This window comes from Halostagnicola bangensis (assembly GCF_054653435.1).
The window spans coordinates 115,343-173,013 of sequence record NZ_BAAIGG010000003.1 but is presented as its reverse complement, the minus strand read 5'-3'; the positions used below and the strand labels follow the sequence as shown (position 1 = coordinate 173,013).

The 57,671-nt window shown below is 58.4% G+C and carries 48 protein-coding genes and 1 pseudogene (1 of these 49 cut by a window edge); 24 read left to right on the top strand and 25 right to left on the bottom strand.

Annotation, left to right across the window (positions count from 1 at the left end):
• The 4 genes and pseudogenes from ACYQ14_RS18800 to ACYQ14_RS18785 all read left to right on the top strand — a co-directional run.
• Positions 1–370: the 3' end of a GcvT family protein gene (locus ACYQ14_RS18800; protein WP_459890392.1), read on the top strand. The gene continues 2,162 nt to the left of window position 1, outside the view; the window shows 370 of its 2,532 coding nt (coding positions 2,163–2,532); its start codon lies off the left edge, out of view; its stop codon occupies positions 368–370.
• Positions 371–419: 49 nt separating this feature from the next.
• Positions 420–1,193 carry an electron transfer flavoprotein subunit beta/FixA family protein gene (locus tag ACYQ14_RS18795; protein ID WP_459890390.1) on the top strand — a complete coding sequence of 258 codons (774 nt, stop codon included), beginning with the start codon at positions 420–422 and terminating at the stop codon, positions 1,191–1,193.
• Complete coding sequence (locus ACYQ14_RS18790) at positions 1,190–2,161, top strand: electron transfer flavoprotein subunit alpha/FixB family protein (RefSeq protein WP_459890388.1); 972 nt, start codon at positions 1,190–1,192, stop codon at positions 2,159–2,161. The genes ACYQ14_RS18795 and ACYQ14_RS18790 overlap by 4 nt, the downstream gene beginning before the upstream one ends.
• A 316-nt stretch (positions 2,162–2,477) precedes the next feature.
• Positions 2,478–3,751, top strand: a pseudogene (locus ACYQ14_RS18785) (RNA-guided endonuclease InsQ/TnpB family protein).
• A gap of 846 nt (positions 3,752–4,597) precedes the next feature.
• On the opposite strand, the gene ACYQ14_RS18780 reads toward ACYQ14_RS18785, so the two are convergent.
• From ACYQ14_RS18780 to ACYQ14_RS18770, 3 genes are all read right to left on the bottom strand, one after another.
• Positions 4,598–5,752, bottom strand: a complete 1,155-nt coding sequence (locus ACYQ14_RS18780) for a methionine synthase (RefSeq protein WP_459890386.1) — start codon at positions 5,750–5,752, stop codon at positions 4,598–4,600.
• Between the two features lie 225 nt (positions 5,753–5,977).
• Positions 5,978–6,952, bottom strand: coding sequence for a malate dehydrogenase (locus tag ACYQ14_RS18775; protein WP_459890384.1), 975 nt, complete (start codon positions 6,950–6,952; stop codon positions 5,978–5,980).
• A 562-nt stretch (positions 6,953–7,514) separates the two neighbouring features.
• Positions 7,515–7,880 carry a VOC family protein gene (locus tag ACYQ14_RS18770; protein WP_459890382.1) on the bottom strand — a complete coding sequence of 122 codons (366 nt, stop codon included), beginning with the start codon at positions 7,878–7,880 and terminating at the stop codon, positions 7,515–7,517.
• Positions 7,881–8,199: 319 nt separating this feature from the next.
• Here ACYQ14_RS18770 and ACYQ14_RS18765 point away from each other — a divergent pair, with 319 nt between their 5' ends.
• Together ACYQ14_RS18765 and lpdA are read left to right on the top strand one after the other, a co-directional pair.
• Positions 8,200–9,780: a dihydrolipoamide acetyltransferase family protein gene (locus ACYQ14_RS18765; protein ID WP_459890380.1), complete on the top strand. Its 1,581-nt coding sequence runs from the start codon at positions 8,200–8,202 to the stop codon at positions 9,778–9,780.
• On the top strand, positions 9,780–11,204 hold the full coding sequence (lpdA, locus tag ACYQ14_RS18760; RefSeq protein WP_459890378.1) for a dihydrolipoyl dehydrogenase: 1,425 nt from the start codon (positions 9,780–9,782) through the stop codon (positions 11,202–11,204). The genes ACYQ14_RS18765 and lpdA overlap by 1 nt, the downstream gene beginning before the upstream one ends.
• 105 nt (positions 11,205–11,309) lie before the next feature.
• Here lpdA and ACYQ14_RS18755 read toward each other — a convergent pair whose 3' ends face one another.
• Together ACYQ14_RS18755 and ACYQ14_RS18750 are read right to left on the bottom strand one after the other, a co-directional pair.
• Positions 11,310–12,278: an alpha-ketoacid dehydrogenase subunit beta gene (locus ACYQ14_RS18755; RefSeq protein ID WP_459890376.1), complete on the bottom strand. Its 969-nt coding sequence runs from the start codon at positions 12,276–12,278 to the stop codon at positions 11,310–11,312.
• An 11-nt stretch (positions 12,279–12,289) separates the two neighbouring features.
• Positions 12,290–13,447, bottom strand: coding sequence for a thiamine pyrophosphate-dependent dehydrogenase E1 component subunit alpha (locus tag ACYQ14_RS18750; RefSeq protein WP_459890374.1), 1,158 nt, complete (start codon positions 13,445–13,447; stop codon positions 12,290–12,292).
• Positions 13,448–13,614: 167 nt separating this feature from the next.
• Here ACYQ14_RS18750 and ACYQ14_RS18745 point away from each other — a divergent pair, with 167 nt between their 5' ends.
• The 4 genes from ACYQ14_RS18745 (at position 13,615) to ACYQ14_RS18730 (ending at position 17,056) form a co-directional block, all read left to right on the top strand.
• Complete coding sequence (locus ACYQ14_RS18745) at positions 13,615–14,625, top strand: ABC transporter substrate-binding protein (protein WP_459890372.1); 1,011 nt, start codon at positions 13,615–13,617, stop codon at positions 14,623–14,625.
• A gap of 71 nt (positions 14,626–14,696) precedes the next feature.
• The gene (locus tag ACYQ14_RS18740; RefSeq protein ID WP_459890370.1) at positions 14,697–15,482 is read left to right on the top strand and encodes an ABC transporter ATP-binding protein; all 786 of its coding nucleotides are present in this window, start codon (positions 14,697–14,699) and stop codon (positions 15,480–15,482) included.
• Between the two features lie 3 nt (positions 15,483–15,485).
• Positions 15,486–16,286: an ABC transporter permease gene (locus ACYQ14_RS18735; RefSeq protein ID WP_283838611.1), complete on the top strand. Its 801-nt coding sequence runs from the start codon at positions 15,486–15,488 to the stop codon at positions 16,284–16,286.
• Positions 16,277–17,056 carry an ABC transporter permease gene (locus ACYQ14_RS18730; RefSeq protein ID WP_459890368.1) on the top strand — a complete coding sequence of 260 codons (780 nt, stop codon included), beginning with the start codon at positions 16,277–16,279 and terminating at the stop codon, positions 17,054–17,056. Before ACYQ14_RS18735 ends, ACYQ14_RS18730 begins: the two co-directional genes overlap by 10 nt.
• A 120-nt stretch (positions 17,057–17,176) precedes the next feature.
• Here the strand turns inward: ACYQ14_RS18730 and ACYQ14_RS18725 are convergent, their stop codons facing one another.
• The 5 genes from ACYQ14_RS18725 to ACYQ14_RS18705 form a co-directional block, all read right to left on the bottom strand.
• On the bottom strand, positions 17,177–18,082 hold the full coding sequence (locus ACYQ14_RS18725) for a tetrahydrofolate dehydrogenase/cyclohydrolase catalytic domain-containing protein (protein WP_459890366.1): 906 nt from the start codon (positions 18,080–18,082) through the stop codon (positions 17,177–17,179).
• A gap of 200 nt (positions 18,083–18,282) precedes the next feature.
• Positions 18,283–18,894, bottom strand: coding sequence for an anthranilate synthase component II (locus ACYQ14_RS18720; protein WP_459890364.1), 612 nt, complete (start codon positions 18,892–18,894; stop codon positions 18,283–18,285).
• Positions 18,891–20,405, bottom strand: coding sequence for an anthranilate synthase component I family protein (locus ACYQ14_RS18715; protein ID WP_459890362.1), 1,515 nt, complete (start codon positions 20,403–20,405; stop codon positions 18,891–18,893). Before ACYQ14_RS18715 ends, ACYQ14_RS18720 begins: the two co-directional genes overlap by 4 nt.
• A gap of 148 nt (positions 20,406–20,553) precedes the next feature.
• The gene (folP, locus tag ACYQ14_RS18710) at positions 20,554–22,986 is read right to left on the bottom strand and encodes a dihydropteroate synthase (protein ID WP_459890360.1); all 2,433 of its coding nucleotides are present in this window, start codon (positions 22,984–22,986) and stop codon (positions 20,554–20,556) included.
• A gap of 775 nt (positions 22,987–23,761) precedes the next feature.
• Positions 23,762–24,163 (bottom strand): acyl-CoA thioesterase, encoded by a 402-nt coding sequence (locus tag ACYQ14_RS18705; RefSeq protein ID WP_459890358.1) that lies wholly within the window; start codon positions 24,161–24,163, stop codon positions 23,762–23,764.
• 191 nt (positions 24,164–24,354) lie between these two features.
• On the opposite strand from ACYQ14_RS18705, the gene ACYQ14_RS18700 reads away from it, so the two are divergent.
• Together ACYQ14_RS18700 and ACYQ14_RS18695 are read left to right on the top strand one after the other, a co-directional pair.
• Positions 24,355–25,917, top strand: a complete 1,563-nt coding sequence (locus ACYQ14_RS18700; protein ID WP_459890356.1) for a class I adenylate-forming enzyme family protein — start codon at positions 24,355–24,357, stop codon at positions 25,915–25,917.
• A gap of 619 nt (positions 25,918–26,536) precedes the next feature.
• Entirely contained in the window at positions 26,537–27,889 is a 1,353-nt protein-coding gene (locus ACYQ14_RS18695) for an aminomethyl transferase family protein (RefSeq protein ID WP_459890354.1), read from the top strand.
• An 89-nt stretch (positions 27,890–27,978) separates the two neighbouring features.
• On the opposite strand, the gene ACYQ14_RS18690 is transcribed toward ACYQ14_RS18695, so the two are convergent.
• Positions 27,979–28,464 (bottom strand): phosphopantetheine adenylyltransferase, encoded by a 486-nt coding sequence (locus tag ACYQ14_RS18690; protein ID WP_459890352.1) that lies wholly within the window; start codon positions 28,462–28,464, stop codon positions 27,979–27,981.
• A 343-nt stretch (positions 28,465–28,807) separates the two neighbouring features.
• Between ACYQ14_RS18690 and ACYQ14_RS18685 the strand changes: the two genes are divergently transcribed.
• Entirely contained in the window at positions 28,808–29,662 is an 855-nt protein-coding gene (locus ACYQ14_RS18685; RefSeq protein ID WP_459890350.1) for a methylenetetrahydrofolate reductase, read from the top strand.
• A 196-nt stretch (positions 29,663–29,858) separates the two neighbouring features.
• Here the strand turns inward: ACYQ14_RS18685 and ACYQ14_RS18680 are convergent, their stop codons facing one another.
• Positions 29,859–30,818, bottom strand: coding sequence for a formyltetrahydrofolate deformylase (locus tag ACYQ14_RS18680; RefSeq protein WP_459890348.1), 960 nt, complete (start codon positions 30,816–30,818; stop codon positions 29,859–29,861).
• A gap of 314 nt (positions 30,819–31,132) precedes the next feature.
• Between ACYQ14_RS18680 and ACYQ14_RS18675 the strand changes: the two genes are divergently transcribed.
• On the top strand, positions 31,133–32,086 hold the full coding sequence (locus tag ACYQ14_RS18675; RefSeq protein WP_459890346.1) for an NAD(P)-dependent oxidoreductase: 954 nt from the start codon (positions 31,133–31,135) through the stop codon (positions 32,084–32,086).
• A gap of 88 nt (positions 32,087–32,174) precedes the next feature.
• On the opposite strand, the gene ACYQ14_RS18670 is transcribed toward ACYQ14_RS18675, so the two are convergent.
• Positions 32,175–32,954 (bottom strand): HpcH/HpaI aldolase family protein, encoded by a 780-nt coding sequence (locus ACYQ14_RS18670; protein ID WP_459890344.1) that lies wholly within the window; start codon positions 32,952–32,954, stop codon positions 32,175–32,177.
• A gap of 360 nt (positions 32,955–33,314) precedes the next feature.
• On the opposite strand from ACYQ14_RS18670, the gene ACYQ14_RS18665 reads away from it, so the two are divergent.
• Positions 33,315–34,076, top strand: a complete 762-nt coding sequence (locus ACYQ14_RS18665) for an IclR family transcriptional regulator (RefSeq protein WP_459890342.1) — start codon at positions 33,315–33,317, stop codon at positions 34,074–34,076.
• 623 nt (positions 34,077–34,699) lie between these two features.
• Entirely contained in the window at positions 34,700–35,635 is a 936-nt protein-coding gene (locus ACYQ14_RS18660) for a VOC family protein (RefSeq protein ID WP_459890340.1), read from the top strand.
• A gap of 225 nt (positions 35,636–35,860) precedes the next feature.
• Here the strand turns inward: ACYQ14_RS18660 and fdhF are convergent, their stop codons facing one another.
• A complete protein-coding gene (gene fdhF, locus ACYQ14_RS18655) occupies positions 35,861–37,978 on the bottom strand; it encodes a formate dehydrogenase subunit alpha (protein WP_459890338.1) in 2,118 nt (705 codons plus the stop codon).
• A gap of 190 nt (positions 37,979–38,168) precedes the next feature.
• Between fdhF and ACYQ14_RS18650 the strand changes: the two genes are divergently transcribed.
• Together ACYQ14_RS18650 and ACYQ14_RS18645 are read left to right on the top strand one after the other, a co-directional pair.
• Complete coding sequence (locus tag ACYQ14_RS18650) at positions 38,169–38,747, top strand: hypothetical protein (protein WP_459890336.1); 579 nt, start codon at positions 38,169–38,171, stop codon at positions 38,745–38,747.
• Positions 38,748–38,892: 145 nt separating this feature from the next.
• Positions 38,893–39,669, top strand: coding sequence for a 2-keto-4-pentenoate hydratase (locus tag ACYQ14_RS18645; RefSeq protein ID WP_459890334.1), 777 nt, complete (start codon positions 38,893–38,895; stop codon positions 39,667–39,669).
• A gap of 121 nt (positions 39,670–39,790) precedes the next feature.
• On the opposite strand, the gene ACYQ14_RS18640 is transcribed toward ACYQ14_RS18645, so the two are convergent.
• The 3 genes from ACYQ14_RS18640 to ACYQ14_RS18630 form a co-directional block, all read right to left on the bottom strand.
• Positions 39,791–40,573, bottom strand: a complete 783-nt coding sequence (locus ACYQ14_RS18640) for a 2-keto-4-pentenoate hydratase (RefSeq protein WP_459890332.1) — start codon at positions 40,571–40,573, stop codon at positions 39,791–39,793.
• Between the two features lie 179 nt (positions 40,574–40,752).
• Positions 40,753–41,706 carry a VOC family protein gene (locus ACYQ14_RS18635; RefSeq protein ID WP_459890330.1) on the bottom strand — a complete coding sequence of 318 codons (954 nt, stop codon included), beginning with the start codon at positions 41,704–41,706 and terminating at the stop codon, positions 40,753–40,755.
• A 198-nt stretch (positions 41,707–41,904) separates the two neighbouring features.
• Positions 41,905–42,864, bottom strand: coding sequence for an amidohydrolase family protein (locus ACYQ14_RS18630; protein ID WP_459890328.1), 960 nt, complete (start codon positions 42,862–42,864; stop codon positions 41,905–41,907).
• A gap of 227 nt (positions 42,865–43,091) precedes the next feature.
• Here ACYQ14_RS18630 and ACYQ14_RS18625 point away from each other — a divergent pair, with 227 nt between their 5' ends.
• Positions 43,092–43,463: a VOC family protein gene (locus ACYQ14_RS18625; RefSeq protein WP_459890327.1), complete on the top strand. Its 372-nt coding sequence runs from the start codon at positions 43,092–43,094 to the stop codon at positions 43,461–43,463.
• Positions 43,464–43,529: 66 nt separating this feature from the next.
• On the opposite strand, the gene dmpG is transcribed toward ACYQ14_RS18625, so the two are convergent.
• The 8 genes from dmpG to ACYQ14_RS18585 all read right to left on the bottom strand — a co-directional run bounded on the left by dmpG (position 43,530) and on the right by ACYQ14_RS18585 (position 53,997).
• Positions 43,530–44,567 carry a 4-hydroxy-2-oxovalerate aldolase gene (gene dmpG / locus ACYQ14_RS18620; protein WP_459890325.1) on the bottom strand — a complete coding sequence of 346 codons (1,038 nt, stop codon included), beginning with the start codon at positions 44,565–44,567 and terminating at the stop codon, positions 43,530–43,532.
• Positions 44,560–45,501, bottom strand: a complete 942-nt coding sequence (locus ACYQ14_RS18615) for an acetaldehyde dehydrogenase (acetylating) (RefSeq protein WP_459890323.1) — start codon at positions 45,499–45,501, stop codon at positions 44,560–44,562. The genes dmpG and ACYQ14_RS18615 overlap by 8 nt, the downstream gene beginning before the upstream one ends.
• Before the next feature lie 124 nt (positions 45,502–45,625).
• A complete protein-coding gene (locus ACYQ14_RS18610) occupies positions 45,626–47,119 on the bottom strand; it encodes an aldehyde dehydrogenase family protein (RefSeq protein WP_459890321.1) in 1,494 nt (497 codons plus the stop codon).
• Between the two features lie 360 nt (positions 47,120–47,479).
• A complete protein-coding gene (locus tag ACYQ14_RS18605) occupies positions 47,480–48,787 on the bottom strand; it encodes an FAD-dependent oxidoreductase (protein ID WP_459890319.1) in 1,308 nt (435 codons plus the stop codon).
• A gap of 100 nt (positions 48,788–48,887) precedes the next feature.
• Entirely contained in the window at positions 48,888–49,337 is a 450-nt protein-coding gene (locus ACYQ14_RS18600; RefSeq protein ID WP_459890317.1) for an aconitase X swivel domain-containing protein, read from the bottom strand.
• Positions 49,334–50,620 (bottom strand): aconitase X, encoded by a 1,287-nt coding sequence (locus ACYQ14_RS18595; RefSeq protein WP_459890315.1) that lies wholly within the window; start codon positions 50,618–50,620, stop codon positions 49,334–49,336. Before ACYQ14_RS18595 ends, ACYQ14_RS18600 begins: the two co-directional genes overlap by 4 nt.
• A 194-nt stretch (positions 50,621–50,814) precedes the next feature.
• Entirely contained in the window at positions 50,815–52,887 is a 2,073-nt protein-coding gene (locus ACYQ14_RS18590) for a TRAP transporter permease (RefSeq protein WP_459890313.1), read from the bottom strand.
• Between the two features lie 60 nt (positions 52,888–52,947).
• A complete protein-coding gene (locus tag ACYQ14_RS18585) occupies positions 52,948–53,997 on the bottom strand; it encodes a TAXI family TRAP transporter solute-binding subunit (protein ID WP_459890311.1) in 1,050 nt (349 codons plus the stop codon).
• A gap of 248 nt (positions 53,998–54,245) precedes the next feature.
• Between ACYQ14_RS18585 and ACYQ14_RS18580 the strand changes: the two genes are divergently transcribed.
• The 5 genes from ACYQ14_RS18580 to ACYQ14_RS18560 all read left to right on the top strand — a co-directional run bounded on the left by ACYQ14_RS18580 (position 54,246) and on the right by ACYQ14_RS18560 (position 57,602).
• Positions 54,246–54,416, top strand: coding sequence for a Rieske (2Fe-2S) protein (locus ACYQ14_RS18580; protein ID WP_459890727.1), 171 nt, complete (start codon positions 54,246–54,248; stop codon positions 54,414–54,416).
• Between the two features lie 250 nt (positions 54,417–54,666).
• Entirely contained in the window at positions 54,667–55,119 is a 453-nt protein-coding gene (locus tag ACYQ14_RS18575; RefSeq protein ID WP_459890309.1) for a MaoC family dehydratase, read from the top strand.
• 159 nt (positions 55,120–55,278) lie between these two features.
• Positions 55,279–55,878, top strand: a complete 600-nt coding sequence (locus tag ACYQ14_RS18570) for a TetR/AcrR family transcriptional regulator (protein WP_459890307.1) — start codon at positions 55,279–55,281, stop codon at positions 55,876–55,878.
• Positions 55,875–57,365 (top strand): MATE family efflux transporter, encoded by a 1,491-nt coding sequence (locus tag ACYQ14_RS18565; protein ID WP_459890305.1) that lies wholly within the window; start codon positions 55,875–55,877, stop codon positions 57,363–57,365. The genes ACYQ14_RS18570 and ACYQ14_RS18565 overlap by 4 nt, the downstream gene beginning before the upstream one ends.
• A gap of 66 nt (positions 57,366–57,431) precedes the next feature.
• Positions 57,432–57,602 carry a hypothetical protein gene (locus ACYQ14_RS18560; protein WP_459890303.1) on the top strand — a complete coding sequence of 57 codons (171 nt, stop codon included), beginning with the start codon at positions 57,432–57,434 and terminating at the stop codon, positions 57,600–57,602.
• Positions 57,603–57,671 lie beyond the last annotated feature (69 nt).

Sequence of the window (57,671 nt, the reverse complement as noted above, 5' to 3'; positions counted from 1 at the left end):
CGACTTCATCGGGAAGGAAGCCTACGCCGAGGCGCTCGAGGAAGACAACGCAGCCACGCTCTGTACCCTCTCGGTGGCCGATCACACGTCGTCCGACGGCGAACGCCGGTTCATGCTCGGTAACGAGCCGGTACTGAACGAGGACGGCGACGTGATCGTCGACGAGGAGGGCCGGGAGTCCTACGTCACGAGCGCGGGAACCGGTCCGAGCGTCGGCAAACACCTGCTGATGGCGTACCTCCCGCCGGAGTACGCCGACGAGGGGCAGGGACTGCACGTCGAGTACATGGGCGAGCAGTACCCCGTGACCGTCGAGGTCGTCGGGAGCGAGCCGCTGTTCGATCCGGAGAACGAACGGATCCGCAGCTAGCACAGCACGCGAACCACATCGAGGCCGTCTGCGGCCTCCCATCCACACAATGAACGTACTAGCCTGTATCAAACGGGTACCGAACACCGGTGCAAAGATCGTACTAACGGACGACAACCAACGGATCGATACGAGTAATCTCGGGTTTACCATGAGCCCGCACGAGGAGTGTGCCGTCGAGGAAGCCATCCAGCAAGTCGAAACTCACGGCGGTTCGACGCACGTCCTCACGCTCGGCCCGGAGGAAGCGACCGAACAGCTCCGGACGGGACTTGCCATGCGGGCCGACGAGGCGACGCTGCTCGAGACTGACGGCGAGGAGTGGGGCCCCCGGGCGACCGCGTCGGCCATCGCGACCGCCATTCGCGACCTGCCCGACGACGACGCCGAGTTCGACCTGCTGCTGTTCGGGAACGAGTCGGCCGATATGGCCAACTACCAGGTCGGCGTCCGCGTCGCGACCGAACTCGATCTCCCCTGCGTGACGGGGATCAAATCACTCGAGGTCGAGGACGGCGTGGCGACCGCGAAACGCGAGATCGGCGGCGGCGAGGAAGTGTACGAGATCGACCTGCCGGCGGTCGTCTCGGTAAAAGAAGGGATCAACGAGCCCCGATACGCCTCGATGCGCGCCAAGATGCAGGCGCGTCGCCAGGAGGTCGGCCGCCTCGAGCCCGATCGGACGGAGGCTCCGGGCACGTTCGAGAAAACCCGCCTGGAGGCTCCCGAAGCGGACGACTCCGACGCCACGGTTCTCGGCGAGGGGACCGATGCTGTCCCGGAGATCGTCGAACTACTCGAGTCGGAGATCGAAGTACTATGATCCTCGGATTCGTCGAACACGAAAGCGGCGTTCCCGAAGAGACCTCCCTCGAGATGCTTACCATGGCCCGCGAGCTCGCTACGGACGAAGAGGCGGCGCTTTGTGCCGTCGTCTTCGGTGACGAGGGGGCCGCCCTGAAAGACGAGCTCGGCCCGTACGGCGTCGAAGAAATGTACCACGTCACTCACGACCGCCTCGAGGGCTACGCACCGGAGGGGTGGGGTGAAAGCGTTGCCCAGCTCGTCTCGGAACTGGGCGCGAGCACGGTCGCGGCCGCCGGGACGGATCGCGGGCACGAAGTGCTGGCCCACGCCGGCGCCACGCTCGACGCCCCGATGGCGACCAACTGTGTCGACGTCACCGGGGCGGGAGAGAGCTACGAGGTGCGCCGTGACCGCTGGGGCGGTAGCCTCGTCGAGCACGCCCGCCTCGAGGGTGAGACGAAGCTGGTGACCGCTGCCGAGCACGAATACCCGATCGAGGAGGCCGCGTCGACGACCGAGCCGACGGTCAACGAGTTCACGCCGTCGCTCGACGACGCCCATCTCCGGGTCCGCGTCGAGCGAGTCGAGACGGCAGACGAGGAGGGAATTCCCCTGGGCGAAGCCCGTGTCGTGGTCGGCGGTGGCCGCGGCGTCGGTGGCCCGGAGGACTACGACAAACTCGAGGAGTTGGCCGATCTGCTCGGCGGAACGGTCGGTGCTTCGCGGGCCGCGATCAACGAGGGCTGGCGGCCCCACGACGATCAGATCGGGCTAACCGGCGCACAGATCAGTCCCGACATCTACATCGCCTGTGGGATCAGCGGCGCAGTCCAGCACATGGTCGGATGCAAGGGTGCCGACAAGATCCTCGCGATCAACACCGACTCGGAGGCTGCTATCGTCCAGAAAGCCGACTACGCCGTGATCGGCGACCTTCACGAGGTCATTCCGGAGCTGACCGACGCGATACGCGAGGTGACGTAACTGACGCCGCCGTCGCCCGCGGGTTCGATCGCGAATACGGTTCGTTCGCCACGTTTCGCCAGTCGGTCCTCACCGGGCCGGCACCGAAAGAGAGCCCACGGACGAGTAGTGATCTGGCTCCGACGAGTTGGCAACGGCACAAATTGTCCCTGTATTGAGAGATTATGGGATGAACAGGCACAAAACCTCACGCTTTAGCGCGGGGATACGCGCCGTCACTGGATGACACAATCGACCGACAGTAGCATTACAGGATATTTCACGCCAACCGGTACTATTAACAAACCAGCGTTCATAACCACTTATGAATACAGAAATGGGTCGAACCATCCGAACGTTCGAGGCGACGATTACGAACCAGAACAGGTTCGTGACGACCCCGACCAACTCGGTTGGGCTGGCTCAAAACTCTGGAACGTCGGTCGCTACTACGCACACGAACAGTGGGACGAAACGGGCGAGATTCCTGATGACGGGGAACTCAAAGCCGAACTCAAAAGCCATGAACGCTACACGGACTTACATTCTCAATCCAGTCAGCGCGTTCTCGAAGAACTCGCTGAAGCGTTCAACGGCTGGTTCGGTAAGCGTCGGAACGGCGACAACCGTGCCCGACCGCCCGGCTACCGCAAAAACGGAGACTCCCACCCGCGTTCAACTGTGTCGTTCAAAGCGGCTGGTTTTAAGCACGACGCACAGTTCACCCGCGTTCGCCTCTCGAAAGGCCGTAACCTCAAAGAACACTGTTCAGACTTCATCCTGTGTGAATACCAGACTCGCCCGGATGTTGACCTGATCGAGTGGGACATCCAACAGGTTCGCGCCGTCTACAAACGCGACGAGTGGCGACTTCAATTCGTCTGTCGCACCACCATCGACCCGAAACCACCGGGCGACGAGGTGGCTGGTGTTGACCTCGGGATCTGCAACTTCGCCGCTGTCTCGTTCGGCGGCGAATCGATGTTGTATCCGGGTGGCGCACTCAAGGAGGACGAATACTACTTCACGAAGAAGAAAGCCAAGTGCAACGATTCCTCGTCCCGAGAGGCTACTCGTCTTGATCGGACGCGAACAGGTCGTCGGACACACTTCTTGCACGCACTCTCGAAAGCGATAGTCGAGGAGTGCGTTGAGCGAGGTGTTGGCACACTTGTCGTTGGCGACCTTGGTGGCATCCGAGAAGACGACGAGAGTGGTGAGTCTAGAAATTGGGGCGACCACGGCAACCTCGACTTGCATGGGTGGGCGCTCGACCGTTTCACGACGCTTCTCGACTACAAGGCCGAAGCCGAAGGTATCGACGTGGAGTTGGTGTCCGAACGCGATACGTCGAAATCGTGCTCGGCGTGTGACCACACAGACGACAATCAGCACGTTGAACGTGGCCTGTACGTATGTGAGATGTGTGAGACGGTTGCGAATGCGGATGTGAACGGTGCGGAGAATATTCGGCAAAAGGTACTCCCGAGTCTCGCCACGGATGGCGGTGATAGGGATAACGGCTGGTTGGCACAGCCAGCGGTTCACCTGTTCGACCGTAGTGAGGGCTGTTTCGCCCCACGAGAACAGGTCGCTAACCGCGAACCGTAATATCCCAACGCGGTCGGGAATCCTCGTCCTTCAGGGCGGGGAGGATGTCAATGTGTTTGGTCGGGAGCGTGTGTTTGCTGCGTTCGATACAGGACGAGCATCGAACGCGAAGGACAGTGATATATTATCAGAAATTTGTCGGTACTGGGAGAGTATCAGTATGAAGTAGCTGATTTTTCGAACCCGAATCAGTCAGCAGTCCTCGAACCAAATCGAGTAACTCGCCCTATCTAAAGGAAGACCACACGGACGGATACGAGTACGTAACGCTCTCAATTGATGGTCGGAACACGCCATTGTCATCGCAGTCGAACCGGTTCGCCGAAAATCTACGTGGGAGGTGATGATAGCGAACCCTAGCCAAATTAGCAATTATCGACTTCTTACGTTTCAGGTAACCAATATGTCGACTTTTATAGAATGGTGGTCGATTGGGAGTTTGATCTGCCTGATCAGGAACTATAACTTCTCTCGAGCCTCTATTTTCTAGTTAGACCAGTTTGAGAAACAAGCAGGTCGTAGAGTTTGTTTGAGACAATACTCACAGACTGCTTAGCGAGTCTTGTGCGGCGTATCGGTTAATCTCATACCGCTCGACGACTCCAGTACGGTAGGGACCGCACAGCATGAACGCCACTGGTCGACGGACGAACCATCGACGGCTCAGTCACGGTTCGCGGCGGTAACCGGGTTGATCCGATGGGCTGACGGTGACCGCGTGATCGCCGATGACCGACGGGAGTTCCTCGAGAGGCGGATCGGCTACGGCGAGGCGATAACCGATACGACGCTGGTCCCACTCGAGAAGACGCTACATCGCGATCGTTCGACCGCTTCAGCCTTCTCTCAGTGGAGACGCTCGGTCGCGATCTCGCTCCCCTCGACGAGCGCCTCGAGTTTCGACCACGCTATTTCGGGATTGACCATGCCGATGCCGGCCTGCGTGTCGAAGCCGCAGTCGGGCGCGGCGACGATCGGCGTCGAATCGTCGACGACGTCGGCGACCCGTTCGAGGCGGTCCGCGATCGTCTCCGGGTGGTCGATGATGTTCGTTTTCACGTCGACGACCCCCGGCATTAGGGTCCACCCGTCCGGAACCGGCTGTTCGGCGAATGCGCGGTATTCGTGCTGGTGGCGCGGGTTGGCCTGTTCGACGTGCAATCCCGTGATGTCGGCTTCGTATATCTCCGGCAGGAGGTCGACGAGATTCGCGTCGAGATGGTGGGGCCCCTCGTAACTCCCCCAGCAGGTGTGAAGCCGGACCTGCTCGGCGGGGACGTTTTCGAGAGCCCTGTTGAGCGCCTTGACGTGGAGATTCGTGGCGTTCTTGATATCCTCGATGGGTTCGTCCGCGAAGGCCGATGTCTGGCCGACGGTGAGGAGTTCAGGGGCGTCGATCTGGATGGTCATCCCGGTTTCGGCGACCAGTTCGTACTCGTCTGCCATTGCGTCCGCGACGTCGAAGAGGTACTCCTTGTAGGAGTCGTAGTAGTCGTTGACGTGTGTGGTCGTAACGATGCTCGGCGACGCTGAGGTCATGAACGTCTCCTCGTATTCGGCGTCGACGGTTGTAAGCGCCTCCCGGAACTCCTCGCATTCGGCGGCGGCCTCCTCCTGGCCGGTGTACTCGATTTCGTCGACGACGACGGGCTGCATCGAGAGGTCGATGACGTCCGTCTTGAACGTTTCCTCGGCGTACTCCGGGTAATCCTCGAGGTCAGCCCATATCTCCTGCTCGCGCTCGCCCTCGATGCCGCTGAGTCGGTCTGCGACGTACCAGTTGAACGAGACTCGAGACTGCTCGCCGTTGTTGACGACGTCGAGGCCGATGTCTGCTTGGCGTTCGAGGACGGTCCGTGTGGCGTCGGTGACGGTCGCCTCCCACTCGTCTTCGTCGACGCTCGCCCCGTCCTGGCGCGCTTTGAGAAGCTCGAGCAGTTCTGGCGGACGGGGGAGACTTCCGACGTGCGTCGTGTGGATTCGGTCTTCGGTAGTCGTCATTGAGTACTCGAGGATTCGTTGCGTCGGGTAGTATATCTCACGATACTCTACTGTAACCATGACCGCCTGCTAAAACCCGGGTGTAACGCCGTTCTCCGTCTTCGGAACACATCGATAGAGGGGTGTCCCCTTCCCCAGTCTTGTAACTAAACGGAGGCGACAACGTCGCTCACATCGCTGTGTCTCAAACTATTCCAGTTACCGTATCCAAAAATCCCATTCCACTCAGTTAAAGGTATCGAGTCTGTTGATATCCGTCTGAATATTGTTATGTGCGGTTTCTACCCTCTGGGCTTCCGAACTCGAGAGGTCCCACTCTATCGTTCGTTTCACCCCGCTCTCGTTCAACTCCACCGGGATACTCAGACATCCGTCTTCCAATCCGTATTCTCCATCGACCGGAACGGAGAGACACAGGTGATCCTGAAGGGTCTCGTCGAACATGTTTCTAAGTACGCGACTCAATCCCGCGCTGGTTACCCATCGCGATGAGTCTTCTATTCCGCGACCCTCTGCGATTTTGAACGGAATCTCGAGCACTCGTTCCGTGATCTCCGCTCGTTGTTCCCCCGAGAGGCTCACGCGGTCCCCGTTTACCGTCGCTTTCGAAAAGATGGGGACGACGTTATCGCCGTGTTCGCCCATCGTCGGACAGTACACCTTGGACGGGTGGACATCATACAGCGATGCGATCGTCTCCGCGGCTCTTGCCGTTTCGGCTAACGAAAATCCGAGAAACCGCTCGCGGTCCCACTTCAATCGATCCCAGAGTCTGTACGTGATCGTATCGATCGGGTTCGTAACGACGATCACGGGCAACGGACCGATCGACCGCAACTGAGTGGCGATATCGTCGATGATCGGAACGTTTCCTGCTAGCTCTTTTTTCCGTACGTCTCCGTTCTCGGCTTCTTTCGGATCGATCTCCAGGGGGGCGCGAGCAGTAATCACTACCACATTCGGTTCTAACGTCTCGAGTTCGTCCGTTCCGATGCTCTCGATCGTTCCGGAAGCGGACGAGCCCTCCTTCGGAGAATCGGCGAAGTGATACTGACCATGCGTAATATCTGTCGCGTGCCCCCACGCGGCATCTTCGGCTTTTTCGACGATCGTGACGTCGGCGTTTGGATTATTTGCAATAATTGTGTAAGCGAAGGTCGATCCGATCGTACTCGCTCCGCCGATAATTGCGACGTGCATTGCTGTGGAGAACCTGCGCGGTAACAATAAGCATACTGATCGCCAAACTAGAGATTTCCTTCAGTTATACCCCTCTTAGTTACTCGGCGCTCTGTAACGTTTAACTAGTGTTCGTACCTGTCTGCGGGCTACGAACCGTCTTCTACCCCTTCCGATATGTTCGGATGGAGGCTCGTCGAATACGTCCTACTGATATCTTACAAACATATGGTTGTAATATGCCTGGCGAACTGTATAAATCTCACAAACTAAATATCGAATTTTACTATGTGTGTATTTACAATTCTCTGGATCCGATTAAATCGGAACTGCGGCATTCTACTGTCGGGCGAGATATCATCTGCCCGGTACCGTTAAATGAAACGACTTTCGAGAACAATTCTCGAGTAGAAATGTCCGAAGGAGTCTGATCCCAACTGTCTCGATTCCGAGAATGGAATCGCGGGTGGTAAACGCTTTGAAAAGGCGCGGGTGGTAGACGTTTTGTCAAGGTCCGCGCTTCGCTTTCGCTGTCTCGCCGGCCGAAACGCTTCTCACTCGCCGGTCGGCGGCACTCGCATCTTTACTCGTCGTCCGACACTACCTGGAACCGTCGACCGTCGGGGTCGCGGAAGTTCGTAATAGTTCGGCCGGTCGCTTCAACGTCGTACGGACCGACGATCGAATCGATGTCTTCCTCCTCGAGTTGCTCGGAAACTTCGTCGATATCGTCGACCCCGAAGGCGATGTGGTTGATTCCTGGGACCTCTTCGCCTTCGACGGTGTGGATTTCGAAGAGCGGACCGTCCCCGGATGCCGGTTCGAGTTCGAAGGACTCGCCGTGGTGTTCCGTCGTTCGAAGCTCTTCGTATCCGAGCTTCTTCAGGAATCCGGCCATTTCCTCAGCGTTACTTGCCTCTATCTCGATGTGGTCGATTTCTCCAATCACATGTGACCGGAATTTCCCTAGCCGAATATTTCTTTCGATAGTGGCAATCTATATCGATACTAGCACTGTTGACTAGTGGATACTCCGTTTCGGAGTTATTATCTCGTCGTGGAGTCGGTCGATAGTTCCGATTCGTGCTAGTGTCACACCAAGATGGCAGTGCGAGAAGAAAACCTGCCGCGTGACCGCACGGAGAACTGTGCTACAACCGCCCCGAAATTCGTGTGAACCGTTCGGTCGTATTACTGAAATCTAATCTCGATAACAAGATCAGTCACCGAAGAGTGTATAGCACCCTGTACATGATGTACTAACACGCATGGCTATAGCGGAGTTTAAACTTCCTGACGTCGGCGAAGGCGTCGCCGAAGGTAAGCTGGTCACGTGGTTCGTCGAACCCGGCGACCACGTCGAGAAGGATCAACCGATTGCCGAAGTTGAGACGGATAAGGCGTTGGTAGAGATTCCGTCTTCGTACGAGGGGGTCGTTGCCGAACTTCGTGCGAAAGAGGATGAGACGGTACCGGTCGGCGACGTCCTCGTCGCTTTCGAAGTCGATGACGGAACCGTCGCTGAGGGATCCTCATCTGCCGAAACGGCTTCGGGTAACTCGAGTGTTTCGACCGAAACGTCGTCCGCTGACTCCGACCCGACGGGCGATTCGGCCAAATCGGCAAGCGAGACAAGCGGTGGAACCGACGTTCCCGTTCAGGACGAACGCGTATTTGCGCCGCCGAGCGTCCGAAATCTCGCTCGAGAACAGGGTGTGGATCTTTCCGCGGTCCGGAGACGGATGGACGGTTCGGCCGGTCGGATCTCCGAGTCTGATGTACGCGCCTTCACAAACTCGAACGAAGCGGTGGGCACCGAATCGACCGCAGGTGCCAAACTGACAGCGGGTACTAAACCGACGGCGAGTACCCAAGCCGAGGGTGAGTTCGAGGCGCACGAAACCGGACGCGAGGAGCACGATTCGACCCCATCCGAACGCGTCGAAAGCGCGGACCGGGATCGAACGCTCGCGATGCCGGCGACCCGACAACTCGCTCGCGAGAAAGACGTTGCCATAGATCGGGTTCCGGCGAGCGAACAGCGGGACGGAGAACCGTTCGTCACCCCTGACGATGTCGACGAGTACGTGGAGGCCGATCGAACGACGTCCGGAAAGCAAGAATCACGAGCCGTCGAATCCGACCACGATCGGCCGGGAGACCGGATTCCGTACACTGGAGTGCGGCGGACGATCGGAGAGAAGATGTCGACCTCGAAGTACACGGCTCCCCACGTCAGCCATCAAGACGAGGTCGACGTGTCGGAGTTAGTCGAAATGCGAAGTCGACTCAAAGAGGTAGCCTCGGATCGCGACGCGTCGCTTACGTACCTGCCGTTCGCGATCAAGGCGTCGGTTGCGGCGTTGAAAGAAGTCCCGGCGTTGAACGCGGAGTTGGACGAGGAGAACGACGAGATTCTTCTCCACGACGAGTACAACATCGGGATCGCCGTGGCGAACGACGCCGGACTGATGGTACCCGTGATCGACGATGCGGATCAAAAGAGCTTGATCGAGTTGGCTCGAGAGATCGACGATAAGGCCGAACGCGCTCGAACCCGTTCGATCGCGCCCGACGAAATGCAGGGCGGCACGTTTACGATCACGAACGTCGGGGCGATCGGCGGCGAGTACGTTTCGCCGATTATCAATTATCCCGAGGCGGGGATCCTCGCGATGGGATCGCTGAAAGAGCGGCCGTGGGTCGAAGACGGCGAACTCGTCGTTCGAGAGACGCTCCCCATTTCGATGTCGGTCGATCACCGGATCGTCGACGGCGCGGAGGCGGCACAGTTTACGAACGAGGTCAAGCGATACCTGAACAATCCTGAACTGCTACTACTAGACTAATGGTGATGGGAGATGTGCGGACGGCGACGGATGTACTGGTAATCGGCGGCGGTCCCGGCGGCTACGTGGCGGCGATTCGCGCCGCACAACACGGGCTCGATACGACGCTGGTCGAAAAGGACGCCTACGGCGGGACGTGCCTGAATTACGGCTGTATTCCCTCGAAAGCGATGATATCCGCGACGGATGTCGCACACGACGCGGCGACCGCCGAAGAGATGGGCGTTCACGCCGATCCGACGATCGATATGCGAGCGCTCGTCGAGTGGAAGGACGACGTCGTGGATCAACTGACCGGCGGCGTCGAAAAATTATGCAAAGCTAACGGCGTCTCGTTGGTCGAGGGCACCGCGACGTTCATCGACGAGGACGCCGTTCGGGTCGCCCACAGCGGCGAAGGTCAGGGGAGCGAGTCAATTGAGTTCGAACACGCCATCATCGCGACAGGGAGTCGTCCGCTCACGATCCCCAACTTCGATTTCGCGGACGACTCGATCTGGTCTTCCCGGGATGCGCTCGATGCCGAGGAAATCCCGGACGAGCTCCTCGTCGTCGGCGCGGGGTACATCGGTATGGAACTTTCGACCGTGTTCGCAAAAGCCGGCGCTACCGTGACTGTCGTGGAGATGCTCGAGAATGCCCTGCCAACCTACGAGGACGACATCGCACGCGTCGTCAAAGATCGAGCGGAGGAACTCGGTATCGACTTCCGCTTCGGCGTCAGCGCAACCGATTGGGACGAGGTCGACGGTGGCGTGCGGGTACGCGCGGAAGACGAGGACGGCGAGGAGTCGGTTTTCGACGCGGATCGCGTCCTCGTCGCAGTCGGTCGGGAACCGGTCACCGCGGACCTCGAGATCGACGCGCTCGGGCTCGAGACGAACGATCGCGGATTCATCGAAACCGACGACCGGGCGCGAACCGACCTCGAGCACGTCCTCGCGGTGGGTGACGTGGCGGGGGAACCGATGCTGGCCCACAAGGCCAGTGCTGAAGGGCTCGTCGCCGCCGGCGTCGCCGCGGGAGAACCCGCGGCGCTCGATCACCAGGCGATCCCTGCGGCCGTCTTTACGGACCCCGAAATCGGAACGGTCGGGATGACCGAAGCGGAGGCCGCCGATTCTGGATTCGACCCCGTCGTCGGAACGATGGCGCTCCGAGCCAACGGCCGGTCGCTGTCGATGGGTGAATCCGTCGGATTCGTTCGAGTTGTCGCCGATTCCGAAACCGGCTTCGTCCTCGGTGGACAGATCGTCGCTCCGGAGGCGTCTGAACTGATCGCCGAACTCGGTCTCGCGATCGAAGTGGGGGCGAAGCTCGAGGACATATCGGGGACCGTCCACGCGCATCCGACACTGTCGGAGGCGATTGTAGAAGCAGCCGAGAACGCACGTGGCCGGGCTATCCACACGTTGAATCGATAACCTTCGGTTCGGGGATTCCGATTCGAACCGCTCGTCGAACTGAGTGGACCGTCTCGAAGCGTTCGAAACCGAACCGTGTCGTAAAAAAACTCGGTTGCAGGACCGTCAGTGACTCATCGTTTCTTCGATCGCTTCTTCGATGCGCGGCGGATGCGGGATGTAGAAATCTTCCATCGACAGGAGCGGGACGGGAATATCGAACCCGGTGACCCGGTTGATCGGTGCTTCGAGGTACATGAGCGCGTCGTCGTTGATCGCGGCGATGACTTCGCCGCCGAAGCCGCCGGTCTTGGCCGCTTCGTGGACGACGACACACCGCCCCGTCTTTCGGACGGATTCGAGGACGGTCTCCCTGTCGAAGGGGGAAATCGTTCGGAGGTCGATGATCTCAGCGTCGACGTTCTCGAGGTTGTCGACGGCCTCTATCGTGTTGTGCATCATCGATCCCCAAGAGACGACGGTAACGTCGGTTCCTTCCCGGCGTACCGCCGCTTTCCCGAGCGGTTCGGTGTAGGTCCCCTCGGGAACGTCTTCTCGGAGCGAGCGATAGACGTGTTTGGGTTCCATGAACAACACCGGATCGGGATCGCGGATGGCGCTGATGAGCATCCCCTTCGCATCGTGCGGGGTCGACGGAATCGCCAGTTTCAGGCCGGGGATGTGCCCGTACGCTCCTTCGAGGCTTTCGGAGTGGTGCTCGAGCGCACGAACGCCGGCGCCGTAGGGCGTGCGAACGACCATTGGTGCGGTGAGTTCGCCGCGGGTTCGCCAGCGGATTCGGCTTGCGTTCGTGACCAACTGGTCGAACGCGGGCGGCAGAAAGCCCGAAAACTGGATCTCGGCGACCGGGCGGTAGCCGTGAGTTGCCAATCCAACCGCGGCTCCGGCGATGGCGATCTCCGAGAGCGGTGCGTCGAGCACTCGGTCCGACCCGAACTCCGCTAACAGCCCCTCGGTGGCTCGGAAGACGCCGCCAGATTCGGCGACGTCCTGCCCGAAGACGACCGTCTTGTCGTCGTTTTCCATCTCTTTGTGCAATGCGTCGTTGACCGCTTCGATAATTGTCGCGTTCATGATATTGGCTCTTATCCCTTGGGTCGGCGTTCGATATGGTCGTACACGTCGGGCCGTTCTTCGAGAAAGTCTTCTAATCCTGCTAATTGGCGCTCGAGTTCGGGCGGCATTTCTTCGTAGAGATACTCAAATATCTCCTCGACATCGCGCTCCTCGAACTCGTCTGCGGCCTCGACGGCCTCCTCGAACTCCGTCCCGAACTCCTCGCGGATCGCCGCTTCGTCGACCGCGTCCCACCGACCGGTTTCCTCGAGGAACGAACGGTACCGCTCGAGCGGATCACGGTCTTTCCATTTTTCGACCTCCTCGTCGCTTCGGTAGCGAGTCGGGTCATCGCTCGTGGTATGTGCGCCCCGTCTGTACGTGACCGCTTCGACCAGAACCGGGTTCCCCTCGAGGGCGCGCTCTCGGGCGGTCGAGACCGCGTTGTAGACGGCGAGCACGTCGTTGCCGTCGACGCGAATGCTGTCGATTCCGTACGCAAGTGCCTTCTGTGCGACCGTCTCGGCGTTCGTCTGCTCGTCGAAAGACAGCGAAATAGCGTACTGGTTGTTCAGACAGAAAAACACCGCGGGAACGCCGAGAACGCCGGCTAAGTTCATGCCTTCGTGAAACGCGCCGGTCGACGTCGCACCGTCGCCGAGGTTCGTGAACGTGACGGTGTCTTCGTCCCCGAGTTGCATCCCCCACGCCTTTCCGGTTGCGAACGGGACGTGCGCACCGACTGAGATGGACATCGGAACGATGTTTGCGTTCCTCATTCTCGACGCATCTTCGATGCCGCGCCAATACATGAGAAGATCCCGTAGCGGAAGTCCGTGCAGTAACAGCGCAGCCGCCTCGCGACCGTACGGGAAAATCCAATCGTCCAGCGAAAGGGCGGATCCGCTCCCGACGATGCTCGCTTCTTGCCCCCGCCCCGAAGCGATCGTTCCAAGTTGACCGCGGCGCTGAAGTTTCGTCGCACGATCATCGTACACACGCTGTACGAGCATCCATCGATAGAGATCGCGAAACTCGTCGTCGCTGAGATCGGGCACCCGCTCAGAATCGAACGATCCGTCGGGATCTACCACGGAGTACGTTTCAATATCCACGTCTCCTTGCGAAATCGGGTCGACGCCGACGTCACCCGACGTGGAAGAGATGGACTGTGGGATGTTATCCATTGTACGGTTCTCCATCTCCTAACTAACGATAAACGGTTTCTTATACAGGTAATATTTTCCCACAGTACGCGGTTTGGCTGTGTCGAACTTTGGGAGATATAGATGCACTAACATGTGTGCGGCGTGTTACCGTAACACTTTTACCAATTCTGTATGACTACCAATGTATGCTACCTAGTAGCAGAAGGCAATTCCTTAAAACTGGTACAGCCGCAACAGCTGTCGGTCTCACAGGACTGGCAGGGTGCGTGGGATCGGATGAAGGGGCGCTTCAATTCAACTTCGTCGTCCCAATCGAAAATCTGGGCTCCTTGCTCGACATTCCCGAACTCCAAGACGAGTTAGAGCACGTCGGCGAAGACTACGAGTTCGAGATTCATCAGGACGCGAGTACGCCCGATACCGTAAACGCGCTCGCATCCGGCGAAGCTGATCTCGGATTACTAACCATGGAGAGTTTCCCCAATGCAGTTGCCGCCGACGCCGTTCCCGGTGGAATCTCGACGATCGCTATCGACATGTGGGACGCTCACCCGGACTACTTCGCGGTGAACGTCTGTTCGCTGCCGGACTCGGACATCACTGAACCCGAGGATTTGGAGGGTGGAACGGTTGCCGTTAACGCGGTCGGGACCGGCGTCCACGCAGTCTACGTCAAAATGTTCGATCAACTCGGTATCGACCACGAGGAAGACGTCGAATTCATCGAGCAGGGGTTCCCGACATTTATTCCGGGGCTCGAAGATGGAATCTTCGATGCGGCGATTTTCCCCGGCCTGTATTCCGTCGATGCGCGAAGCGAGGGGCTCACTGAAGTCTTTACGACCCGAGACGCGTTCCAGGAGGAACTCCGACCGTACCCATACACGTTCACGACTGCGACGAATGACGCGATCGATGAAAAGGAAGAGGAGCTCCAGGCGTGGATGGATGACTTCCGAGACGTTATCGATTACATCGAAAACAACCGCGACGAGGTCGTCTCGCTCGCCGCTGACCACTTCGAAATCCCCGAAGAGACGGTCGACCAGTTCTTCCTGACGGAGAACGACTACTACCGCGACTTCGAGATCGACTTCGACGCTCTCCAGGGAATCGTCGACGAAATGTACGACCTCGGTCTCACCGAGGAGGAGGTCAATATGGAAGAGCACGCGACGAACGAATTCGTCTCGTAATGGGATCGATGCAGTGTGGTCGTATCGCATGATAACTGTTAAGTAGCGTTTCGTCGCATTCCTAATCAAAAATGGTTGAAGGACACGTCACAATCTCGAATCTGGAAAAAGTATACGAATCGGGGGCTGAACGAACGAAGGCGATCGACGACCTCTCCTTAGAGGTACCAAGCGGCGAGTTTTTGAGTGTCGTCGGTCCCAGCGGGTGCGGAAAAAGCACGCTCTTGTATCTCGTTGCTGGGTTTCTTGAGGCGTCGTCGGGAACGATGGCGGTCGACGATCAGTCGATCAACGGACCAGGGACCGACCGAGGCGTCGTCTTTCAGGACTACGCGCTCTTTCCGTGGCGCACCGTCATGGAAAACGTCACGTACGGCCTCGAACAGAACGGTGTCGCCAAGGAGGAACGCCGCTCGAGAGCGCAGCGATTCATCGATATGATGGACCTCGACGGATTCGAGGATAAGTACCCGAAGGAGCTCTCTGGCGGAATGAAACAGCGGGTCGCTCTCGCGCGGACCCTCGCGTACGATCCGAAGATCCTCCTCATGGACGAACCGTTCGGTGCGCTGGATCAACCGCTCCGCGAACTGCTCCAGGATCACCTTCTCGACATTTGGCGCGATCTCGAAAAGACGGTCATCTTCATCACTCACGACGTGGAGGAAGCGGTCTACCTCTCGGAGCGTGTGATGATCATGACTCGCCATCCTGGAACGAAAAAAACGTCCGTCGAAATCGATGTCGACCGATCGCAGGACCGGGAGGATATCATCATGTCCGACGAGTACACCGACATGAAAAACCAAGTTTGGCAGTCACTTCGCGAAGAAACCCAACCGGAGAAACAACTGTAACCCATGTCCTATGCCAACCTTCGATTAGCCGATGTCGAAGAAACGGTGCCCGAGTCGATCCAGCGGCCCGTTCGGTTTCTCCTCGAATGGATCCCGCTGTTCATCGTCATAGGGTTCTGGGAGTTCGCCAGCGGCGTGTTCGTTCCCAGTGTCGTCCTCCCCCCGCCGTCCGAAGTCGCGTCCGTCACGTGGGAGTTGCTCGTTTCCGGTGACGTGTTGCCCCACCTGCAGATCTCGCTGTTCCGCGTCGGGGTCGGGCTCGCACTCAGCATCTCGATAGGCGTCCTGCTGGGGGTCGGTATGGCCCGCTCGGATCCCGTCGAGGACTTCTTTGAAGTCTTCCTCGCGTTGATCTACCCAATCCCCAAAGCGGCGCTCGTTCCGCTCGCGATCCTCTGGTTAGGCGTCGGTACGGAAACGGCGGTCTTGATCGTCTTCCTGGCCTGCTTGCTCCCGATCGTCTTGAACAGTTATAACTCCGCTCGAGACGTCGATCAGAACCTTATCTGGTCCGCACAGATGATGGGGATGCCGTCCTGGAAGATCCCGCTCAAGGTGGTCATCCCGGCGACGATACCGAGTATCCTCACCGGGATTCGACAGGCGATACCGATCGCGTTCATCGCGCTCGTGAGTGCGGAACTCATCGCCTCGAACGAAGGCGTCGGATTCGAAATTCTGCGCTACAGCGAGGTCGGCGCGTACACGCACATGTTCGCCGTCCTCGTTATCATTTCGGCGGCCGCTTTCTTCGCGGTCCGTGGGTACGAGTGGTTAGAACAGAAGGTGGTTCGATGGACGTAAGCAACAAGCTCTCGTTCGACCGTACCGATGCGGTCAACGCCGGAAAGTCGGTGTATTCGTTAATCATCGTTCTTCTGATCTGGGAGATCGTGACTCAGCTCGGGATGATTCACTACTACTTCCTCCCGCCGCTTTCGGATATCCTCGTTCGGTTCTTCGAGATGACCGTCGACGGGACGCTCATCTACCACGGCTATCTGACGGTTCGACGGGCCCTCGTCGGTCTCGTGATCGCCTGTACGCTCGGGATCGTCGTCGGCGTGCTGACCGCTCGCAACCGAATTGCGAGCTGGTTCTTCGATCCCATCATCGAGGTCGGCTATCCCGTCCCCGTCATCGCTCTCGTTCCCGTCTTCCTGTTTTGGTTCGGGACCGGCGACCTCTCGAAGATCGTGCTCGTCGCGATCGGCTGTTTCTGGCCCGTCGCGATCAACGTTCGGAACGCGACTCGAGACGTCGACGAGAACCTCATCTGGTCGGCTCGGATGATGGGAACGTCGGATCGACAACTGCTCAGAAGAGTGATCGTTCCGGCCTCGGCGCCCGGCATTATCTCCGGCATCCAGATCGCGCTCCCAATCTCGCTGATCATCACCTTCGTCTTCGAGATGGTCGCGGGCGGTGGCGGGCTCGGCCACATCGAGATCCAGGGCGTGCGAACGTTCGATTCGGTGCAGGTCTACGCGACGTTGATCGCGATCATGATTCTCGGATTCGCCCTCGACAGGGGTCTCCGTCAAGTGCGCTTTAGACTCCTTAATTGGACCTAACGGGAGCATCCCTCTTTCTTCACGGTCGTAGCGTTCGACGTGATCGATCGGTACGAGAAAATGTCCCGTCGGACGGCTACTCACTGGGGCGTCTACCGGAGTGGAGACGATTAGAAACGATCACAGCGTCGGCTCCGGCAACTCGACTTCGATACCTTCCTGCAGACCCGTCGCTTTCACCGTATTGTACAGAAGCATCGATATCGTCATCGGTCCGACGCCGCCGGGAACTGGCGTAATCGCACCGGCTTTCTCTTTTGCACTGTCGAATTCGACGTCTCCGACCAGTTCGTACCCCTTCTCGGTAGCCGCATCGACGCGGTTGACGCCGACATCGATGACGACGGCCCCTTCCGAGATCATCGAGCCGTCGATGAGGTTCGGGACGCCGGTCGCCGCGACGACGATATCCGCGTCGCGGGTTTTCTCGCCGAGGTCGCTCGTGCGTGAGTGGCAAACGGTGACGGTCGCGTTACCGCCCGGCCCTTTTTGCGTTAGTAAGTTTGCCAGCGGTTTGCCGACGATATTCGACCGGCCGACGATGGCGACGTCTTTCCCTTCCGGATCGACGTCTATCGCCGACAGGAGTTTTTGGACGCCGTGAGGCGTGCACGGAACGAATCGCGGAGTACCCGAGACGAGCCGCCCGACGTTTTCCGGATGAAAGCCGTCCACGTCTTTCATCGGATCGATCCGCTGAAGTACCGCCTGCTTGTCGACGTGGTCGGGAACCGGCATCTGGACGAGGATGCCGTTCACGTCGGGATCCGAATTCAGAGTATCGATATGTTCGAACAACTCCTCCTGTGACGAATCCGCATCGATCTCGATGTGAATGCCGTTTACGCCGACCGCATTACACGCCCGCTGTTTCATCGAGACGTACGTCTCGCTGGCGTCGTCGTCGCTCATGAGAACGGTCGCGAGACTCGGGGTGACTCCCGAGTCAGATAACGCGGCTACGCTCTCCGTCAGTTCGTTCTTGATCCGGTCTCCGATCTCGTTGCCGTCGATAATTTGGGTCATGTTGTGGCGAACACCTTTCGTTTGGGTTTCCGTCTACGAATACGAGTCGATTCAGGCTGGTCCGTCGACTACTCCGGAATATCGCTCGCCTTTGTCCACTCGATGGGTACCAAATCGTCATCAACCTAAAAAATGATTTCGATGTCTGTAACGCCGAGGCGACGCGTACGCGAGTAATCGTCCGGCGTCCAGCGTCGCTCTCACTCGACAGCCGCGATCGAACTGCAAAAGTTCTCGACCATTCGCTCTCCCATCTCGGTGAGAATGCTTTCCGGGTGAAATTGAATCCCGAAATGGGGGTTTTCCGCGTGTCGGACGCCCATAAGCACGCCTCGCTTGTCGTCAGTTCGTGCTGTCGGGACGATGCAACCGGAAAGTTTGCTACTCGTCGCCGCGAGCGAGTGGTACCGGCCGGCCGTAATCGGGTTCGGAAGGCCGGCAAACAGTCCTTTGTCGTCGTGTACGACGGTCGATGATTTTCCGTGGACCACTTCGGGTGCGTGGCCGACGGGTACACCGTTGGCCGCACAGAGCGTCTGATGTCCGAGACACACGCCCAGCGTCGGATACTCGGTTTCAACGAAGATATCCATCGAGACGCCGGCATCGTACGGTGTTCCGGGCCCCGGCGACACGATGATTCCGTCCGGATCCAGTTCGCGAACCCCCGCGATGTCGATTTCGTCGTTGCGTCGGACCACGACCGGCGACGAACTGCGCGCTTCGGTCCTGTGCGTTGCTGGGACGGCGTCACCGACGTATTGTACCAGATTGTAGACGAACGAGTCGTAATTGTCGATAATCAGGATCATTTGACATCCTCCAGTGTGCTGGTCGACGTTTCGACGTCGAAAGACCCGCTGTCGTCGAGTGCCGTGTCGATAGCGGTGATCAGTGCGGCAGCTTTGTCCAGCGTCTCGTAGTATTCACTATCCGGATCGGAGTCGTGGACGATTCCCGCTCCCACCCGAAGGTGGTACTCGTCTTCGTGCCGGACGAGCGTTCGGATAATGATGTTCAACATAGCGCGGTCGTCGAAACCGAGGACGGCGATACTGCCGGTGTACGGCCCGCGACGCGTGCGCTCGACTTCGTCGATAATTTCCATCGTTCGCGGTTTGGGCGCACCGGTGATCGTCCCGCCGGGAAAGACCGCGCCGATGGCGTCCGCGATCGAAGTCTCGGCACGCCGTTTCCCTTCGATCAGTGAGACGAGGTGCATCACCTCCGAATACCGGTCGATGCGGCGGTATTCGGTAACGTCGATGGTTCCGTACTCGCAGACTTTTCCGAGGTCGTTCCGTTCGAGGTCGACCATCATTGCGTGTTCCGCGCGCTCTTTTTCGTCTGCGCGTAACTCCGTCTCGAGCGATTCGTCTTTCTCCTGGGTCTCCCCGCGAGGACGAGTTCCGGCGATCGGTTCCGTCGCCACCCGATCGTCTCTGACCTCGAGCAGAAGCTCCGGGCTTGCACTCACCAGATCGACGCCCGGGTATTCGAGCAGTCCCGAGTAGGGGGCCGGGTTAACAGCCCGGAGCGCCGAGAACGCTTCGACCGGATGGACGTTCGCCGGTGCCGTGAGCCGGTGAGAGACGTTCGCCTGGAACGTGTCTCCGTTGCGGACGTGCTCTTTGACCGTTCTCACTCGGTTGGCGAACCCCTGCGGGCCGCAACTGCTTTCGAAGCTGGCCGATTTCGCGGCCGATGTCGGCATCGATATATCGGACGAACCCGTCGTCGCGTCTTCGGCTAGTGCCACCGCTTTTTCTCGTCCGCGCTCGTACGCCGCCCTCGGATCGTCTTTCACGACCGGACAGGCGGTAACGTGGAGTGTAACCCCCCCGTCGCACGGCTGACGCCAGGCGGCGACGCAGTCGAATACACCGAGCTGGAGGTGGGGCAGTCGTCGCTCGTTTCTCGTCGTCGTCAGCAGATCCTCGAGTTCGCGGGCGACATCGTACGAGAGCCAACCGAACGCACCGCAGGGGTAGGGCACGTTGCAGTGACCTCGGACCAGCTGTTCGCGCTCGAGGAGTTCGTCGATAGCCGCTAACGACGGACTCGAGTCGCTGTCCTCGCTGGGGACGTCCCCCGCGTCGACCCGAACGCGTTCGATCGGTTCGATGCCGAAGTACCCCCAGCCGTCCTGGCCGCCGGAGGTCTCGAGGTAGAACCCGCCGGTCCCGTCTCGAGCGTTTCGGTACGCGTCGAACGTGTCCGAAACGACGACGCGCACTTCGACCGGAACTCTGGCGTTCGAGGGTGCGTTCTCGGCGACGCTTGCGAACGTCTCGACGTCCGTTTTGATGGCTGGTTCAGTCATGGTCGGGGAGCTTCTACTCGTGACGATCGTTTTGGGCGTGCCCAGTAGCTATCCGGACGTACGTTGTGGGTCAAAATAACTGGTTCCCCGGGTCGGGGTCGCTGTTGGGAGGTCCGGAAACTGGGTGCCGCGAGAAATGTGTTATCCATCAGAGGTTGTCTCCTGACTGCTTTACAGATCTCGCCGTTCGGACCGCCGCCGCGTTCTCGGCGACATCGTGGACCCGAATAATGTCCGCACGGCGTTCGGCGGCCAGTGCGGTCGCCGCGACTGTCGGTGCAAGTCGGTCGTCGGGTCCGCACCCGACCTCGCTGAACAGCGATTTGTGAGAGTGCCCGAGAAGCACCGGACAACCGAGCGCCTGCAGTTCGTCGAGTCGACCGATCAGTTCGAAGCTCTCTGACGCGTTCTTTCCGAAACCGATTCCGGGATCGACGATAATTCGTTCCCTCTCGATTCCGTTTCGCTCGGCGAGCAAGATTCGCTCCATCAGATCGTCGATCACGTCCTCCACGACGTCGTCGTACGGTACCGTTTGATCGGGATTCACCGGCGTCTCTAGGCTGTGCATCACGACGACGGGAACGTCGTGCTCGGCGACGACCTGGCGCATCTCGGGATCTACAAGCCCCGAGACGTCGTTGATGATATCCGCCCCCGCGTCGAGAGCCGCTTTCGCGACCTCGGCTTTTTGCGTATCGACGGCGACGAGACTCGAGCCATCCGCGAGCCGTTCGACGACCGGGATAACGCGATCGATCTCTTGGTCAGCGGGGACCGGCTTCGCCCCCGGTTGCGTGCTTTCGCCGCCGATATCGACGATGTCTGCACCGTCTTCGATGAGGCGAGTGGCTCTCTCGACGGCGTCTTCGGTTCGGTTGTACTCGCCACCGTCGTGGAAGCTGTTCGGCGTAACGTTCGCGATCCCCATGATGGCCGGCGAGTTCTTGGCCCACGGATACTCGCTCCACGGGTTGTCCTCGTCGAAGCCAAGGGTAGTGCGAAGTTGGGACGCAATATGAGATAGCTCGCCGTCGGTTTCGTCGAGCGCCTCGATGAGTTGGCGGAACTGGTTGTGAGATCCGTTCAGAACGACATCGACGTGCTGGTGGACGCCCTCGATGGCCGAGGCGGTCGCCACTCCGCCCACAGACCGCATGCGTTCCGTTAGCTCGTCTACGCTCCTCGGTCGACAGAAGGTCTTGACCGTCTGTTGCTGAAAATCCTCCAGCACGCTCGAGGCGCGTGTGGGCGAGATCTGACTATTCTCGAGCACTTTCCGTAAGCTCGCCCGTGAGCGAGTTTGTTTCGGAATGGGGCGTCTCGTCCATCGATCTCGAGCTTCGGCGACCGTATACAGCGATCCCGTCACGAGCACGAAATCGTCGGGCTCGGCGCGGTCGATCGCTCGTTCGACCGCGGTGAGAACCGTCGGGGCAGTAGTGACGTCGGCAGCTGTTTCTCGGTCGACGATACTCTCGAGTGTTTCGGGTGACTCGGCGCGGTCTACGTCCGGTTGGCAGACGACGGCCGTGTCGAACCGGGGGAGCGTAGCGACCATCTCTTCGTGGTCTTTGTCCTGCAGTGCCCCGAGGACCACGTGGAGTCGATCGTAGTCGTATCGGTCCACGAGTGACGCGAGTTTTGAACAGGCGTCCGGGTTGTGAGCGCCGTCGAGCGCGACGTACGGCTCCGACGTGACGATTTCGAAACGTCCTGGCCACTGCGCTCGCCGGAGTCCATCCTTGAGCGTCGACCGTTCGACGTCCGCGACCTGCGTTGCGAGCACTGTCGCGATGCCAGCGTTTACCGCTTGATGAGTTCCGAGGAGCGGGATCCGCGCCTCGAGATCCCACTCTGGGGTCTGTACGGTTACGCGCTCTTCAGTTTCGGATACGACCCCGCGGCTCTCGACGCGGACGTCCGAACCCCGTCCACCGACGGTTACGGTCGCCGTCTCCTCGCGGATGGCCGAGAGCGCTTCACCGGTTGCACCGGTCACTAACGGTCCGTCTGAAGGGGCGACCTGAGCCTTATCACGCGCGATCTCTTCGACGGTTTCGCCGAGGAGATCCGTGTGTTCCAGGCTGACCGACGTGACCGCACTGGCGACGGGGTCGACGACGCTCGTCGCATCGTAGCGTCCGCCGATCCCGACCTCGAGTATCGCAATATCGACGTCGTGTTCAGTAAAGTACGCGAGTGCGAGAGCGGTCAGTACCTCGAACTGCGTCGGGCAATCGCCGGCGACGTCACGTTCGCGGACGTGCGATTGAATCCGGTCAACCAGCGATGTCAACTGCGCTTTCGGTATTTTCCGCCTGTTGAGACGGATCCGTTCGCGAAGGTCGTTCAAATCGGGCGACGTGTACAACCCCACGTCTACCCCTTCCCTTTCGAGAACGCTTGCGAGCATACTCGCTGTGCTCCCCTTCCCGTTGGAGCCGGCAATCTGGATGCAATCGACGGTTTCGTATGGGACCTCGAGATTTCTGAGCAGTTTCTCCGTCGTTTCTGTCCCGAACTTCGGTCTAGATCGTTGTAGGGTAGCTAGATAATTGACTGCCTCGAAATACTCCATAATCCGGGTAATATTCTGTGAAGTATTAAGCTACCGGTCTCTTCTGCGTGATGTCTGCGTAATTATTTCGAACGAGTCGCTGATTTGTGCTATGATACTCTTGCGACGTTTTATGCCCTACTGCACCGGACGCATTTGATCCGAGTATATAGGACGAGAGACGCGGATATTGGTGGGCGGCAGCACGCATCTATGACAAATTGCGCACGTAGTTCGCGGTTTGTGGAAGGCGAGTTGTTCGTCCACTCGAGCTTTTTTGCAATTCCCTTCCGAAATATTCGGATACAGTCGGCACTTTCGTGTAGGGGCGTCTAGATCGGCTAAAACCGCGATATTGTGGTGTGTTACAATCCAACAAGAATTCGGTCGTGCCGTCGTGTTTGCTCCCGTGTGGGTGAGAGGGGTCAGGAACCCCAGGGAACGCAAGATATTTACATTAATATGGATGTAATAAGGGTCCTGGAGATATCACTGTCATATGATTGTAATGGATAAGGCGTACTGGCTCGTGTAAGCGAATATCCGATACTCTCGGAAATAGGGGACTCCCATTCATCGAGTGATAACTTACCCGTGTCTGTACCTGGAGGTGTGTGGGATCTCCTATGAGTGAGGGGATTGGCGCGATAGCGTCATCCCTCTTTGTTGTCGCTTCGCGAACCGCTAGAGGGCACGAGCCGTTAGATACAATCGAAATTGCGCTAGTGCTTATCGGAGAAATATAGGAGTGAATACGCATCGGCGCTGTGAATCAACACAGCCGGTTGTGAACGGTCTATTCGGACGAGTCGTCGAGAATCGTCTTGATCTCGTCGGGTAACGGTCGACTTTGATTGTCTTCTTCCGAGACGCAGACGTGTTGTTCGTGTCCCGTGTACGCCGTGCCACCGTCCTCGTGCGTCGCGGTGAACTGCATCCCGAGACTCTTGGTTCCTATTTCGGGCTCGACCGTAATTTGAAGCACGTCTCCGACCATCACGGGACGTTCGAACTCCATATCCATCGCGACGATCGGCAGGAAGACTCCGTACTCCTCTGGGATATCCCAGTACGCGATTCCGTTGTCGTCCATGTATTCCTCGCCGGCGCAGTGCATGGCGTTTATGAGGCGTGGATAGTAGGCGATACCTTGCGGATCAGCTTCTCCCCACGCGCATTTCCATTCGTGCTGAAACATCGTTCGAAAGTGGTTTTCCTTTGTATAAGTAACTTCCCCTCGATTGATGCCACCTTCTCACCGACTGGAAACTAGCGCAATCGACCGAACTCAACGTATTTCCACTTTCTATCCCTAGAACGATGTGGCCCTATGACACGTAGCGGGATAACACTCAAACTATAAGTAAAACCACTACAAGCGTATCTACTATGCACCACACTTCGACAGTCGAAGTACCGCCACTCAAAGATCTCTCGAGTATTGCGGCCGAAAACAACCCCCACAAACCGGCCTTCGGCAACGGTATCGACGGCAGAGTGGTAACCTGGGAAGAGTTCGACGAAGAGAGCAACCAGGCAGCGAACGCCTTCGGGGAACACCTCGGACAGGGTGACCGGGTCGCACTTCTTTGTGAAAATTCCCTCGAGCATACGACCCTCTGGAACGGCGCGCTCAAAGCGGGGTGTACCGTTTCGAACCTCCACGTCCGGGCCTCCCCGAACACGCTCAAGTACTGTATCGACTCCTTCCGGCCTCGCGCTCTCGTCGTCGACGAATCGACCGTCGAATTCTTCGAGGAGCGCGTTCGCGATAATCTCTCGACCGACATCGACGTGATCGTCAGTACCGGCGAGTCGCAGTTTGACTACGATCGACCGTTCGAAACGTTCGTCAGCGAGCAACCGACCGACGAACCGGACGTCCGCGCTCGGGAGGAGGACACCGCAGTCGTCATGTGGACGTCGGGGACCACGGGGAAACCCAAGGGCTGGTGTCACACTAACCGCGGGCTGTACATGCGCGCAACGGCGGTTGTCGACGTTCTCGAGGTAAACCGGGCGACCAGACAACCCCACGTCTTTACGCCGTCGTTCGCGGCGTGGTACTCGGTGGTGCTTCCGGCGCTGGTATCCGGTGCAACGACGTATTTCCTCCAGACCTGGGATCCCGAGGAGTACCTCCGGACGATCGACGAGTACAATCTGACGACCGCGCTGCTCGTCCCGACGATGTGGCGGGAACTCCTCAACCTCGACTCGTTCGGTGATTTCGACGTGAGCTCCCTTCAGGCGATCACGTCGGCGGGAGAGGTCCTCGACTCGACGACGCTCGAGCGATTGCGGGAGGACATCTGTGAGATCGTCAAAAATTCGTACGCGGCGACGGAAGCGTACGCGACGGTGATGACGAACGACGAACTGGAGGAGGGTCGAATCGAAAGCGTCGGAAAGCCGGTGCCGGGGGTACAGATTCGGATCATCGATCGGGGCGGCTCGTATGATGATATCAAACCGACGGGCGAGGTCGGAGAGATAGCAATCAAGGCACCCGATTGTCCGGTTTGGGCGTGGGGGCGTACGGAGAAAACCGAAAGCACCTTCGAGGACGGCTGGTGGCATTCCGGCGATCTCGGCTACCGGGACGAAGACGGATTTCTGTACCTCGAGGGGCGGACCGATTTCCTCATCATGTCGAAGGGGATCAAGGTGTATCCGAACCCCGTCGAGGAACGTCTCAACGCGCACGAAAAAGTGAACGAATCCGCGGTGGTCGGCGTCGAAGACGAGGAGTACGGGGAAAAAGTCACCGCGTACGTCTACCCCGCGACGTCCGACCTCACTGTCGATGAGCTCGATGAATGGTGTCTCGCGAGCGACGAACTGGCCCGCATGGAGCGGCCTCGTACGTACTACTTCGTAGACGAACCCTTGCCTCGCACTTCGACGGGAAAACTCGATAGGAAGACAACGAAACGCGAGGACATTCGGTAGACGGGCTTCCGTCTCGACGCCGTATTGCCGCTTCGATCGCGTAACCGTTTCGCCGTCAACGCCGCCGTGAGGCCGGACAAAAGTGCTCTCGCGGAAACGGTACTATAGAATCTGCTGTCCGATGGAATCGACTGTCGGCGTGTTCCCGTCTCAATGGACGATATCGTCGTTCTCGGACAGGGCCCGCCGATCGTTCTCGGATGGGGCCGCTGATGACTGTTCGTACGCACGGTTCGAATACTGCTGTTCGTGCGCGCTGCTTATGACTGACTGCTGTTCGTGCGCGCTGCTTATGACTGCTTTTCCTACGCACGGTTCGAGTGACTCGAGTGCTTGCACGCGTTGATCTCTCACCGCTTGGCGAGGCGTAATTCGCTGAACGTCACCGGTCACCGCTCAGTCTCGTTCGATCGGAGGGGCGAACGAACTTCGGCGAGGAGTTTCGCGAATACTCGATCAGAGATGCAATCATCCCGGCACGGTCGGCCCGATACGGCTCTCAAAGGATGTAGCGGGTCCTTCCTTCGTTGTATCGACGAAACGAGGACCGGTTCCGCTCGGTAACTAGTCTGCGGAAATTATAAATACTCGAAGGACATCCATCAAATCGCGATATACAATGAGCGAAAGAGCATGGTCCTTTAGCGACAGTATGGAAGAGGCAGTCGAAGCTGCCGGGAATCCAGTCGAACTGATGCAAGATCTGGGAGTCGGTCAGTTCACCAAGGTCCCGGACGAGTACACTCACTGGATCGAAGAACAGCGTTCGTGGCGGGAGACGGTTGCGCTGGCTGACCAGTCCTATCACATGACCGACCACCACGTGAAAGGTCCCGATGCCGTCGAATTCTACTCGAATTTCGGCATCAACAACTTTGAGAATACCGAACCCGGGAAGGCGAAGCAACTGGTCGTTTCCAATCCGAACGGTTACTTCATCGGCGACGCTATTCTTTTCCACCTCGACGACGACGAGTTCTTGAGCGTCGGCGGCGCGGCCGCCCACAATTGGCTCCAGTACCAGATCGAGACGGGAGAGTACGACGTCACCGGCGAGCTTCAGGGCCGGCCGGTTCAAACCGGTGACGATCCAAACAACTTCAGGTTCCAAGTTCAGGGTCCCGAAGCGATTAAGGTCATGGAAGAGGCCGCCGACGAACCGCTTCCCGATCTCGGATTCTTCAACTTCGAGTCGATCTCGATCGACGGAAAGAGCGTCAACCTCCTGCGTCACGGGATGGCCGGCGAGCCCGGATTCGAGTTCTGGGGGCCGTACGAGTACGGTGACGAGGTCAAGTCCGCCGTTCTCGATGCGGGCGAGGAGTATGACATTCGCCGTCTCGGTGCCGAGAGCTACCAGACGCCGAACGCCATCCTCGGATGGGTTCCGCTTGTCGTGCCTGCAATCTTCGACGAGGAGATGCAGGATTACCGCGAGTGGTTGGACGTCGGCCAGGGGCTCCTCTCGATCGGCGGAAGCTTCGAATCGGACGACATCACGGACTACTACTTCACGCCGGTGGAGCTCGGATACGACCACATCCTCGACTTCAGCAATGATTTCGTCGGCCGGGACGCCCTCGAGGCCGAAGCCGACGACCCCGACCGCGAGAAGGTAACGCTGGTCTGGGACGGTGACGACGTGGTCGATGTCTTCGCCTCGCTGTTCGAAGAGGGAGATACGTATCAGTTCATGGAGTTCCCACACCCGCGATCGTCGGCGTGCCCGTACGACGAAGTGCTGAAAGACGGCGAACACGTCGGAGTTTCCACGGACAAGAGTTACATCTACAACAAGCGAGAAATGCTCTCGCTGGCCGTTGTCGATACTGAGTACAGCGAACCTGGAACCCAGGTTACTCTCACTTGGGGCGAACCAGAAGGCACGGAGAACCCGAAAGTGGAACGTCACGTCCAGAAAGAAATCACGGCAACCGTCGCAACCGCTCCATACAGTGAGGACAAACGATAGACAGCGGCCAACTCCCGTACGGCGTGTTTCCACGATCCTGCCCCCATTCGAGCCGTAGTTTCGGATACCCGTTTTACGTCTTTTCTTGATCAGCGCGTAGAGGAGGTATCGTCGGTAGACTGGGGAGACACGGTGCCGAATTCATCGATCTCTCCGCTAACGATACGCGTGCTCGAAATGATTCCCCCATCCTCCGCCCGGACGTGCGGAACGACGTCGATTTCTAACGGCTCGTGACCTTGCTCGAGGCGGATTTCGTTGATACGCTTCGCACCAGGTTCCGTCTCCGGCGAAACGACGAGGACGTCGAACTGCGGCTTCGTCGCGATTCCTGTTGGCTCGTTCAGGCGGCGAATCTCGAACGAGCGGCCGTCGGAGTGCTCCGCCAGTTCGGGACGAAGGTTCCGTCTCCGCGTTTCGAACGGTCGGACGTGTCGTTCTTTTCGGCGCGTTTCTTGTGCGAGGCAGTCGCTCGTGAGTCCGACCGTGACGTCTCCTCGTTCGAACGCCCGCTCGAGGAGCGCTCGATGACCGTCGTGTACCGGGTCGAATGTGCCGCCCAGCGCAACCTTCATACGAAACGATTGGGGAATACCGACTAAACCTGCTTCGGTTCGAGAGAAAAGTTACGAACGCGATAACTTGGTCACTCGAGGCGACACGGTCGCGTACGCCACGCGAATAGCGTCACGGTTTCAAGACATGCTGTCGTTTGCTGCTGAGGGTATCCGTCGTCGGAGCCGTTTCCCGCGGATTTGACGACTCGAATCCCGTCATAAGGAAAAGCTTTTATGACTTTGCCATAAATTCACACAATGTGCCGATCCCAACCGGACACGGGACAGTCGACAAACACCCGCGAACCAAATCGCTTCCCGATGAGCGACTATCCAACCAGTATAATAGAGGTTGCAACCAATGACAGTTAATTCCCAGGCGGCCGCGACGACGGATACGGTATCGAACCTACTCAACGATCTCCGATACGAGCTGATGCCATTCGAGAGCTTCGGCGATCAAATCGAGCACCTGCCGGACGGTGCCACGGTCACGATCACGGCTTCGCCGACGCTCGAACTCGAGTCGACGATCGAGTGGGCGGAAAAAGCCGCAGAGCGCGGGTTTGAAGTCGTTCCCCACGTTTCGGCCAGATACGTCGAAGACGTCTCTCACCTCGAGGAGATCGCCGAACGGTTGCGGGCGGTCGGGATCACGGATATCTTCGTTCCAGGAGGAGACCGAGAGGAACCGATCGGCGAGTTCGAGTCGTCGTACGAGCTTCTCGAAGCGCTCGAGACGATCGAGTACGAATTCGAGGAGGTCGGCATCACGGGGTATCCCGAGGGCCACGCGTTTCTCTCGGAGGAGACCTTGGCCGAGTCGATGAAAAAGAAAGCGCCCTACGCTACCTACATAACGACCCAGCTTTGTTATGATTCCCAGGCGGTCATCGACTGGATCGAAGACATTCGCGCTCGCGGCATCGAACTCCCCGTCGAGGTTGGGATCCCGGGCGTGATGAAATATCAGAAGCTGATAAACATCTCACAGAAGGTCGGCGTCGGCGATTCCGTGCGTTTTCTCAAAAAGACGAGCGGGATCCTCGGATTCGTCCGCCAATTCATCGGTTCGCGCGGGAAGTACGAACCCGACGACCTCGTCGACGGTCTCGCGTCCTACGCCGATGATCCGGAGTACGGCATCCGGGGGCTGCATATTTACACGTTTAATCAGGTTCCCGACACCGAATCTTGGCGTACCGACCGATTATAGCTGAAGTAGTCCTTTGTAGTCGATTGTAGCCGAAGTAGTCCTTCGTGTCTCATCGTGAGCAAATGGTCTTGTCCTCCGCCGGTCGACGACTATACGCTCGTGAGAAACGCGTCGAATTTTCCGTACTCGTCCGCCGAGAAAATCGATTTTCGCTCGCAATCCAGTCGACAGCAGGGGGATCTTCGATTACGTGTCGTCAGTCGTCGGCTGGCTCGGCCAGGCTTTGTGCTTTGACCGAGTCCCTATCTACCGGGCCATCGGGATTTAATTCGGTAATTTCTTCAGGGAGGCCGAGCTCCGTATCGTCGGCCTGAACGTTGGTTCGTCCTTTTCCAGCGATAATGTCGTTATTCAGATGGAGTTTGATCGCTTCGATCAGCGCATCTGCTTCGAGCGGCTGACCGCGTTCTTCTAGTTCCGCTTCGGTTGCGCCGTCGGGGACGTTAAACGCTCGTTGCGTGATGATCGGGCCCTGATCCAAATCCGGCGTCACGTAATGTGCCGTAACGCCGGCGATTCGGACGCCCTCTTCGATTGCTTGCATATATGCTGCTGCGCCGGGGAACGCAGGAAGCAGGCTCGGATGGACGTTGATAATGCGGTTCTGGTACCTGAAGACGACGTCCGGACTGAGAATGCGGATGTATCGTGCGAGCGCGATCAGGTCGACGTCGTACTCGTCGAGTAGCTCGATCAGTTCGTCTTCGTCCGGCACGCCTTCCTCGTCGCCGATATCGTGGAACGGGACGTCGTGTTTTTCGGCGAGTGGCTGCAGTTTGGCGTGGTTGCCGATCACGACGTCGATGTCGGCACCGAGCTCTCCGCTTTCTGCCTCCTCGAGCAGGGCCTGGAGACAGTGACTCTCTTTCGTCACGAGCACCGCGACCGATTCACACTCGTCGCCGTCCGTGAACCGAACCCGTACATCGACGTCTAACTCCTCACACAGCGTTGCTAAGTCGTCCTCGAGCTCGTTTTCCGAGCAGTCCATTTCGGATGTGTCGACGCGCATCGTCATCCGAAACACGTCGTCTTTCACCTCTTGATCGAGATCTTCGATGTTGATATTGTTCTCGAACAGGAGGGACGTGATTCGTGCTAAAAGGCCAGTGTCGTCGTCACCGACGACTGTTATTTCGGTTAGTTTCGTATCCATCTCTAACACTGCCGCTGTTACTTGCGGTCGTCTGCATAGAATACGTTCTGGACCAAAAATCTACCGCCATAGACCCTCCTGTTCAGCTGGATCTCCGTCGCCTTTTCAGCGCGGATCAGCATACCGATTCGGCGAGTGACGGAACGATTCGGCGAGCGACGGCACCGGTCGGGCGTATCCACGGGTACGATACCGACGACGTTTCCGCTTTGTGCGCGATCCTCCTCGAGTATTCCCCAAGCCCAGAAGAACCCGTACGGACGCGTTATACGGCTGATCGGTACAATCAAGTGCCTGCGAAGACGACTCGTGACATGGTTCAGGTAATCATCGACCAAGACATCACTCCGACTTCGCGGCTTCTCACTCAATTGCCTGATTCGTGGGAGACCACCGTCGGGATAGACAACGACGAATACGCGCGACAGATCGCTGGCTATGACGTTGCGCTCGTTACTTCCCGCATCCCTTTTTCGCCGGAACTGATCGAACAGACGTCACAACTCGAGGTTATCGGCAAACTCGGAACCGGGATCGATTCGATCGATCTCGAGGCAGCCGAAGACAACGACATTTCGGTCACGCACACGCCGGGGCACAACGCCCTCTCGGTGGCAGAACACACGCTTTGTCTCACGTTGGCGACGCTCCGTCGACTCACGGCGGCACGGGAGTTGATCGCGACGGATCGGTGGCGAGACGAGTACCCGCTCGGGTCGACTCTCTCGGGATCGACGGTCGGTATCGTCGGATTCGGAGACGTTGGTAAACGAGTGGGCACGCTCCTCTCGGGGTTCGACGTCGAAATCCTCGCGTCCGATCCGTATGTCCCGAGCATCGACACCGAACTGGTCGGCGGCGAGGAGGCGTCGTTGGGCACTCTTCTCAAGGAGAGCGACGTCGTTATACTCACAGCCGAGCTAACCGATGAAACGCGCCACATCATCGATCAACGGGAGCTGTCCATTATGGATTCCTCCGCAATCCTCATCAATACAGGCCGCGGACCCCTCGTTCGAGAAGACGCGTTACTAGACGCCCTTTCCTCGAATTCGATCGCAGGAGCGGGGTTAGACGTGTTTTTGACGGAACCGCTCGGTTCCGATTCGGAGCTTCTCGAGTTGGATACCGTCGTCACAACGCCCCACGTGGCCGCGATGACGACCGAGGCTCGCTCCGAGAATATCGATCAGCTCGCGTCGAACGTGACGCGAATAATGGACGGAGAGCGTCTCTCCGAGCGGTATATCGCGACGGCGAAAAAATAACGAGTGCAGAAGCGTCCAAAAGTTTCGAGCGAAACGTTTTGAGAGGTTCAAACCGCTGTTCGTCGAGGAAGATCTGATCGAGCCGCGGTTACAGTTCTCCGATTTCGCTCAGTCGTTCCGCCAAGGTATCCTGGATCGCCGAAAGGTCGCCACCCATACGGACGATCTGATAGCCGTCTTCCACGACGGATTCGATCTTGTCGGGGCTGTTCGCGATACATCCCATCGGAACGTCCGCCGATTTGCAGGCGTCCTCAATTTCTGCAATCTGTGCGGTGACATCCGGGTGATTTTTGTTCGTCGGATGGCCCATTTGTACCGAGAGATCGGACGGACCGACGAATACGAACCCGAGTTCGGGAACGGACAATATTTCGTCCAAATTGTCGACCGCCGTCGTCTTTTCGATCATCACTCCGACGCACACCTCGTCGTCTTCGGTCGAGACGTAGTCCTCCGAAAGACCCCATGTTCGCGCTCTCCCGCTGGCCATTCCGCGCTCGCCGGGCTCGTTTTCGTAAACGAAGCGAGACGCCTTTACGGCTTTGTGCACCTCTTCGGCGTCGTCGATCCGGGGAATGAGGATATTTCGAACTCCCGTATCGAGGACTTTTCGAACGAGCGATGGATCTGCGGAGGGAAGTCGCACGAACAACTCGATTCCGCCGACATCGGCGGCGCGCGTTAACTCTTCGAACATCGTGCTATCGTACGGGCTGGGTCCCATGTGCTCGAAGTCCAGCCAGACGAAGTCGAGTCCCAGTTCTCCGTAGATCTCTATCACGGCGGGTGAGAACGTCGAGGATCTGGCCCCGAGTACGGATCCATTATTCTCGATCGTTCTGCGGAAATCGTTTATCTGGTCCATAGTGTACTTCCCATTGGATGGTACACTCCAATATACATTCCGGTCCCAGAAGATGCGACACGCAGTTGTCCATCTTTCTATCGGTCCGATCAAAGAATGTGGGCCACCGGGGTGAGCTATGAGTCTCACCGAATATGAGCTACGGAGGGGTAGACTCTCAAATGGCTGATGACCTCCCAGGGCTAGGGAAGTGATGAGGTACTCTACCCCTCGAATACTAACATAGTCTCCAACGTGTTAATAGTTGTGTTCAATGCAGTTTAGCCTGGCCTCGTTCGTTGCGGAGTCCCCTATCGTTCACCGACGACTGTTTCCGAATAGATCGGAAATTACAAGACGCATCCGGTCCAATGTTCTTGCATGACACGCGAGACAAGCTCACTCACAACGATTCACCGGGCGTTCGAAATACTCGAGCTCCTGTGGGAGTTAGACGGCGCCGGACCCACCGAGTTGGCTAACCGAATGGACCTTCCGGACAGTACCGTCTACGATTACTTGCGATCGCTGAGTGATACGAAGTACGTTACGCGCGAAAATGGAACGTATTTCTTGAGTTCGTATTTCCTTACGATCGGGGGGAAGATGAAACACCGCAACCGCCTTTTTCAGGTTGCGAAACCGGAGATGAAGCGAATCGCCGCTGAGACGAACGAGTTGGTCGGATTGACGATCGAGAACAACGGAATCGCGGTGGTCTTTCACCAGGAGGAAGGGAAACAGGCGTTGAGTCTCGGGACGCATCCGGGAGCTGCGACGCCGCTTCACACGCTCGCCACGGGGAAAGCTATACTAGCCCATTTACCGGATGAACGAGTGGACGAGATTATCGCCGAACGCGGTCTCGAACAGCGAACGGAGCATACGATAACGGACGTCGATCGGCTGAAAGATGAATTAGCTGAAATTAGGGATAACGGGTACGCCGTCGACTGGAACGAGCAAGTTATCGGCATGGGGATGGCTTCGGTTCCGATTCTTATCGACGATCAAGTACTGGGTTCGTTTGGTATCGTCGTGCCAACCGGGCGTATTCAGGACGAACAATATCAGCAAGAATTATTGCGAAAGTTACAGGAGATGGAGGAAACTGTGACGATTAATTACCAGTTCGGGGAATAGGCCGGGGCTCGGTGAGACGGAGAACGGCTACTCTCGTCTTGACGGTGCTGGAGACGGAAGCCGTCGTGGAAACGACCCGAAGCCGTCGCCAAAGTACTACTTCCGAGATAATCGGAAATCATGCCTCGTGGATGGTTTCACCCTTCACTGAATTACATTGTACGATTGTAAATATTGGTGTAGTTGGGAGATGAAAACACGGAAAATCATGGCCTTGTACAAGCTACCACTCTCGATTCGGTCTGAATCGGATCGAATCGGTGAAATCTCTCCGCATATATCGGTGCTATTTTCCTATAATCACATATTTAATTAATACTATTGAGTTACGAGTATACTTTAGATTCCGTAATGCGTCGAGAGACGGTTGTAGACTAGCGTGTAGAAACACCGCACGGCCGTCTCGTACATCCGATTAAATCGGATACAATCTCTCGAGCCAGTCCCGACGCACCGGTCGCGTATCCGGAAAAGGGATCTTCGTTCGGTTGCGGATCGGTCCACGGTACAGAACGTCGATTTGTCGCCCGTCGAAGGTCGTTCGTGCTATCCGAAGATCCGTGTTTCAACCGAACACCTACTATATCGAATGAATTAATAGGGTGGCTCACGTCTCGCTATCCATGTCTCCGGAACTGTCCCGTCTCGGTCACGTCGCACTCGATGTACCCGATCTCGAAGCGTCGCTTCGGTTTTACCGGGATTCGGTCGGCCTCGAGGAGGTAGAACGAGAAGGTGACACGGCGTATCTCCGCGCCGTCGAAGAGTTCGATCACCATTCGCTGCGTCTTCGGGAGTCCGGTTCCGCTGGCGTTGATCACATCGGCTGGCAAACGGAAGATCAACAAAGCATCGATGGGTTTGCGGAGCGACTCCGCGATCAGGGTATCGACGTGGCGCGAGTGGAAGCCGGCGAAGAGCGCGGTCAAGGGGAGGCGATTCGCTTTCAGGTTCCACACGGCCACGAGTTCGAAATCTACCACGAGATGGAAAAACCCGATCCGCCGAAGGAGCGGCGGTCGAAGCTGAAAAACAAATCGTACATCTCGGCTGAAACGAGTTCGATCGCTCCGCTTCGCGTCGACCACGTTCAGATCTGGGATACGGACGCGTTCGAAGCCGCCGAGTGGATGCAGGAAACGCTCGGACTATCGGTGATGGAGTACTATGATCAGAAGGACGGCTCTCGCTGGGGGACCTTTTTGAGCGCGTCAAAGAACAAAATCGAGGCCGCGGTTATTCAGGGCGAGAGCGACGACGATTGTCCGGGGTTACATCACATCGCATTCACGTCCGAGAGCGCGGAAGATCTGTTCAATGCGGCGGATACGATGAACGAACGCGGGTACCCGATCGACGGACTCGGCCAGCATTCGATCTCGAGGGGAAAATTCCTCTACGTCAGAGACGACTCGAGCGGCCACCGAGTAGAATTCAACGTCCGCGGATACCTGGTGTTCGATCCGAACTGGGAGCCGATCGCCTGGCAGGAAGGCGACTTAGACGACCGGCAGTGGATCGGCGAGATCAGGGGATTGGATACCGTGAAATACAACTGAGGACGTACCGAATCGCGGCCAGATCAGCCAAGGCGGCCCGTGACCGGCGTATCCCGATTCCCGCGTTGTTTGATTCGTCTCGAGGACAATCGTGAGCGAGCGGGCGTCCTTCTAATTGTCAACTATTGGTTATACTCCCGGAACTGAGTAGACGACGGTTACGTAATCGGTTTCCCACGACTTGCCGACTCGATCAACTGGTTGCACGCGAACCGAAGTACCCCGTTAATCGTCGGCCGGTGTTTCGGGGCTGTCTTTCTCGAGCGTGACCTCGATATCAGTCGCCGCGGCCTTGTACTCGGGGATTTTGGCTCGCTCGTCAAGGACGTCGTTCGTGAGTTTGTTCGCGGAGGCGGCCGCGAAGTGGGGCGTCGTCCAGACGACGCCTTCCTTGATATCTTCGGTGACCTGCGCCTCGACGGTAATTTCACCCCGTCGAGATCTGAGCGTGACTTCCTCGCCCGTTTCGATCCCGTACCGTTCGGCGTCGTTCGGGTGGATATCGACGAAGTTTTCGGGCGTCTGTCTGTTGAGCGTCGGCGACCGACGGCTCATCGTACCCGTGTTGTAGTGTTCCTCGAGGCGAGCAGTCGTCAAGACGAGCGGGTACTCGTCGTCGGGCGTTTCGGCTGGCGGCGTGTGACTAACACCCTCGATGTGACCCAATCCGCTTTCCGTGTCGAACTCCTCCTCGTAGAGGAACGGATCGCCTTCGTCGCCCAGTTCGTAGCAGGGCCAGTGAAGCCCCTCTTCGCCGAGCAGGTCGTAGGTCATCCCGTGGTAACTCGGACAAACCTGGCGTAGCTCTTCGAAGACCACTTCGGGGTCGTCGAAGTCAAACCCGTCGGCGCCGAACAGACGAACACCGACTTCCGAGAGGATGTCCAGGTCGTGGCGGGTGTTTTCGTGGACTTTGTCGATTCCGCGCATGCGCTGGACGCGGCGGTCGGTGTTGGTGACGGTCCCCCCTCGTTCGGCCCACGAGGTCGCCGGGAGGATGACATCCGCGTACTCTGCCGTTTCGGTCATGAATATGTCCTGGACGACCATGAACTCGAGTTCCTGGATTCGTTCGGCGACCCGGTTCGCGTCGGGTTCGCTCATGACCGGGTTTTCGCCCATGACGTAGACTCCTTTGATCGAATCCCCGAACTCGTGTGAGATTTCGACGTTCGTCAAGCCCGGCTCGGGCGGGACCTCGAAGCCCCAGACGTCCTCGACCGATTTGCGGGCCTCGTCGTCATCGACCAGCTGATAGCCGGGCAGGACGTTAGGCATCGCTCCGACGTCACAGGTTCCTTGCACGTTGTTCTGTCCGCGCAACGGATTGACGCCCGTTCCGGGCCGACCGAGGTTGCCCGTGATCAATGCCAGGTTGATCTCATTTTGGACGTTGTCGACACCGCACCGATGCTGGCTCATCCCCATCCCGGTGAAGATCGCCGCGTTGTCGGCCGTGGCGTACTTTTCTGCGGCCAGTTCGATGTCCTCGAGCGGGACGCCACACTCCTCGGCGGCCGCTTCCTTGTCGAAGTCTTCGAGCGTCGTTTTGAGGTCGTCGAATCCCTCGGTTCGCTCCGCGATGAACTCCTCGTCGATCCAGTCGTTCTCGAGGGCTGTCTTGATGACGACGTTCAACAGCGGAATATCGGTTCCGGGGTTCAACTGGAGGTGCATGTGCCGTTCCGTCTCGTCGATCTGGAACGACTGGGTCGTCTTGTTCGCGTGGGGATCGACCTGAATGACCGTCGCACCGTCGAGCATCGCCTGCCGGAAGTATTGACTGTTGGCGATCGGATGTTGCTCTCCGGGGTTCGCCCCTTGTATCCAGAAGACATCCGTTTCGTCTCGAAGATCCCGCATGCTGTTCGTCATCGCGCCGGCACCCAGACTCGTCCGGAGTGCCCACACCGTCGACGCGTGACACATGCGCGTGCAGTTGTCGACGTTGTTGGTTCCGTAGCGCCGAGCCAGCTTTTGAAGGAGGTAGTTCTCCTCGTTCATCGTCTTCGAGGAGCCGAAAAAGCCCATCGCGTCGGGCTCGTACTCCGATCGGATTCGCTCGAGTTCGCTTACAATGTACTCGTAGCACTCCTCCCAGGTCGCCTCGCGGAACTCCCCGTCCTCCTTGATCAGCGGCTCGGTCAATCGATCCTTGTGGGCAATGACTTCTGTCGCCGCACCGCCTTTGATGCAGATGCGCCCTTCGTTGACCGGCGCGTCCCCCCAGGGCATGAACCGAACGTCGTCGGGTTCTTCGCCCTGTTTGACCTGAATTCCGCATCCGACGCCGCAGTACGGACAGATCGTTTTGGTGGGAGATTCTGTCTCATCCGTCGACATCGTGATCACCTGCTTGATTGTGGGTCATGATATGGTATACTAACGCTTCCCACGGGTATGAACCTTTCTCTCATCGCGATTCGGTTCGCCGGGCTGTCTATCGTTTTTGTGACCGATCCGTACGCCCGCCTGCAGGTGTCAGTTACCAAGGGCAACATTCACGCTCTTGGCACACGTACCCTCCGTTACGATGGATCTCTCAGCGGAATCTGTCGGTCGCCTCGTTGAAGCGTACCCCGATACTCAACCCCTTTCCGGGGTCGAGGCGGACCACCTCGAGATGCTTCCCTCAACGCTGGAAAGCGGTTCGTACGGTCGGCGCGACGTAGAGTGGATCGTGCAGTGGTACTATCGACGGTTTTTGGGTGATTATCCCGATGCCGAACGACGCGAAGCCGAAGACGCCTTCAGCGACAACGAGTTCGACGATATCCGCCGAGCGATCGACGGCGCGTTGCAGCGCGAGACGACGGGAGCGAAACTCGAGTGCCTCACGGACCTTACAGGCGTCGACGTTTCGGTTGCGACCGCGTTCTTACAGTTTCTCGACCCGAAAACCTACCTGGTACTGAGCGAAACCGAGTGGGAGTCGTTGCGACGGTGTGGCGAATTCTCGAAGCAGTATCCGTCACGGCCGTCGTCAGCTGATTACGACCGATACCTACGGGTGTGTCGATCGGTCGCCGACCGGTGTGAGTGTACGCTTCAGACGCTCTACCGAGCATTGTGGCAGATCCAGATAGGACAAGGTCGAGCCGATAGCGATTAACGAGCATCGCGTTCGAACGCGGAGATTGAGGCAATTCCGCCGGAGCAGTGTTCTCCGTTTCCCGACTCGCATCGACACGGACGATGCGGCGTTCGTCTCGCTTCGTATCCCAATCTATTTGCTGGTGACCGCTTCTTGTATACGTATGCTTGACGACGAGACCCGCAATCGGCTCGCGGAATCGCTCTACGAGGCACTGCAAACGAACGACCCCATCGACAGGCTCACCGAAGCACACGACATGACGACCGAGGATGCCTACGCCATCCAGTCGAACCTCGTCGACCGTCGTCTGCAGGACGGCGCGTCTCTCGTCGGTCACAAGATCGGGCTCACGAGCACGGCGATCCGCGACCAACTCGGCGTTCCCGAACCCGATTTCGGTCGGTTGCTGGACACGATGTTTATCGACGGGCGAAAAGTTCCCGGCGACGAACTCATCGAACCGCGCATCGAACCCGAGATCGGATTCATGATCGGAGAGGATCTCGAGCCGCCGGTGTCGTCCCTCGACGTCCTGGCCGCGACCGAGTTCGTCGTCCCGGTTCTCGAAGTGATCGACAGTCGTGTTCGCGACTGGGATATCCGAATTCAGGATACCATCGCGGACAACGCGTCGTCTGCGTTGTATCTCACCGGCGAGACCCGAAGTGCCGTCGACGGGATCGACCTCTCCCTGGAGGGTCTGAAGCTCTATCGCAACGGCGAGCTCGAGGCCTCGGGTGTCGGCGCAGCGGTTCTCGATCATCCCGCGCGAGCGGTCGCGTGGCTCGCGAACACGCTCGACGATTTAGACGAGACGCTCGAGGCCGGGCAGTTTATTTTGAGCGGTTCGGTAACACCCGCGGTCGATATCGAATCCGGAGACGTGTTCACGGCCGAATTCGCTTCGATCGGGACGGTTACTGCGACCGTCGAGTAAAAACGGTGTTTCGGCCGTCTTCGAGGGAGCGTTTCCGCCGTCTCACTGAGACTCACTGTGGCTGATGAGAGTGGACAAAAATCGAATTATTGTCACATGAGAACAGCGGACAAATCGGTGTTCACTCGGCGGTGAGCGTAATCTCTCCGATGTTCGCGAACTTGATGTGATACACGTCGCCCGGTTCGATGTCGATCGCGGCGTTGATGCCGCCGGTGAGGATCAACTCGCCCGCTTTTAGCCCTTCGTCGAGTTCGTCGAGTCTGTTTCCGAGCCACGCGACCGCTCGAGCGGGGTGTCCCATGATATCCGCGCCGACTCCCGTCGCCTCGAGTTCCCCGTTGACCGATATGACGACGCTTTCCATCGCGAGGTCGACGTCGGTCACGCCACGAAGCGTTTCGCCGACGAAGACGCGGCCGGCCGACGTGTTGTCGGCGATGACGTCTTGGGCCGAGGGGATAGTCCACCCCTGGAACCGGCTCTCGAGGATCTCGACGACCGGAACGACGGCGCGCGTGGACGTGAGGATATCGGTCGGGGTCACCGGCGCGGAGATGTCCTCGTCGAGGATAAGGCCGATTTCGGCCTCGAGCCGGGGGGAGATCAGCGAGTCGGTCGGTATCGTCGCCCCGTCGAGTACGGTTTCTTCGGTCACGGAGCCGAATATCGGCTCTTGAATCCCGAGCTGTTCTTGTTTCGCCTCGCTTACGAGGCCCAGCTTGTGGCCGGTTATCCGCCCGTCATCGCCGCAAATGCGGTCGATGACCCCTGATTGTATCTCGTAGGCTTCGTCCACCGAAATTTCCTTCTCGTCCGTAAGCGGTGGAATCGGCGAACTCGTCTTCTGTGCCTCGTAAAGCGATTCCGCGAACTCGGTCGTTTCGTTTTCGCTAAGAGTCATCCGGTTTGTTCTTTCGTTGATTGCTTATTTAGTGTTCCGCCTCTCCCGCATCGATAGTCCGTTTCAACGGATGGACAACGATGTACGGCGAGCGAAATCCGAAATGGTCGAATCGACTCGGACTCCACTCCGATACGTTGTCTTGAAGTCGAACGGCGTATCGGAGCTGGTGATCGCGCTCAATTAACGTACTCGAGGCCGTCCCATGCAGGTCCTTGGCCGACCCACTGGTGGTTGGTCTCGCCACCGATGTCTTCTTCCGTCCATTCGATCGGCTCCCAATCGGGTTCGAAGTTGAGGTATCCGGGGCCGGCGAACAGTTCGATACGGAACTCGCTTGCGGGATCTGAGACGTACAAGAAGTCAGCACGCGTGATCGCGTGACGGCCCGGACCGCCATCCGGTTCGATGCCGTGTTCGCTCAGGATGTCGGCGGCGCTCCAGAGTTCGTTGAGGCTATCGAGGTGATAGGAGAGGTGATGGAACCCTTCGGTCGTTCCCGGCGGCTCCCGGTGGATCGCAATATCGTGTGGCAGCGGCGTTACCGCGAGCCACCAGCCCCAGAGTTCGTCGTCTTCCGCTCGATACCGCTCGTTCAGTCGGAATCCGAGTTCGTCCTCCAACCAGACTGCGTGGTCCGTGGCCGTTTCGGTCGGGTCCTGGACGTGAACGTGATCGATGCGCCGCGGCGCGATTCGATTCGCAACGGCTTCGGTGTAGTTGCGATTCTTGAGCCCCGACCGTTGGTCTTCGGGGGCTCGAGGCTTTTCGACGTCGTAATAGAACTCGTAGGGATGGCCGAATTTCTCGATTCGAATTGCCTCTCCCTGTCCCGATTCGACTCCCGCGTCGAGATAGGTAACGTCAGTGCCGTTTGTTTCGAATTGGTCGGCGAGTTCGCTCAACGCGTCGGCACTAGACGTCCGAAACGCGATGTGATCGACTCCTTTCTGTCCCGATTCGGTGATGCTTAGCGTGTGATGTTCCCAGTCTCGTTGGCCGCGGAGATAGGCGGTATCGTTGGTCTGTTCGACTATTTGAAGCCCGAGAACCTCGTTGAAGAACCAGAGCGATTCCTCGAGGTCGGGCGTGTGTATCGCGACGTGGCCGAGTTTTGCGATTTGTGACTTCATCATTCATATCACCAGCTAGTGATAGCCGCGTTCCTGTGTCTCCTGTTGACACAAACCACCGTTGGCGGCTTGCTAAAACTGTTCGTAAGACAGATATATAGGTATTTTCCTCCGACCGCTTGCTCTCGAACCGGACATCGGACGACCGAGTACTTCGATATCGACGACAAAATCCGCAACTGGCCGCCGTCGGACGCGCTACTCGATCAACTCGAGGAGGTTTTGGGAGTAGATCTGCTCTCGTTCCGATTCGTCGATATCCATCTCCTCGATGGCGTCGAGTCCGTTTTCGATGCCTGCGCGTCCTCGACTGGGTCCGAATGGGTAGTCGGTGCCGTAGATGAACGTGTCCCCGAAGAGGTCGTACGCGCATTCATGGGCCGAGACGGAGTTCCCGAGACAGCTGTCGGCGTAAAACTCGCCGAAGTAGTCGCTCACCGGTTGCTCTAGGTCGGGAAGGTCAGTATCGGCGTAATTGTCCGGATACTGCATGCGGGTCTCGTAGAACCCGTCGATGCGCCCGCTGAAATAGGGAATCATGCCGCCGCCGTGATGGGACACAATGTCGAGATCGTACTTCTGGACGACGCCGCCGAACACGAGCCGCGAGAGCGCGAGCGTGGTGTCGAACGGCCAGCCGAAGAGTCGGTGATCCATGTACTCGCTCGCCCAGTCGTACCACTCGAACAGTTGTGGGTGGATCCACAGGGGCGCGTTTTCGGCGTCGGCCTTGGCGAAGAGCGGATCGAACTCCGGTCGATCCAGCGGCTTGCCGTCGATGTTCGAAAAGATCTGAATGCCGGCCATGTCGAGATCGTTGACGCACCGGTCGAACTCGTCGATGAACCCGTCGTTGACCTTCGGAATCGTGCCGACCGGAACGAACCGATCGGGGTGCTGATCGGCGATACGTTTGATCTCGTCGTTCGCTAATTTCGTTAGTTCCAGCGCCGTTTCGTCGCCCATCCCCTGCCAGATCGGTGGCAGGGCGATCGTGATCACCTGCTTGTCGATGCCGAACTCGTCCATATCCTCGAGGCGCTGATCGAGATCCCACAGAAACGACGGCGAGCCGCTGAGACCCTGGAATTCGTACTCCTCGAGCAACGTTTCGTAGAACCGTTCCGTCAGCGCGTGGGTGAATGCGTCGATTTTCATCGTTGGAAGTGTGTGAGCGGTCGTCGAACCCGTTCTCGGACAGTGCCCGGGTTGTGCTACCGATGATACATCACTAGTAACGAATACGCATCATATAAACCTCACGTCCACGCGACGAGTCCGTTCCGGCTCTTCCGTCTCGTGCTCCGTCGACGCGTCCCTCCGACCGCAACTCGACTCAGGCGCTGTTCCGACGATTTTATGCTTTTCGCTGTTCATCGGTTCCTATGGACGTCATACACAGTGCGCTTTGGGTATCGGACATCGACGAAACGCTGTCGTTTTACGTCGATTCGCTCGGCCTCGAGAAGACGCGCGAATTCGAGAGCGGCGAGGGCGCTCGAAACGTGTTCGTCGCCGGCGATTCCGACACCGAGATCCAGTTCAAGTCCCATCCGGATCGCGAGCCGTCGTCGGACGGGTTCGACCACGTGGCGATCGAAGTCGACGATACCGACGCCGAGGTCGAGCGACTCGTCGAGGAAACGGGCTGTCGGGTTCGGCGGGGCCCGCTCACCTCTGACGGCGCGAACGCTCGAGTCGCGTTCATCGAGGATCCGGACGGGTACGGCATCGAACTGGTTCAGGAGTTCGACTGACGACCGGCGGTTCGCGACGCTTCTCCGATCGGTTAGCAAAACGATACGGGACCACTCGAGAGTCCGTTAGTCGTCGGCCTCGGCTTCGTCCGCCCGCTCCTCCGCGATGCTCGCGGCGATATCGGTGATCATGTCCTCCTGACCGCCGACGACGCCCATCTCGCCCAATTCGACGAGGATCTCTCGAGGGTCGAGATCGAATTTCTCGCCGACACGACGGGTGTGTCGCAAGAACGACGAGTAGACGCCCGCGTAGCCCAGGACGAGCGAGTCGTTGTCGAGTTCAGGCATCGTCTCCTCGGTCAACATCGGGACCAGGACGTCCTCAGCGGCGTCCATCACGTTGAAGAACTCGGGCGTCACGTCGTATCCGGCTTTCTCGAGCGTGCCGACGAGTACTTCCATCTGTGCGTTCCCGGAACCGGCACCCAGCCCGCGAAGACAGCCGTCCACCGTCGTCGCTCCGGCTTCGATGCCGGCGAGCGTGTTCCCGATCCCGAGGCCGAGGTTGTTGTGCGCGTGGAATCCGACGTCGATCGATAGCTCGTCGGCGAGCAGTCCAACCCGCTCGCGAACGTCTTCGGGAAGCATCGCACCCGCCGAGTCCATCACGTAGACCGCGTCCGCGCCGTACTCCTCCATGAGTCGGGCCTGTTCTAACACCTTCTCCGGCGGCTCCATGTGCGAAAGCATCAGGAGTCCGTTCGCCTCGAGACCACGGTCCGTGACGAATTCGAAGTGTTCGGCGGAGACGTCCGCCTCCGTCACGTGCGTTGCGATGCGGCAGATGTCGGCACCCCGGTCGACCGCGAGGTCGATCTCTTCGACGGTTCCGATCCCGGGTAGCATCAACACCGAAAGCTCGGTATCCGTTAGTTCGGGGACGACCGCCTCGAGGTACTCCGAAGTGTCCGCCGCCGAAAATCCGTAATTGATCGACGAGCCGCCCATGCCGTCGCCGTGGGAGACTTCGACGACGTCCATCCGCGAGTCGTTGAGGGCGCTCGCGATGTCCGCCATCTGCTCCGGCGTGAACTGGTGGTCGACGGCGTGCATGCCATCCCGAAGCGTCATGTCGACGAGTCGAACGTCGCGTTCAGTCATCGGCATCACCCCCGACGGTCCGCGCCTCGGCGGAGTGCTCCGCGATCCGTTCTGCCGCACCGAGCGCGGCGCTGGTCATAATATCGAGGTTTCCGGCGTACGGCGGTAAGTACTGCCCCTCTCCCTCTACTTCGAGCATCGTCGTGATGACGATTGAATCGCCGAGGTCGAAGCCGACGTCGTCCTGGTCTTTGACGCTCGGCTCGAGGGTCACCTCGTATCCGGGGACATACGACTGAATTTCGCTCTCGATCTCGGCTACAGAGTCGCGGACGTCGTCTACGTCGGTCGTATCCGGAACTTTCGTGTACACCGTGTTTCGCATTAGTATCGGCGGTTCGGCGGGATTGAGGATGATGATCGCTTTCCCCTCGTCGGCGCCGCCGACTTCCTCGATGCCGGCGGCGGTGGTCTGGGTAAATTCGTCGATGTTCTGGCGGGTTCCGGGGCCAGCGCTTTCCGAAGAGATCGTGGATATCATCTCCGCGTACTCGACGTCGGCGACTCGGTTCACCGCGTGGACGAGCGGGATCGTCGCCTGTCCGCCGCAGGTGACCATGTTGATGTTGTTCCCGCTGTTCGTAACATTGTCAATGTTGACGGCAGGGACCGTGTACGGACCGACTGCCGCGGGGGTGAGATCGATCGCGAACAGGCCGAGTTCCTCGTATACTGGCGCCTGCTGTTCGTGAACCGTCGCGCTCGTGGCCTCGAAGACGACGTCGAATTCGTCGGCGTGTTCTCGGACGCTGTCGATTCCGTTCGTTCCCACGTCGATCCCTTCGTCGACGGCGGCCTGAAGCCCCTCGGACTCGTCCACCGGAAAAATCCCGATCATCCGCTGTAGATCGATCGAATCGCTCCGACCGAGGATCTTGTACATGAGGTCAGTGCCAATGTTTCCAGGACCGACTATCGCGGCGTTCACTGCCATGCGGTAACAGTCGTATTAGCGATATTTAGTACTACTGCAAAGCGGATGGGGTTATCGCGATGGAAGTGGCGTATCGATCCTCGGAGAGTCTTCCACCGAATATTTCGGAATCGCTTCGGGGCTCTTAGAACAGGTAATCGCGCGACTCGCGCTGGACCGACGTCCACTTCACTTCGGTGAATTCGTCGATGATCCAGTCACCGTTGTACCGACCCATACCGGAGTCCTTCTTGCCGCCGAACGGCGTGTGCGGCTCCGCGTTGACCGGCTGGTCGTTGACGTGCATCATTCCCACCTCGATCTGGTCCCCGACGTCGCGAGCGCGACCGCGGTCCGCCGAATGGACCGAGCCTGCCAGTCCGTATTCGGTCGCGTTCGCGATTTCGATCGCTTCCTCGTCAGTACTGAACGGGATGATCGGCGCGACGGGTCCGAAGTGCTCGTTACAGGCGGCAGCCATGTCGTTTTCGACGCCGGTGAGGACGGTCGGTTCGACGAACAGATCGTCGTAGTCGCCGCCGGCCTTGAGCGTCGCGCCTTCGTCGATCGTTTGCTCGATGTATTCGACTATCTCGTCGCGCTGTTCCTCGTTGATGATCGGTCCGATAACCGTCTCCTCGTCGGTCGGATCGCCGATCGGGAGTTCGGCCGCGCGGTTCGCGAGTCGTTCGGCGTACTCGTCGTAGAGCGACTCGTGGACGAGATGGCGGTTGATCGAAATGCAGACCTGCCCCTGGTGCCAGAACGAACCGAACGTCCCGGCGTCGATTGCGGCGTCGAGGTCGGCATCCTCGAGGACGACGTGCGGGTTGTTCCCGCCGAGTTCTAGCGCCGGGAGCGCGAAGTGGTTCACGGCGTTTTCCCCGACGAGTCGGCCGGCTCCGGTCGAGCCGGTGAAGGCGACGACGTCGCTGTCGGGATGGGACGCCGTCCGGTCGCCCGCGACGGTGCCGTGGCCGGGAACGACGTTTATGACTCCGTCGGGCAATCCGGCCATTTCGAATAGCCGAGCGATGACGAGTCCGCCGGAAATCGGCGTCTCGGTCGGCGGCTTGAGAACGACGCTGTTCCCGAGGGCGATGGCGGGAGCGACGGCACGGATCGCGAGTTTCAGCGGCACGTTCCACGGGCTGATGACGCTAACGACGCCGGCCGGGTCGCGCTGGATGATGTTTTCCTTCCCCGGAATCTTCGACTGGTTGTGGCGGCCGGACATGCGGAACGCGAACGACGCCGCATCGTGGACGAACGTCACGGCACCGCCGTGCTCGATGTCGAGCTTGGGCGGGGCGCTTCCCGCCTCGACTGCGAGGATTTCGCGGATCTCCTCGGCGTGGGTTTCTAGCAGTTGTGCGACCGTCCGAACGACCTTCGCACGCTCGTCGGGCGTTGTTTCGGCCCACGCTTGCTGTGCGCCGACTGCCGCGTCGTATGCGTCGTCGATGTCTTCGACCTCACCTAACGGAACCTGAGCGATCGTCTCTCTCGTCGCCGGATTTTCCACGGCAACCCGCTCCCGTTCCTCGACGGGGCGCCATTCGCCGTCGATAAAGAGCGCGTTCCAGTCACCGTCGACTGATATTTCGGGTCCGTCTGGTCGAGCAGTCTGTTTAGCCATCGTGAGATCCTTACGCCTCTACTTGCTTGAGTTTTATGGGTAGCACTGCCAGGGTCGATTCGGCTCCGTTATCGACCGAGCGAGCACGATCCGCACGCGGAAACCGCCTGAGCGCTCGAGGACTATTGCGAGTGATCGCGGATCGGATCGAATCCGATTATATCGGTATCAATCGCGTCATTCCCTGTGGATGCACAACCATGAGATACTGATACTAGTTCGAGCGATAGCGTTCGCCCGACGCCAGCCGGGCTAGCTAGGGTGCAAGTAGCGAGGGTCGTCGCACTCGGTGTTCGCTCCGACCGAGTTTCGATTGCTCCGTTTCTGCACCGAAACCGGATAACAGAGTGCAATCGGTGATTAGTCGGTTCGCTCGAGGTTGTCGTACAATCGCTCTTGGAGGTCGTCCATGTCGATCTCGTAGACCGGGTCCGAACCTGCCAGATCGAGACTGTGTGCAGCGGCAGCTCCCATCGCGATACAGATACCCATTATCCGGATCGCCGAGAGGGCTTCGGTATCAGCATCGACACAGCGGCCGACCGTGACGATGTTGTCCGCTCCCTCGGGTATCATACAGGACAGCGGGATGTAGTAGACGTGGCCGTCTTCGAAGTGCTCCCAGTGAACGTCTTCTGGGGTGTCGTGGAGTTCGACCGACCACGAACCGCGTGCGACGGCGTCGTCTGGCCGGTACCCCTCCTGGAGGTCGTCGAGCGTCAGTTGCTCACGGCTCTTGATCCAACGGGTCTGGCGGATCCCGGGATTCCCGTAGCGGCGAACGCTCGCGCCCTCGAAGATTTCGGGAAACTCCGTTTGCAGGAACTCGATTGTCTTGTCGGCCTGTCGGCGTCCCTCGAATACCATATTAGCGTACCCAAGCGGGTCCAGTGGCGTCTCGATATGGGTGATGTTAGCCAGCATGAAATCCTTCTCGGGAAAGTGCATCAAGTGGCCGTCTTCCCGGACGAGACCGTACTCCTCGCCGACCTCCTCGAGCCGATCGTGAACGTCGTCCATCGAGAAGTCCCCAACAGCATTGGTGTCGTACCCCTCGATGAGAAAGTTCAGCGAGCCGTACACCGGTTCGTTGGGTTCGCGTAGCTCGAGTCCGGCCTCCCAACAGAGGCTCCCATCGCCGGAGGCGTCGATGAATCCGTCCGCTTCGACTCTGACTGAACCGTACCGCGTCGTGAAATCGAGATGGTTCACGTGACGGTCGGTGAACTCCACATCGGTGAGTATCGCAGCGAGCAGCGTTCGTACGCCATGCTGTTGGCACTTTCGTTCCATCCACCGCTGGAGTTCGACTTCGTCGTACTGGAACAGGACCGTCGAAAGTTCCGAAGTCTGGGCACTGAGCCGCTGAATCGACCCCTCCGGTTCCAAGTCCTTGATGAGGTCGTCAGCGATACCGTGAGTGAGCTGATAGGGGTCGTCACCGTGGGAGTAGAGTCCGATGAGCGTCCCGATGATCGAGCCGACCGCCTGACCGCCGATCGACTGTGAAGCGTCGGCCAAGACGACGTCTGCACCCGACTTGGCAGCCTCTAACGCGGTCGAGACGCCTGATATTCCCGCGCCGAGGACACAGATATCGGCTTCGATGTGCGTTCGGTCGTCCTGTTCCGACTTGGATACCGTATCCGTCTGGATGTCTTCTGTCATTGTAGTGTCTTCTCTGTTGTGTTTCACTATCCGTTGACGAACCCTGGCTTGGGGCCAGAGCCCCTGATGATCGTGTTCGGTTCGTGATCGGATATGCCGGTTACTCTGATACGTCCCTGTCGCCGGAGTCAGCGCGTTTCGTGATCGTTACGATACCCTCATCACCGTCGACGGCCACCAGATCGCCGCTGTCGATTACTTCTGTCGGATCCTCGTCTAGGTCGGTCACGGCAGGCACCCGCGTGACGACAGCCCCGAGCGCCACTTTCGTGGTCGTTTCTTCGTAGACCATCGCAGCGGGTGCGGTATCGGCCAGCCGCGTCGTGTGAAAGATCGACGACCAGCCCGAGGACCCCTTCGCCCCCCGGAACACGAGCACCTTGTCCGTGAACGATTCGCCATGGAGTTCGTGGCGCATTTCGATAATCGTCCCGTCTGCCGGATCGACGCCGCCCCAGCCGGAGATCGTCTCGTCGGTGACGATGGCCTCCGCCTCGATATAGCCGTCGACGACGGGGCGTCCCTTGAGAACGATCGTCTCGTCGGTCATGGCCGCTCACCATCCCAGGAACCGGAGATTGCCGCATCGATGACGTCTTCGGTCGAGCCGAACCACGCCTCGACGTCCATGATGGCCGGAAGATAGTGAACTTGCTTGGCCGAATCGAGCGCAACGACGTCGGTCTCCGGCGGGATGGCCTGACTCATCGACGAACACGTATCGGTCATCATCTTCCCGCCAGCGGCACGGATCACGTCCGCGTGCCCTTCTTGTTCGGCTTGATCCCGAACCTTTCGAGACGCGAACAGCCACAGCTCGACGTCTTCATCAAGCTCTCTCCCCTCCAGGAGACGACTGGCTTCCCGCACCTGTTCTATCGAGTAGTGCGGACAGCCCAGCATCACGAAGTCGATGTCGCGGTCGTCACCGACAGCATTGAGTTCATCGTACACCTCCCTGCAGGCCTCCTCGTCGTAGCGATAGACATCCTCTGGTTCGTTGGGACCGAACGCACTGGCCTCAGTCTCGGCTTCCGGGGTTTCGCCGACGACGTGGTAGAGTTCGATCCCGCCGGAGGTCGCCGCAGAGGCACCGAAGTGCTTGTGCTCTACCCGGCTTGGACTCCCGTAGTCACCGACCAGAACGGGGATGTCTTCCTGAATGTGTTTACCGACGAAATAGCCTAGCATTCCCCAATTCATGATATCGTCGACCGGCACGTCGACTTCTATCCGGTGGGTTCCGTACCTGTTCTCATCGCGATGGAGCCCCCAGTCGGGAATTTTACCCGTGAGCATCGCGGCACTGGTGCTTTCACGTCCCTCGACGTTCGTCCGCGCACCGAGGACGGAGTTGATGAACACGACGGCCGACGACTCCATCCACGCACAGTGTTCCCCGTACGACGGGAGGTTTCCCGCGTGGTACGGCGTACACGTCTTCAGAACTTCAACATCGTGGTCGGCGGCGAATTCCTCGCTTATACGGTCCAGTTCGGCGTTTTTCTGGTCGGTTCCCAGCTCGTCCCAATGTTTGGGTTCGACCTTCCCCTGCAGTCGGGTGGCACCAGCCTCGGTATCGGGGACGTCAACGACCCGATCGCTATCGAGATCGTATCGCGAGAATATCTCGTTGTGACTGGTACTTCCCCCGCCGTAGTAGTTCTCGAGGAATTCGTTGACCGCTCCAGGAACGCCAGCAACGTTGTCCGTATTGATGAGGCGGTCGACGTCTAGTGCTTCGGCGTACCTGATCAGTAGATCCATCGCCACCTGTTTGGCGGGACCTTCCTCACCGTTCAGCATGGCCCGTTCGTCGGGATCTAGTTCCATCGCTGATCACCTGAGCCCCACTCAGGTGAACGGGATGGTCCGATCCCTGTTACAGTCCGTTTCGTAATATGTTTTCTCCGTACAACTAGTCCGTGTGTGTTCATCATACACATACACTATTACCCTATCAGTGGCTAAAAGCTTTCGTCGGTACTCCGGCGAAAAGGATTCGTAAATCGGGAGAACTAATCCAATTAGTCGGAGCGTGCTATTAGGCCGGAAGTGTCCATCCTCGGTGAGATGAAATAACTCACGGCCATAAACGTCACCAGCATGCTGGCGACCGCAACCTGGTACAGGTACGTATTGAACACTCCAAGGTGAGTACCGAACATACCGAGCAGCGAGAGCCCCAGGAATACGATTCGGTGGATCGCCGAGAGATGGTTTCGGCCGTCGAACGCAAACATGCTCATACAGAGGCCGATGACACAGACGACGGTCGTCAGTAGCAAAAGTATGGTAACCGGGGACTCCCAATAGATCAACGAATCGTTCGCGATGAACACGAACGGGATCAGGAACCCAGGGAAGGCGAGTCGCATCGACTGCTTCGCCGTCTCGAGATACGACGCTTCCGCTAATTTCGCTGCGATGATCGTCGACGGACCAACAGGTGGTGTAAACGATGCGTACAGCGCGAAGTAGAACACGAACATGTGGGCGGTGATATCCCTGATACCGAAGCCAACCATCGCAGTCGCTGCCAGTGACGCGGTGAGGATATACGCCGCCGGTGCCGGCATTCCGAGACCGAACAGCAGGCTAACGATCATCGCTAGAACGAGCAGGAGGAGTAGGTTCCCGCCGGCGAGCCCGACCATGAACGTACTCAAACGCTGTGCGAATCCAGTTTGCGTTAGCACTTCGATGAGAATCCCGATGGATCCGAGTACGGCGATCAGTGCGGCCATGTCGACGGCACCCTGTCGGAGCCCGTTTACCGTTCTGACGGTGGCCTCTTTCGCGCCGTCTCTCCCGTCTTCGACGATCGTTTTGACGAAGAAGACGCCTATCAGTGATAGCACAGTGTAGTAGCCAGCAATTAGCGGGCTGAACCGCAACACTGCGAGAAGATAGATGAGAACAGCGAACGGGATCATATACCAGACGGACTGAACAAAGAGACGATAGTCGACATCGCCCGACGTGTTCGACGTCCAGCCATGCTTGAAAATTAGGAGTTGGACGGCGACGACGATGCTGAAGTAGAACAGGAAGGCCGGAATCAGTCCCGCCTGTACGATCGAGAGGTACGGTACGCCGACGAGGTCGGCCATAATGAACGCAGCGACGCCCATAATCGGGGGAACAAGTTGACCGCCGATCGACGCGACCGTTTCGACTGCGCCAGCATAGGCCTTATCGACGCCCTGCTTTTTCATCATGGGAATCGTGAAGTTCCCGGTCGTTGCAGTGTTCGCAGCACCGCTACCGGTTATCGAGCCGAAACCGAGACTCGCGACGACGGCCACATGGACAATTCCGGTTCGAGTGAGTTTACTGACTTCCTCGCTTACTTCGACGATATAATCGAGAATACCGTAGGACTTTGTGAACCCTGCTAACAGGAGGAATATCGCGACCCAGGTGGCGCCGATCTCGAGGATGAACCCGTAGACGCCGCCGAGACCGATCGCCGCGATTCTGATCATCTGTTCCAAACCGAGACCGCCGTGGTAGAACAGACCCGGGAGATACGGGCCTAAGAAACCAAAGAGGATTCCGATAACGACGACGGCACCCATGATCTTCCCGAAAGCACGCGTCGTGACGTCCGTAACGAGCACAATGACGATCGCACCGACGAGGTAATCCAGTTGGGTATTTCCGGCGATGGGCGCCTCGGTGAGGAGTCGAGAGAAGTGAAACTGAATGTAGAGGGCAGTCGCTAGCGAGAGCGCCGTGAGGGTGAGAAACAATGCCGGTTTTATTTTCTTGTACGACCGACTGACGGCTAACCAGATATGCTTCACCTCGGCGTCGGTCTGTGGAAGGTATCGTTCGATACGGATATATCTGAAAATCGGTACGGCCACATTGTCTTCGTCGATCGCAGCCGAAGCCTCTTCTTCGCTGTAGATCTCTCTAAACTGAAGCATGTAATAGATAGCCATGCTCAGTCCGAGGATGAGATTGGCGTGTTGTGTACGGACCCCGTACAGTGAGAACGCGTAGTAGATGAGGAGCAACGACATGATGACCCCTAGAACCCATATCACGCCGTCTCCGAACCGGTAGAGCGACTTTCGATCAGTCCAATTCATACAGGCTCCTCTCCCGTATTCATAATCATTGTCATATTTTGTATTGTGGGTGGAGTTTCGCTACTCCGATGCGCGCTCAAGGTCGTCGTCCCAGGCTCCGACATCTTCGTAGAAATCGGCCGCGGCCGAGTGGAACGGGTATCCCTCGAAACTGAATCGCGTCCAGTGGTCGTCGTACTGGTGGAACGTCAGGAAGTCGTGGTACGTGCCCATGTCGTCGCGCTGGTCCCACGCCGTTTCCATCATCGTCTTAATCAGGTCACCGTCCGCATCGGCAGGTGCACAGAGGTACGTCGTCTGGACCATTCCCGGGATGGAGTCCGGGGTACTGTCGTACCCTTCTACCAGGTCCGGATCGATGGCGAACGTCGTGAACTCATCGGAAATAGTTTCGAACTGGTCTTCCGCCATTTCGAGGGGATGGACATCAGACGACCCTTGTAGCTGCTGGACCCAACCCGGGGTGATTAGATCGGTCCCTTCCTCTTCATCGGCCGTGGGTGCGTTGTTGGTCGCCGAGAGTCCGATGTCTATTCGTCCCTCTTCGAGGGCAGAACCCATGTCACCGAAGCCGACTGGGGTCTCGTCGAACTCGATGTCGAGTTGCTCCATGATTTCGACAAAGTAGTCCATGACTGCTGTACCGGACGGACCTGCAGAGACGCTGGTATCCGCATCGATATCGTCGTACGAGGTGATGTCATCGTCGTTAGATACCAGAATCCACTCCGTCGTGGCCGTTTTCAGTAGTTGCGTGAGTTCGTAGTCGATGTCGGCATACTCGTCTTCACCACGCTCAATCAGGAGGGCATTGTAATCAGTCAACAACGCGAGATCCATTTCGCCTCGTGCCATGTCACCGACGTTGGCGGCCATCCCGTCGTTGGGACGCACGTCGAGGTATATATCGTCTGTATTTTCGTTCACCGCGGAGCCGAAGCCCTGCATCGATGCGTAGTTCGCCGTCGCTGAGGCGGCGGTACCGATAACCAATTCGTTCTCGCCTCCCCCTTCTCCCAGACAACCGGAAAGCGTTGCGATACCCACTGCACCTGTTGCACCCGTGCCTTTCAGGAAGCTACGCCGATCGATAGTGGTGTCATGTTTCATGTTATCATACCCCTGTATCTGTGCTAATAGCACATCAGCATAAATCTATTGCTTCGTAGGATCGCTAGACAGAGCTTGATTTCGGGGTTTCACTCACCCAGACGATCGGTAGAAACCGAAACACTGCGGTTGAATCTACGGATATCTAACCGTTCGATGAAGATTGTAGACGGCACATTTGAGAACCTGCTCTCGGAATTCGAGATGCCAGCTTCGCGCATGCACGGTATAGTCAGCGTAACTCTTGAATATCCGGCGGTCTCGGCGAGCGGGTCGAGCAAGGCTACTGCGACGAGTGTATCGTCTCCTGTCCGTGGCACGGTTGGTCGTTTACCCTCGAGACCGGCGAACACATCGGAGATGACGGCTACGTGTCGCCGACGTACGATGTCGACATCGTCTACGTGAACACGGAATAACGGGCTCCATTTCTAGTATAGTTCGTTAGGTTCGTGCAACCGAGTATCGATCTCGGTACCGGTACTGATGGCAAGCGGAGAACGGGCTACTCGCGGTGACGACGACCGGTACCGAACGTCGACGCTTGCGACGGTCCGTCGTTTCCCAGTCGAAGTCGGCTAGTTTTTGCAGTATTCGCGGATCGACCGCAAAGGGACGACCCTGAACCACAACAGAACGCTTTTCCACTATTTCCTGCTATGTTCTAGCATGCAGTATTATGACGATATCACAGTCGGTGAAACTCGAGAGTACGGCGACTACCACGTCACGAAGGAGGAAATCATCGAGTTCGCAAAGCAGTACGATCCGCAACCGTTTCACACCGACGAGGAAGCCGCAAAAGACTCGCTCTTCGGCGAACTTGTCGCCTCGGGCTGGCACGTCGCGGCGATCTGTATGCGGTTGAGCGCCGACGGGATGGGCGAGGAGTACGCGACGATCGCCGGTATCGGTGTCGACGAACTCCGGTGGAAAAACCCGGTTACGCCCGACGACACGCTTTCGCTTCGAGTCGAGATCGTCGATAAACAACCGTCCGAAAGCAAGCCCGACCGCGGGCACATAGAAACCCTGCGAGAAGTCACGAACCAGGACGACGATGTTGTGCTCTCGATGATCGGACTGTCGCTGGTCGAGCGAAAACGGGCTGAAAACGACTAACGTCGGGAACCGTCCGGGTCGATTTTGGAGGCGTCGTACGCGCTCGGAAAACGCAACAGATCCTTAAGCCCCTTTATCGAAGTGTACCGGTACTTTTTTGCCTGGCAACCGCTTTATATAACAAAATGACTGACTGGCTGGCCAGTCAAATTGAGCACAATGAACGAAACCACCGACGAACTCATGGATGCGACCTATGCGGCCCTCTGCAAACACGGCTACGCATCGCTTCGGATGCAGGATATCGCGGACGAGTCCTCGAAGAGCAAATCGACTCTGCACTACTATTACGATAGTAAACAGGACCTCCTCTACTCCCTGTTCGATTACCTGCAGCGCTCGTTCGCCGAACGCATCGCAGGGCTGGAGGGAGACACGCCCGACGAACAGCTCGTGGCGCTTATCGAGACGTACCTCGCCCCCCGGAACGAAGAGACCTTTCAGCGCTTCAGGACGGCGTTGCTCGAGATCAAGGCCCAAGGGCCCTACGACGATCGATTTCGCTCCGAACTGGCGGACTTCGATCGACTCCTCCACTACCGGTTTCGGTCGATCCTCGAGAGGGGCCAGGAAGCGGGAACGTTTCGCGATGAGATCGACCCGGACCAGACGGCCGATTTCATCGTGACGGTGCTCAACGGCGTCCAGACTCGCCACGTCGCCGTCGGACATCCCCTCGAACGGACCTGTGAGACGCTCGAGACGTACATTTCGGAACACGTGCTCGTGTCGGATCGGGTGGAGGTTAGCGTCGAGTGACCCTTCGAGAACATCTGAACGCGATATTCAAATCGTCGGATCAACTCAATCTCACATCGGGGGGAATCGCAAAACCGCTGATCTACCTCTCGATTCCGCTGATTATCACGAATCTCCTTCAGGTCACCTACAACCTCGCGGATACGTTCTGGCTCGGCCAGCACAGCACCACCTCGCTGGCGGCGATCAGCTTCGCGTTTCCGATGGTCTTTTTCCTCATCGCGCTCGCGCTCGGCGTTTCGGTTGCCGGGAGCGTGCTCGTCGCCCAGTACACCGGCGCGGGCCAGGAACAACAGGCGGAGTACGCCGCGTCGCAGACGGTGACGTACTCGGTTATCACGTCGGTTATCCTCGGCGCGTTCGGTTACGTGTTTGTCGACGACGTTCTCAGTCTACTCGGCGCATCGCCGGAGGTTGCGCCCCTCGTCGCCGACTACATGCGCGTGTACTCCGTCGGGTTGGTCTCGGTTTTCGGCTTTTTCGTCTTCCTCGCGCTCATGCGCGGATACGGCGATACGGTCACGCCGATGCTCGTGATGTTCGGATCGGTCGTGATCAACATCGTCGTCGACCCCTTTTTCATCTTCGGTTTCGAGAACAACCCGCTATTCGGCTATCTGGGGCTCCGCGGCTTGGAAACTGAACTGTTCGCCCGTACTGGCTACGCAGGGTCGGGAATCGAAGGCGCGGCCATTGCGACCGTTCTCTCGCGAACGCTGGCGTTCGGCGTCGGACTCGTGATCCTGTTTCGGGGAACTCACGGCGTTCAGATCCATCTCGACGAAATGTCGCCGGATTTGGAATATGGCCGCCGACTTATCGATATCGGGATGCCTGCCTCCGTCGAGGGGACGGCTCGAGCGCTTTCAATCAACCTGCTGTTAGTTATCATCGCGGTGTTCCCCGAGACGGTCGTCGCGGCGTTCGGCATCGGAACTCGAGTCTTCTCGGTCATCTTCCTTCCCGCGATCGCATTCTCACAGGGCGTGGAAACGATGACCGGACAAAATATCGGTGCCGGAAAGATCGACCGGGCGGAGCGGACCAATCACTTCGGCGCGAAGGTGATGTTGCTCGTGTTGAGCGGCCTCGGCGTACTCGTTTTCTTCGCCGCCGAGCCGATCGTGTCCGTCTTTACGACCGACCCCGAGGTCGTCGCCGAGGGCGCGTTGTTCCTGCGATACACGGCGTTGACGTTCGGATTCATGGGCGTCATGCGGGCGTACAGCGGCGGATTCCGCGGCGCCGGAAAGACGCTGATCGCGGCCGTTATCTCCATCCTCACGCTCGGCGTCATTCGGTTTCCGCTCGCCTGGATCGGCGCGGAACGCTTCGGTTCGGAGGGTGTGTGGCTCGCGTTCGCCGTCTCGACGGTCATCGGCGGCATCATCGCCTTCTTGTGGTTCGGCCGAGGAACGTGGCGCGACGGAAACGTCACTGACGAGCAGAAGGGACTTGAGGATGAAACCATGGCGGTCGATGACTGAGCGTTCCGTTCCTCAGTGACGGGTTCCGTGTGGTTTCGTTCTACGTTTCCTCGCCGATCAGTTCCAATGGGTGCCGACTGCGCCGTCGCGCCGGTTCCGATACGGTGTCGACGGTCGGACGAACGACTCGAGGCGCTCGGCGTTGCTCAGTGGAATACGGTCGCCGCGATCCATCCCCGACAGCGCCTCCTATGGCCGTATTCGAGCGGCGGTTCGTCGACGCTGGCTCCGTTCTGAACAGCCAGCCGCATCGAGTCCCGGAATCGGCTATTCGAGTTTTGAAACGCCGTGTAGAATACTCGAGTA

Coding starts and splice junctions, on each gene's coding strand:
- ACYQ14_RS18795 (WP_459890390.1), top strand. CDS start 420: ATGAACGTACTAGCCTGTATCAAACGGGTACCGAACACCGGTGCAAAG.
- ACYQ14_RS18790 (WP_459890388.1), top strand. CDS start 1,190: ATGATCCTCGGATTCGTCGAACACGAAAGCGGCGTTCCCGAAGAGACC.
- ACYQ14_RS18780 (WP_459890386.1), bottom strand. CDS start 5,752: ATGACGACTACCGAAGACCGAATCCACACGACGCACGTCGGAAGTCTC.
- ACYQ14_RS18775 (WP_459890384.1), bottom strand. CDS start 6,952: ATGCACGTCGCAATTATCGGCGGAGCGAGTACGATCGGATCGACCTTC.
- ACYQ14_RS18765 (WP_459890380.1), top strand. CDS start 8,200: ATGGCTATAGCGGAGTTTAAACTTCCTGACGTCGGCGAAGGCGTCGCC.
- lpdA (WP_459890378.1), top strand. CDS start 9,780: ATGGTGATGGGAGATGTGCGGACGGCGACGGATGTACTGGTAATCGGC.
- ACYQ14_RS18755 (WP_459890376.1), bottom strand. CDS start 12,278: ATGAACGCGACAATTATCGAAGCGGTCAACGACGCATTGCACAAAGAG.
- ACYQ14_RS18750 (WP_459890374.1), bottom strand. CDS start 13,447: ATGGATAACATCCCACAGTCCATCTCTTCCACGTCGGGTGACGTCGGC.
- ACYQ14_RS18745 (WP_459890372.1), top strand. CDS start 13,615: ATGCTACCTAGTAGCAGAAGGCAATTCCTTAAAACTGGTACAGCCGCA.
- ACYQ14_RS18740 (WP_459890370.1), top strand. CDS start 14,697: ATGGTTGAAGGACACGTCACAATCTCGAATCTGGAAAAAGTATACGAA.
- ACYQ14_RS18735 (WP_283838611.1), top strand. CDS start 15,486: ATGTCCTATGCCAACCTTCGATTAGCCGATGTCGAAGAAACGGTGCCC.
- ACYQ14_RS18730 (WP_459890368.1), top strand. CDS start 16,277: ATGGACGTAAGCAACAAGCTCTCGTTCGACCGTACCGATGCGGTCAAC.
- ACYQ14_RS18725 (WP_459890366.1), bottom strand. CDS start 18,082: ATGACCCAAATTATCGACGGCAACGAGATCGGAGACCGGATCAAGAAC.
- ACYQ14_RS18720 (WP_459890364.1), bottom strand. CDS start 18,894: ATGATCCTGATTATCGACAATTACGACTCGTTCGTCTACAATCTGGTA.
- ACYQ14_RS18715 (WP_459890362.1), bottom strand. CDS start 20,405: ATGACTGAACCAGCCATCAAAACGGACGTCGAGACGTTCGCAAGCGTC.
- folP (WP_459890360.1), bottom strand. CDS start 22,986: ATGGAGTATTTCGAGGCAGTCAATTATCTAGCTACCCTACAACGATCT.
- ACYQ14_RS18705 (WP_459890358.1), bottom strand. CDS start 24,163: ATGTTTCAGCACGAATGGAAATGCGCGTGGGGAGAAGCTGATCCGCAA.
- ACYQ14_RS18700 (WP_459890356.1), top strand. CDS start 24,355: ATGCACCACACTTCGACAGTCGAAGTACCGCCACTCAAAGATCTCTCG.
- ACYQ14_RS18695 (WP_459890354.1), top strand. CDS start 26,537: ATGAGCGAAAGAGCATGGTCCTTTAGCGACAGTATGGAAGAGGCAGTC.
- ACYQ14_RS18690 (WP_459890352.1), bottom strand. CDS start 28,464: ATGAAGGTTGCGCTGGGCGGCACATTCGACCCGGTACACGACGGTCAT.
- ACYQ14_RS18685 (WP_459890350.1), top strand. CDS start 28,808: ATGACAGTTAATTCCCAGGCGGCCGCGACGACGGATACGGTATCGAAC.
- ACYQ14_RS18680 (WP_459890348.1), bottom strand. CDS start 30,818: ATGGATACGAAACTAACCGAAATAACAGTCGTCGGTGACGACGACACT.
- ACYQ14_RS18675 (WP_459890346.1), top strand. CDS start 31,133: ATGGTTCAGGTAATCATCGACCAAGACATCACTCCGACTTCGCGGCTT.
- ACYQ14_RS18670 (WP_459890344.1), bottom strand. CDS start 32,954: ATGGACCAGATAAACGATTTCCGCAGAACGATCGAGAATAATGGATCC.
- ACYQ14_RS18665 (WP_459890342.1), top strand. CDS start 33,315: ATGACACGCGAGACAAGCTCACTCACAACGATTCACCGGGCGTTCGAA.
- ACYQ14_RS18660 (WP_459890340.1), top strand. CDS start 34,700: ATGTCTCCGGAACTGTCCCGTCTCGGTCACGTCGCACTCGATGTACCC.
- fdhF (WP_459890338.1), bottom strand. CDS start 37,978: ATGTCGACGGATGAGACAGAATCTCCCACCAAAACGATCTGTCCGTAC.
- ACYQ14_RS18650 (WP_459890336.1), top strand. CDS start 38,169: ATGGATCTCTCAGCGGAATCTGTCGGTCGCCTCGTTGAAGCGTACCCC.
- ACYQ14_RS18645 (WP_459890334.1), top strand. CDS start 38,893: ATGCTTGACGACGAGACCCGCAATCGGCTCGCGGAATCGCTCTACGAG.
- ACYQ14_RS18640 (WP_459890332.1), bottom strand. CDS start 40,573: ATGACTCTTAGCGAAAACGAAACGACCGAGTTCGCGGAATCGCTTTAC.
- ACYQ14_RS18635 (WP_459890330.1), bottom strand. CDS start 41,706: ATGAAGTCACAAATCGCAAAACTCGGCCACGTCGCGATACACACGCCC.
- ACYQ14_RS18630 (WP_459890328.1), bottom strand. CDS start 42,864: ATGAAAATCGACGCATTCACCCACGCGCTGACGGAACGGTTCTACGAA.
- ACYQ14_RS18625 (WP_459890327.1), top strand. CDS start 43,092: ATGGACGTCATACACAGTGCGCTTTGGGTATCGGACATCGACGAAACG.
- dmpG (WP_459890325.1), bottom strand. CDS start 44,567: ATGACTGAACGCGACGTTCGACTCGTCGACATGACGCTTCGGGATGGC.
- ACYQ14_RS18615 (WP_459890323.1), bottom strand. CDS start 45,501: ATGGCAGTGAACGCCGCGATAGTCGGTCCTGGAAACATTGGCACTGAC.
- ACYQ14_RS18610 (WP_459890321.1), bottom strand. CDS start 47,119: ATGGCTAAACAGACTGCTCGACCAGACGGACCCGAAATATCAGTCGAC.
- ACYQ14_RS18605 (WP_459890319.1), bottom strand. CDS start 48,787: ATGACAGAAGACATCCAGACGGATACGGTATCCAAGTCGGAACAGGAC.
- ACYQ14_RS18600 (WP_459890317.1), bottom strand. CDS start 49,337: ATGACCGACGAGACGATCGTTCTCAAGGGACGCCCCGTCGTCGACGGC.
- ACYQ14_RS18595 (WP_459890315.1), bottom strand. CDS start 50,620: ATGGAACTAGATCCCGACGAACGGGCCATGCTGAACGGTGAGGAAGGT.
- ACYQ14_RS18590 (WP_459890313.1), bottom strand. CDS start 52,887: ATGAATTGGACTGATCGAAAGTCGCTCTACCGGTTCGGAGACGGCGTG.
- ACYQ14_RS18585 (WP_459890311.1), bottom strand. CDS start 53,997: ATGAAACATGACACCACTATCGATCGGCGTAGCTTCCTGAAAGGCACG.
- ACYQ14_RS18575 (WP_459890309.1), top strand. CDS start 54,667: ATGCAGTATTATGACGATATCACAGTCGGTGAAACTCGAGAGTACGGC.
- ACYQ14_RS18570 (WP_459890307.1), top strand. CDS start 55,279: ATGAACGAAACCACCGACGAACTCATGGATGCGACCTATGCGGCCCTC.
- ACYQ14_RS18560 (WP_459890303.1), top strand. CDS start 57,432: ATGGGTGCCGACTGCGCCGTCGCGCCGGTTCCGATACGGTGTCGACGG.